General features: G+C 65.1%; 45 protein-coding genes (2 of these 45 only partly in view). 14 read left to right on the forward strand and 31 right to left on the reverse strand.

Translation table 11 applies throughout. The features are described from left to right. On the forward strand, positions 1-1,164 hold the 3' portion of the coding sequence (locus RX330_RS26280) for a UdgX family uracil-DNA binding protein (RefSeq protein WP_317240399.1). 279 nt of this gene lie to the left of the window's left edge; only the last 1,164 of its 1,443 coding nucleotides appear in the window; the start codon falls outside the window, past its left edge; its stop codon occupies positions 1,162-1,164. Between the two features lie 121 nt (positions 1,165-1,285). Here the strand turns inward: RX330_RS26280 and RX330_RS26285 are convergent, their stop codons facing one another. Beyond that, complete coding sequence (locus tag RX330_RS26285) at positions 1,286-2,458, reverse strand: M20 aminoacylase family protein (protein WP_317240400.1); 1,173 nt, start codon at positions 2,456-2,458, stop codon at positions 1,286-1,288. 174 nt (positions 2,459-2,632) lie between these two features. Here RX330_RS26285 and RX330_RS26290 point away from each other — a divergent pair, with 174 nt between their 5' ends. Then, on the forward strand, positions 2,633-4,261 hold the full coding sequence (locus RX330_RS26290; RefSeq protein WP_317240401.1) for a GMC family oxidoreductase: 1,629 nt from the start codon (positions 2,633-2,635) through the stop codon (positions 4,259-4,261). A 91-nt stretch (positions 4,262-4,352) separates the two neighbouring features. Here RX330_RS26290 and hpnO read toward each other — a convergent pair whose 3' ends face one another. Beyond that, positions 4,353-5,744 (reverse strand): aminobacteriohopanetriol synthase HpnO, encoded by a 1,392-nt coding sequence (hpnO, locus tag RX330_RS26295; protein ID WP_317240402.1) that lies wholly within the window; start codon positions 5,742-5,744, stop codon positions 4,353-4,355. A gap of 141 nt (positions 5,745-5,885) precedes the next feature. Here hpnO and RX330_RS26300 point away from each other — a divergent pair, with 141 nt between their 5' ends. Continuing rightward, positions 5,886-6,518, forward strand: coding sequence for a DUF2147 domain-containing protein (locus RX330_RS26300; protein WP_317240403.1), 633 nt, complete (start codon positions 5,886-5,888; stop codon positions 6,516-6,518). Here the strand turns inward: RX330_RS26300 and RX330_RS26305 are convergent. Next, positions 6,486-9,074, reverse strand: coding sequence for an MMPL family transporter (locus RX330_RS26305; RefSeq protein WP_317240404.1), 2,589 nt, complete (start codon positions 9,072-9,074; stop codon positions 6,486-6,488). The genes RX330_RS26300 and RX330_RS26305 overlap by 33 nt on opposite strands. A 460-nt stretch (positions 9,075-9,534) precedes the next feature. Here RX330_RS26305 and ispH point away from each other — a divergent pair, with 460 nt between their 5' ends. Both ispH and hpnH read left to right on the forward strand, forming a co-directional pair. Continuing rightward, entirely contained in the window at positions 9,535-10,461 is a 927-nt protein-coding gene (gene ispH, locus RX330_RS26310) for a 4-hydroxy-3-methylbut-2-enyl diphosphate reductase (protein WP_317240405.1), read from the forward strand. Between the two features lie 36 nt (positions 10,462-10,497). Next, a complete protein-coding gene (hpnH, locus tag RX330_RS26315) occupies positions 10,498-11,658 on the forward strand; it encodes an adenosyl-hopene transferase HpnH (protein WP_317240406.1) in 1,161 nt (386 codons plus the stop codon). Positions 11,659-12,714: 1,056 nt separating this feature from the next. On the opposite strand, the gene RX330_RS26320 is transcribed toward hpnH, so the two are convergent. The 6 genes from RX330_RS26320 to RX330_RS26345 form a co-directional block, all read right to left on the reverse strand. After that, positions 12,715-13,527 carry a phosphorylase gene (locus RX330_RS26320; RefSeq protein ID WP_317240407.1) on the reverse strand — a complete coding sequence of 271 codons (813 nt, stop codon included), beginning with the start codon at positions 13,525-13,527 and terminating at the stop codon, positions 12,715-12,717. Then, positions 13,461-15,413, reverse strand: a complete 1,953-nt coding sequence (gene shc, locus RX330_RS26325; protein WP_317240408.1) for a squalene--hopene cyclase — start codon at positions 15,411-15,413, stop codon at positions 13,461-13,463. The genes RX330_RS26320 and shc overlap by 67 nt, the downstream gene beginning before the upstream one ends. A 65-nt stretch (positions 15,414-15,478) precedes the next feature. Then, the gene (gene hpnE / locus RX330_RS26330; protein ID WP_212081256.1) at positions 15,479-16,735 is read right to left on the reverse strand and encodes a hydroxysqualene dehydroxylase HpnE; all 1,257 of its coding nucleotides are present in this window, start codon (positions 16,733-16,735) and stop codon (positions 15,479-15,481) included. Further along, a complete protein-coding gene (gene hpnD, locus RX330_RS26335) occupies positions 16,735-17,574 on the reverse strand; it encodes a presqualene diphosphate synthase HpnD (RefSeq protein WP_212081255.1) in 840 nt (279 codons plus the stop codon). The genes hpnE and hpnD overlap by 1 nt, the downstream gene beginning before the upstream one ends. Further along, entirely contained in the window at positions 17,564-18,448 is an 885-nt protein-coding gene (gene hpnC / locus RX330_RS26340; protein ID WP_212081254.1) for a squalene synthase HpnC, read from the reverse strand. The genes hpnD and hpnC overlap by 11 nt, the downstream gene beginning before the upstream one ends. Before the next feature lie 188 nt (positions 18,449-18,636). Next, a complete protein-coding gene (locus RX330_RS26345; protein WP_212081253.1) occupies positions 18,637-18,870 on the reverse strand; it encodes a hypothetical protein in 234 nt (77 codons plus the stop codon). A 459-nt stretch (positions 18,871-19,329) separates the two neighbouring features. Here RX330_RS26345 and RX330_RS26350 point away from each other — a divergent pair, with 459 nt between their 5' ends. Further along, complete coding sequence (locus RX330_RS26350) at positions 19,330-19,827, forward strand: hypothetical protein (RefSeq protein WP_317240409.1); 498 nt, start codon at positions 19,330-19,332, stop codon at positions 19,825-19,827. Between the two features lie 92 nt (positions 19,828-19,919). Further along, a complete protein-coding gene (locus RX330_RS26355; RefSeq protein WP_317240410.1) occupies positions 19,920-20,753 on the forward strand; it encodes a hypothetical protein in 834 nt (277 codons plus the stop codon). Between the two features lie 116 nt (positions 20,754-20,869). Here RX330_RS26355 and RX330_RS26360 read toward each other — a convergent pair whose 3' ends face one another. The 4 genes from RX330_RS26360 to RX330_RS26375 form a co-directional block, all read right to left on the reverse strand. Next, complete coding sequence (locus RX330_RS26360) at positions 20,870-23,236, reverse strand: efflux RND transporter permease subunit (RefSeq protein ID WP_317240411.1); 2,367 nt, start codon at positions 23,234-23,236, stop codon at positions 20,870-20,872. Positions 23,237-23,443: 207 nt separating this feature from the next. Next, the gene (gene eutC, locus RX330_RS26365) at positions 23,444-24,229 is read right to left on the reverse strand and encodes an ethanolamine ammonia-lyase subunit EutC (RefSeq protein ID WP_317240412.1); all 786 of its coding nucleotides are present in this window, start codon (positions 24,227-24,229) and stop codon (positions 23,444-23,446) included. Continuing rightward, complete coding sequence (locus RX330_RS26370; protein ID WP_317240413.1) at positions 24,226-25,812, reverse strand: B12-binding domain-containing radical SAM protein; 1,587 nt, start codon at positions 25,810-25,812, stop codon at positions 24,226-24,228. The genes eutC and RX330_RS26370 overlap by 4 nt, the downstream gene beginning before the upstream one ends. Positions 25,813-25,969: 157 nt before the next feature. Continuing rightward, positions 25,970-27,352: an ethanolamine ammonia-lyase subunit EutB gene (locus RX330_RS26375; protein ID WP_317240414.1), complete on the reverse strand. Its 1,383-nt coding sequence runs from the start codon at positions 27,350-27,352 to the stop codon at positions 25,970-25,972. 223 nt (positions 27,353-27,575) lie between these two features. Here RX330_RS26375 and RX330_RS26380 point away from each other — a divergent pair, with 223 nt between their 5' ends. Continuing rightward, a complete protein-coding gene (locus tag RX330_RS26380) occupies positions 27,576-29,315 on the forward strand; it encodes a methyl-accepting chemotaxis protein (protein ID WP_317240415.1) in 1,740 nt (579 codons plus the stop codon). A gap of 66 nt (positions 29,316-29,381) precedes the next feature. Here the strand turns inward: RX330_RS26380 and RX330_RS26385 are convergent, their stop codons facing one another. From RX330_RS26385 to hpaR, 14 genes are all read right to left on the reverse strand, one after another. Continuing rightward, positions 29,382-29,873 carry a septal ring lytic transglycosylase RlpA family protein gene (locus RX330_RS26385; protein WP_317243973.1) on the reverse strand — a complete coding sequence of 164 codons (492 nt, stop codon included), beginning with the start codon at positions 29,871-29,873 and terminating at the stop codon, positions 29,382-29,384. A 329-nt stretch (positions 29,874-30,202) separates the two neighbouring features. After that, positions 30,203-31,417 carry an acyl-CoA dehydrogenase family protein gene (locus RX330_RS26390; protein ID WP_317240416.1) on the reverse strand — a complete coding sequence of 405 codons (1,215 nt, stop codon included), beginning with the start codon at positions 31,415-31,417 and terminating at the stop codon, positions 30,203-30,205. A 185-nt stretch (positions 31,418-31,602) separates the two neighbouring features. Beyond that, positions 31,603-32,814 (reverse strand): ABC transporter substrate-binding protein, encoded by a 1,212-nt coding sequence (locus tag RX330_RS26395; RefSeq protein WP_317240417.1) that lies wholly within the window; start codon positions 32,812-32,814, stop codon positions 31,603-31,605. Positions 32,815-32,944: 130 nt separating this feature from the next. Beyond that, positions 32,945-33,520 (reverse strand): HdeD family acid-resistance protein, encoded by a 576-nt coding sequence (locus RX330_RS26400; RefSeq protein ID WP_317240418.1) that lies wholly within the window; start codon positions 33,518-33,520, stop codon positions 32,945-32,947. A 154-nt stretch (positions 33,521-33,674) separates the two neighbouring features. Further along, positions 33,675-34,571 (reverse strand): alpha/beta fold hydrolase, encoded by an 897-nt coding sequence (locus tag RX330_RS26405; protein ID WP_317240419.1) that lies wholly within the window; start codon positions 34,569-34,571, stop codon positions 33,675-33,677. A gap of 34 nt (positions 34,572-34,605) precedes the next feature. Continuing rightward, entirely contained in the window at positions 34,606-35,433 is an 828-nt protein-coding gene (locus tag RX330_RS26410; RefSeq protein WP_212081241.1) for an HD domain-containing protein, read from the reverse strand. Positions 35,434-35,647: 214 nt separating this feature from the next. Then, positions 35,648-36,526, reverse strand: coding sequence for a transglutaminase N-terminal domain-containing protein (locus RX330_RS26415; protein WP_212081240.1), 879 nt, complete (start codon positions 36,524-36,526; stop codon positions 35,648-35,650). Beyond that, positions 36,523-39,048 (reverse strand): circularly permuted type 2 ATP-grasp protein, encoded by a 2,526-nt coding sequence (locus RX330_RS26420; RefSeq protein ID WP_317240420.1) that lies wholly within the window; start codon positions 39,046-39,048, stop codon positions 36,523-36,525. Before RX330_RS26420 ends, RX330_RS26415 begins: the two co-directional genes overlap by 4 nt. 27 nt (positions 39,049-39,075) lie before the next feature. After that, positions 39,076-42,345: a DUF2126 domain-containing protein gene (locus RX330_RS26425; protein ID WP_317240421.1), complete on the reverse strand. Its 3,270-nt coding sequence runs from the start codon at positions 42,343-42,345 to the stop codon at positions 39,076-39,078. A 297-nt stretch (positions 42,346-42,642) separates the two neighbouring features. Next, on the reverse strand, positions 42,643-43,947 hold the full coding sequence (locus RX330_RS26430) for a methyl-accepting chemotaxis protein (RefSeq protein WP_317240422.1): 1,305 nt from the start codon (positions 43,945-43,947) through the stop codon (positions 42,643-42,645). Beyond that, the gene (locus RX330_RS26435) at positions 43,925-44,443 is read right to left on the reverse strand and encodes a PAS domain-containing protein (protein WP_317240423.1); all 519 of its coding nucleotides are present in this window, start codon (positions 44,441-44,443) and stop codon (positions 43,925-43,927) included. Before RX330_RS26435 ends, RX330_RS26430 begins: the two co-directional genes overlap by 23 nt. A 232-nt stretch (positions 44,444-44,675) precedes the next feature. Next, a complete protein-coding gene (locus RX330_RS26440; protein ID WP_317240424.1) occupies positions 44,676-46,199 on the reverse strand; it encodes a UxaA family hydrolase in 1,524 nt (507 codons plus the stop codon). 97 nt (positions 46,200-46,296) lie between these two features. After that, complete coding sequence (locus RX330_RS26445) at positions 46,297-47,073, reverse strand: HpcH/HpaI aldolase family protein (protein WP_008549964.1); 777 nt, start codon at positions 47,071-47,073, stop codon at positions 46,297-46,299. A 184-nt stretch (positions 47,074-47,257) separates the two neighbouring features. Then, positions 47,258-47,776: a homoprotocatechuate degradation operon regulator HpaR gene (hpaR, locus tag RX330_RS26450; RefSeq protein ID WP_317240426.1), complete on the reverse strand. Its 519-nt coding sequence runs from the start codon at positions 47,774-47,776 to the stop codon at positions 47,258-47,260. 110 nt (positions 47,777-47,886) lie between these two features. Between hpaR and hpaH the strand changes: the two genes are divergently transcribed. The 6 genes from hpaH to RX330_RS26480 all read left to right on the forward strand — a co-directional run bounded on the left by hpaH (position 47,887) and on the right by RX330_RS26480 (position 54,295). Continuing rightward, positions 47,887-48,693 carry a 2-oxo-hept-4-ene-1,7-dioate hydratase gene (gene hpaH / locus RX330_RS26455; RefSeq protein ID WP_212081233.1) on the forward strand — a complete coding sequence of 269 codons (807 nt, stop codon included), beginning with the start codon at positions 47,887-47,889 and terminating at the stop codon, positions 48,691-48,693. Between the two features lie 32 nt (positions 48,694-48,725). After that, complete coding sequence (locus RX330_RS26460) at positions 48,726-49,124, forward strand: 5-carboxymethyl-2-hydroxymuconate Delta-isomerase (protein WP_212081232.1); 399 nt, start codon at positions 48,726-48,728, stop codon at positions 49,122-49,124. Next, on the forward strand, positions 49,117-50,655 hold the full coding sequence (hpaE, locus tag RX330_RS26465; protein ID WP_212081231.1) for a 5-carboxymethyl-2-hydroxymuconate semialdehyde dehydrogenase: 1,539 nt from the start codon (positions 49,117-49,119) through the stop codon (positions 50,653-50,655). Before RX330_RS26460 ends, hpaE begins: the two co-directional genes overlap by 8 nt. A 129-nt stretch (positions 50,656-50,784) precedes the next feature. Then, positions 50,785-51,768 carry a 3,4-dihydroxyphenylacetate 2,3-dioxygenase gene (hpaD, locus tag RX330_RS26470; RefSeq protein WP_212081230.1) on the forward strand — a complete coding sequence of 328 codons (984 nt, stop codon included), beginning with the start codon at positions 50,785-50,787 and terminating at the stop codon, positions 51,766-51,768. A 3-nt stretch (positions 51,769-51,771) separates the two neighbouring features. Next, entirely contained in the window at positions 51,772-52,641 is an 870-nt protein-coding gene (locus RX330_RS26475) for a fumarylacetoacetate hydrolase family protein (protein ID WP_317240427.1), read from the forward strand. 25 nt (positions 52,642-52,666) lie between these two features. Continuing rightward, on the forward strand, positions 52,667-54,295 hold the full coding sequence (locus RX330_RS26480; protein ID WP_317240428.1) for a thiamine pyrophosphate-dependent enzyme: 1,629 nt from the start codon (positions 52,667-52,669) through the stop codon (positions 54,293-54,295). On the opposite strand, the gene RX330_RS26485 is transcribed toward RX330_RS26480, so the two are convergent. The 4 genes from RX330_RS26485 to RX330_RS26500 form a co-directional block, all read right to left on the reverse strand. Continuing rightward, positions 54,273-55,514 (reverse strand): MFS transporter, encoded by a 1,242-nt coding sequence (locus RX330_RS26485; protein ID WP_317240429.1) that lies wholly within the window; start codon positions 55,512-55,514, stop codon positions 54,273-54,275. The genes RX330_RS26480 and RX330_RS26485 overlap by 23 nt on opposite strands. A gap of 55 nt (positions 55,515-55,569) precedes the next feature. After that, complete coding sequence (gene alkB / locus RX330_RS26490) at positions 55,570-56,223, reverse strand: DNA oxidative demethylase AlkB (protein ID WP_317240430.1); 654 nt, start codon at positions 56,221-56,223, stop codon at positions 55,570-55,572. Between the two features lie 9 nt (positions 56,224-56,232). Continuing rightward, the gene (locus RX330_RS26495) at positions 56,233-56,979 is read right to left on the reverse strand and encodes a 2OG-Fe(II) oxygenase (protein ID WP_317240431.1); all 747 of its coding nucleotides are present in this window, start codon (positions 56,977-56,979) and stop codon (positions 56,233-56,235) included. Between the two features lie 281 nt (positions 56,980-57,260). Continuing rightward, positions 57,261-57,671: the 3' portion of a DUF2848 domain-containing protein gene (locus tag RX330_RS26500; protein WP_317240432.1), read on the reverse strand. 276 nt of this gene lie beyond the right edge of the window; the window shows 411 of its 687 coding nt (coding positions 277-687); the start codon falls outside the window, past its right edge; the stop codon is at positions 57,261-57,263.

Here is a 57,671-nt window from a genome sequence, read left to right on the forward strand (position 1 = left end):
GACCATCACGATCTCATCGAAATCGCGACCGATCCCGATGTCGCGCAGGTCACCGCCATGGCGAAAGCGGTCTATCGCGACGAGCACAAGATGCACGCCTTCGTGCGCTTCCGCGAGATCGGCCGGGAACGCGCGGCGCATTACGTCGCCTGGTTCGAACCGGAGCATCACATCGTCGAGCTCGCCGCGCCGTTCTTCGCCCGGCGCTTTGCCGACATGCCCTGGTCGATCCTGACGCCCGATTTGTGCGCGCATTGGGACGGCCACGCGCTCTCGTTCACACCGGGTGTCAGCAGGAGCGAAGCACCGGGCGCGGACCGGCTGGAGGAAACCTGGCGGCGCTACTATGCCAGCATCTTCAATCCGGCCCGGCTCAAGGTGAAGGCGATGCAGGCCGAGATGCCGAAGAAATACTGGAGGAACCTGCCCGAGGCTTCGATCATTAAGCCTCTGATCGAGGACGCCGAGCGCATGACCGGTGCCATGATCGCCAATGCCGCAACCGATCCGCACAAGCCTCAGAGGCGGCCGGAGGCTCCGATGAAGCGCAAGACCACAGTCGACAATCTCGAAGCTCTGCGCGAGGAAGCCGCGCATTGCCGCGCCTGCCATCTCTACAAGGACGCGACCCAGACCGTGTTCGGCGAAGGCCCGAGATCGGCAAACATCATGCTGGTCGGCGAGCAGCCCGGCGACAAGGAAGACCTCGCCGGCCATCCCTTCGTCGGTCCGGCCGGCCAGATGCTCGACCGTGCACTCGCGGAGGCCGGTGTCGACCGCAAGAAGGTCTATGTCACCAACGCGGTCAAACACTTCAAATTCGTGCCGCGTGGAAAGATCCGCCTGCACCAGAAGCCGAATACGCCTGAGATCCGGGCGTGCCGGCAATGGTATGAGCGGGAAGTTTCAGCAATTCAGCCCGATCTGATCGTGGCGATGGGGGCCACGGCTGCGCAAAGCGTGTTCGGCAAGATCACCCCGATCGGCAAGACCCGCGGTCGCCTCATCGAGCTTCCTGATGGGCGCAAGGCTTTGGTGACGGTGCACCCCTCCTATCTGCTGCGGCTACCCGATCCGGAAGCGAAGCTGCTGGAATATCAGCGCTTTGTCGAAGATTTGAAGATTGCTGCCAGCTTGCAGAAGAAGGCGGCGCGGGCCGCCTGAATATAACTGGAAGGAACGGCTTTGCGCGAACGGCTTTGCGCCGTTGTTGGCGAGCCGATCCGTCAAGAAGAACGAGCCCGCGCAATTCGCGGGCCATTGCATCTCTGCTTCGGCTCCAGCGTTACGACGCCGCGAGCGACTCCTCGACCAGCTTGACCCAGTAGGACGTGCCGAACACGATCGCCTCGTCGTTGAAATTGTAGGCGGGGTGATGCAGGCCGGCGCTGTCGCCGTTGCCGCAGAAGATGAAGGCGCCGGGCCGCGCCTCCAGCATATAGGCGAAATCCTCGCCGCCCATCAGCGGCGGCATCTCGTGCACCTTGGCTTCTCCGGCGACCTGCCCGGCGATGCGCCGCGCCACCTCGGTCTCCGCGGCATGGTTGTTCACCACGGGATAATTGCGCTTGTAGTGCAGGTCGATCTTCGCACCCGTGATCTGCGCCACGCCCGCGACCACCTCGTGCACGCGCTTCTCGATGAGCTTGCGCACTTCCGGCGACAGGGTGCGGATGGTGCCCCTCAGCGTCGCAGTCTGCGGAATGACGTTGCGGGCATTGCCGGCGTGGAATTCGCAGATCGAGATCACCGCCGATTCCAGCGGATCGACGCTGCGCGCAACGATCGATTGCAAGGCGGTGATCACCTGCGCGCCGACCAGTACGGAGTCCACGCATTTGTGCGGACGCGCGGCATGGCCGCCGAGGCCCTCGATCATGATGTCGACCTCGTCCGTCGCCGCCATGATCGGACCCGGCCGAATCGCGAACGAGCCGATCGGGATGCCGGGGCCGTTGTGCATGCCGTAGACTTGCTCGATTCCGAAGCGCTCCATCAGGCCGTCCTTGACCATGGCCGCCCCGCCGGCGCCGCCCTCCTCGGCCGGCTGGAAGATCACCACCGCATCGCCGGCGAAGTTGCGGGTCTCCGCGAGGTAGCGCGCTGCCCCGAGCAGCATCGCGGTGTGGCCGTCATGGCCGCAGGCGTGCATCTTGCCCGGAATCTTCGAGGCGTAAGGCAGGCTGGTCTGCTCGTCGACGGGTAGCGCATCCATGTCGGCACGCATGCCGATCACCTTGAGCCCCTCGCCCGCGGGCTTGCTGCCCTTGATCACGCCGACCACGCCGGTCTGGCCGAGCCCGGTCACGACCTCATCGCAGCCGAACTCGCGCAGACGGTCCGCGACGAATGCTGCGGTGCGATGAACGTCGTACAGCAGCTCCGGATGCTCATGGATGTCCCGGCGCCAGGCCTGAATATCGGGTTGAAGGTCGGCGACGCGGTTCACGATGGGCATGGAGGGTCTCGAACTTTGTTTGGATGAAGGACTATCTAGCATGCAAGCGTCGGTCCACCTAACTCCTGCCGATCGAGGAGTAGCCCTGTGCTCTCGTCATGGCCGGGCTTGTCCCGGTCGGCTGCGTCTGCCTATTAGAACAGAACGCTGAGTGACCATCCGGGTGGAAGCAGAATGCCAAGGCGGCTCGAAGGTGAGTTTGACTACATTGTCGTCGGAGCCGGTACGGCCGGCTGCATCGTCGCGAACCGGCTATCGGCCGATCGCAACAACCGCGTCCTCATTCTCGAAGCCGGCGGCGACGACAATTGGATCTGGTTCCACATCCCGGTCGGCTATCTCTTCGCCATCGGCAATCCGCGCTCGGACTGGATGTTCAAGACCGAGGCCGAGCCAGGCCTGAACGGTCGCGCGCTCGCCTATCCCCGTGGCAAGGTGATCGGCGGCTGCTCGGCGATCAACGCCATGATCTCGATGCGCGGACAGGCCGCGGACTACGATCACTGGCGCCAGCTCGGCATGACCGGCTGGGGCTATGACGACGTGCTGCCGCTGTTCAAGCGGCTGGAAGACCACTTTCTCGGCGCGAGCGAGCATCACGGCGCGGGCGGCGGCTGGCGCATCGAGGCGCCACGGCTCGCGTGGGACGTCCTCGACGCAGTTGGCGACGCCGCCGAGGAGATGGGCATCAAGCGCATTCCGGATTTCAACACCGGCGACAACGAAGGCACCAGCTATTTCCACGTCAACCAGAAGCGCGGCCGGCGCTGGTCGTCGGCGCGCGGCTTCCTCAAGCCCGCGCTGACCCGGCCCAATCTGCGGCTCGAGAAGCACGTGCTGGTCGACCGTCTGATCATCGAGCGGGGCCGCGCCGTCGGCGTGCGCTTCTTCCAGAACGGCGAGATCATCGAGGCGCGGGCGAAGCGCGAGGTGATCCTCTCGGCTGGCTCGATCGGCTCGGTGCAGGTGCTGCATCGCTCCGGCATCGGCCCCGCCGACTGGCTGTCGCCGCTCGGCATCGACATCGTCATGGACAAGCCCGGCGTCGGGCGCAATCTCCAGGACCATCTCCAGCAGCGCGCGATCTACAAGGTCGAAGGCGTGCGCACGCTGAACGAAACCTATTACAACCTGTTCCGCCGCGGACTGATGGGGCTCGACTACGCCTTCCGCCGCCGTGGTCCGCTGACCATGGCGCCGTCGCAACTCGGCATCTTCACGCGCTCGGATGCGACGCGCGCACGCGCCAACATCCAGTTCCACGTGCAGCCATTGTCGCTCGACAAGTTCGGCGATCCCCTGCACCGCTTCCCCGCCATCACGGTGAGCGCCTGCAATCTCCAGCCGACCTCGCGCGGCACCGTGCGACTGCGTTCCGCGAGCCCGGACGAGAAGCCGATCATCGCTCCGAACTATCTGTCGACCGACGACGACCGCCAGGTCGGCGCCGATGCCATCCGCACCACGCGACGCCTGATGCAGCAGAAGGCGCTGGCCAAATATCGTCCGAGCGAATACCTGCCCGGTCCCTCCGTCGGCGACGACGATGCCTCACTCGCGAAGGCCGCCGGCGACATCGGCACCACGATCTTTCATCCCGTCGGCACCGCGAAGATGGGCGCGGTGAATGATCCGATGGCCGTGGTGGACGAACGATTGCGCTTCTACGGCCTCGATGGCCTGCGCATCGTCGATGCCTCGATCATGCCGACGATCACATCGGGCAATACCAATACGCCGACCGCGATGATCGCCGAGAAGGGCGCGACGATGATTCTGGAGGATGCGAAGCGACCTGCGTAGCCCGGATTGCGCCGCGCTCCATCGTCTCCGCGGAGGGATATGGATTGCTTCGCTTCGCTCGTAATGACGATCGCCGAGATAGATCGGCGAACTACGCCGACCGTCTCACCGCGTTGTCCACCAGGGTCTTGCCGAGCGACCAGATCGCGCCGGGGACCTTGTGGCTGCCGGCAATAACGTCGTCGAAGGCGCGTTCAATCCAGCCGCAGTCTTCCTCGGTGATGGTAAGCGGCGGCAGCAGCTTGATGGTGTGGCTGCCGTGGCCGGCGACCTGGGTCAGGATCTTGTGATCCTTGAACAGCGGCACGGTGATGAGCTGGCAGAACAGGCCCTTGTTGGCCGCCTCCAGCACATTCCAGGAGGCACGCAGCCGCAGCGACTTCGGCGGGCCGAACTCGACGCCGATCATCAGGCCCTTTCCGCGCACTTCCTTCATCAGCTCGTAGCCGGGCACCATGCGCGTCAGCGCGAGGCGCAGCTCGGCACCGCGCTTGGCGGCGGACTCGATCAGCTTCTCGGACTCCATGACGTCGAGCGTGGCGATGCCCGCGGCCATGGCAAGGTCGTTCTTGGAGAAGGTGGAGCCGTGCACCACCGCGCGGTCCATCTGGTTGAAGATCTTGTCGAAGATGCTCTTGCGCGTCAGCACCGCGCCGACCGGCACGTGGCCGCCCGACAGCGACTTCGACAGCAGCACCATGTCGGGCTCGACGTTCCAGTGCTCGACCGCGAGGAAGCGGCCGGTGCGGCCCATGCCGGTCTGGATCTCGTCGGCGACGAACAGCGTGCCGTATTTCTTGCAGAGCGCGGCCGCGCCCGGCAGGAACTCGTCGGTGGGCATGTTCACGCCCTTGCCCTGGATCGGCTCGACGACGAACGCCGCTACCTCGCGCGAGGCCAGCGCCTTTTCGAGCGCTGCCAGATCGTTGAACGGGATCGGGGTGCAGCCCGGCAGCAGCGGCTCGAAGCCGGTGCGGAAGTTCGAATCGCCCGTGAGCGACAGCGCGCCATAGGTCAGGCCGTGATAGCCATGGGCGCAATAGACGATGCCGGGACGCCCCGTCGCGCCGCGCGCGAACTTGATCGCGGCTTCGACGCATTCGGCGCCGGAATTGGCGAAGAACGCCTTGCCGAGATAGGGAACGTATTTCAGAAGGCGTTCGGCGAGCACGCCGGCGAGCACCGAAACGTCGAACTGGACGAGATTGGGCAGATCGGCGTCGAGCACGCTCTTGAGCGCCTCGCGCATGACAGGATGATTGCGCCCGATCGCAAACACACCAAAGCCGGACAACAGGTCGAGATAGCGCGCGCCCTCGCGGTCGAAGAGATACTGCCCCTGCCCCTTCTGGAAGCCGACATCGTAGCCGATGGTCTTGAGGACCCGAACGAACTGCTCGTTCAGATACCGATTATGCAGGGCGCTGCGCTGGGCCTGACGGTCCGCGAAGAGCTCAGACATGTCTGGATTTGGACTGTGCATCCGCTACATACTTCGATTGAGGGCCGTTTCGTCAACTGAAAACGGACCGTTACTGAAAACGGTTTGTGCGGCCTTTTGCCCTTTTTCGGACCATCTTCGCAAGCACAGCTTTAGACCATGTTGCACTGCCGAGGAACACTCATGCGTTTGGCCCTTTACACCGGAATAATACTGGCTGGTGGTTACACCTGCCTGACCCCCGCGCTCGCCGCCGATCCCACCGGCGATTGGCGGGTTGCCGACGGCGTCGCCAACATTCGTGTCGCCCAATGCAATGGCAGCATGTGGGGCGCGGTTTCCTGGGAAAAACAGCCCGGCGGCCGCGACGAGAACAACCCGGATGCCTCGAAAAAGACCAGGCCGACGCTGGGCATGGCGACGCTGATCGACATGAAGAAGAAGCCCGCCGCCGATCAATGGGAAGGACAAGTCTACAACGCCAAGGACGGCCAGCTGTACAGCGCGACCATCACGCCTGTCGGCAGCGACCAGCTCGAGATCAAAGGTTGCGTGATGGGCTTCCTCTGCGGTGGCGAAACCTGGACCAGGGTCGGCCCGCCGATCCCCCCGAGCCCAGCCAACGCAATGGCCAAGGGCGCACCGAAGTCCGCCGGCGCGGCGCCGAAGCCCACCGGAGCTACGGCAGCAGCCGCGCCTGCACCTGCACCTGCAGTTCCGAAGTCCGCCGGCGCAGCCAAGCCCGGTCAGAAGGGCGGCGCCGATCCGGTCGGCGACATCTGCCTACTCCCTGAGATTGCGGGGTTTGCCCATTAGGGCCGGCTGGAACAGCAGCACGGCCGCGAGCGTCGTCACCAGCGAGAGAGCGAGCAGCTTGCCCATGCTGGACGTGCCGGGATGGCTCGACAGCCACAGGCTACCGAACGCGGTCGCCGTCGTCAGCGCGCTGAAGAAGATCGCGCGTGTCAGGCTGGTCTGAAGCAGATTCGTTCTGCCGGAGCGCCAGGCCACGACATAATAGATCTTGAAGGCGACGCCGACGCCGAGCAGCAGCGGGAATGCGACGATGTTGGCGAAGTTGAGCGGCAGACCGATCAGCACGCAGATCTCTAGCGTCACGGCACCGGCAACCAGGAGCGGCACCAGCGTCATCAGCACGTCGACGAACCGGCGCAGCGTGATCCACAGCAAGAGGCCGATCACCACCAGCGCGTAGATGCCGGCATGGATGAACGCCCTTACCACGGTATCGCCGGATTTCAGGATCGAGACCGGCCCGCCGATGGCGGTCGGCTCGGCAGCGAGTACCGCCGCCGCAAATTTGCGCAGCGTGTCGTTGTCGTTGGGATCGCCCTTGGGCAGCGCCTCGACCCGGATGATGCCGTCCTTGCTCTTCCAGGCGCTGACGAGTTCGGGCGGCAGTGACTTCAGCGTGACGGGCTCGGCCTGCATCGCGCTTCTGAGCTGGTCGAACACGATCTTCATCGGCGTGACGAACACGTCCTGCGCCTTGTTGCGCGTGGCCTCGTCGCCATTGGCGAGCTTTTCGAGTGCGTCCGCCAGACGGCGCGAGGCAACCGCACCGGGGCCCTTCGCCTCGCCCGCGGTCCGGCGCAGATTGTCGACCGAGGACTTCAGCGCCTCGACGTTTTCCCGATCCGAGGGCGCCGCGTCGATCTGCTCGGGATTGAGCGCGGGGTTCAGCACCCCGGCTCCCTGCGCGAGCAGCTTCAGCTTCGGCGGCTGGTCCTGCGGCACGAAGCTGTTGAGCGACATCACCCTGAGCACCTCAGGCACCTTCTCGAGCTTCGCCTCGACCGCCCTCGCCTGCTCTTCCGAATTGGCCATCACGTTGATGGCATTGGCGCCGGTGTTGGGGTCCTTGCGCAAATCGAGGAAGGTCGCGATCGATTCAGCGTGCGGATTGCGCAGATTCATCGGGTTGAAGTCGAACTTCATGAAGTAGAGCAGCGGCAGGCCTGCGAGCGCGAGCAGCAGCGTGCCGCCCACGACGAGCACGCGGTGCTTCTCCAGGAAGTGATCGAGCGGTGCCAGGAAGGCATAACCGACCGGCTCCTTCTCGCCGGGCGGGTTCAGCAGCTTCAGCATGGCCGGCAGAATGGTGATCGACGAGATGAACGCCACCAGCATGCCGACGCCGGCGATCTGGCCGAGCTCGGCGATGCCCTGATAATCGGTCGGCATGAAGCAGAGGAAGCCGGCGGCCGTCGCCATCGCCGCGAGCGACAGCGGCACCGCCGAGCGCTTGGCCGCCAGCACCAGCGCGCCCGGGAGATCGTTGTGCTTGAAGCGCTCCGAGCGATAGCGGACGCTGTACTGGATGCCGAAATCGACGCCGAGGCCGACGAACAGCACCGCGAACGCGATCGACAACAGATTGAACGACCCGACCATCATCAGGCCGGCCGCGGTCGTGATCGCAAGGCCCACGAAGAGATTGACGAAGACCGCGAAGATGATTTTCGCCGAATGCAGCGCGAGCCACAGGATGACCAGCACGACGAGAACCGTGCCGACGCCGTTGACTACGGCGCCTTCCTGAACGGTGGCGTATTCCTCGTTGGCGATCGGAATCGGGCCGGTCAGCCGAACGCGGGCCTGGTACTTGGTCGAAAAATCGAGATCCGCGGCGGCCTTGCGGATCGCGTCGGTGGCGTCCTTGCCGGGCTCCAACGCATTGTAGTCGAGGATCGGCTTGAACTCGATGAAAGCACGCTTGTCGGAATCCTTCAGCGGCTCGTCGCTGACGAGCTCGCGCCAAGAGAAGCTGGCATTTCCCTTGTTGAGCACGGTCTCGACGGTCTGTGCGATCAGGTTGAAGGGCCGCTCGGTGTTGTCGAGCTTGACCTGGCCGCGCTTGACCCCCGCAAGTCCGGTCTCCAGCGCTCCGGTCAGGCCGCGGATCGAGGGATCTCCGGCCATGATCTCGATCAGGGGCGCGGCGGATTCGAACTGGCCGGTGATCTTGCCGACCTCTTCGGTCGGCAGAAACAACAAGCCGTTCTTCTCGAAGAACTCGCCGCTGCCGAGCTGCTGCATCGACTGGAAGTTGGTCTTGTCGCCCTTCAGCCTGGCATAGAGCGCGTCTGCCGCAGCGCTCGCCATCTCCGGCGTGCGGGCTTCGACTACAGCGAGGATTAATTCGTTTTGATCGAACGCCTTGTCGAATTGCTGGTCACGCTTGCGCCAGTCCAGATTCTTGGCAATCAGCGAGTTGATGTCGGTGTTGATGGCGAAGTGCTGGGACGCGTAATAGCCCGCGGCTACTGCCAGCAGGAGCCCGAGAACGACGACGAGGGAGGCAAACCGGGTGCAGGCCCTGACAATGGCGACGACGACGCTTTGCAGCACTTCTTTTCTTTCTGCGGTTAACAGCTTGCCGGAAACGCCCGCTGTTTATCGGAGTTCCCGGGCGAAACCTATTGCTGTTTTGGGCGGTTCTCATCGCACTGGGTTTGAGGGTAAACGGCGGGAGACCGGGCAAAATCGTGTGGGGCGTCGGTATAACCGGGGAGTTGAGGCGGGAAAGTGACGAAGCACTGGGCACAGACATTGCCCATCTTGCAAGCAACAACGACCCTACTATATTACCTCTAACGTGATCAGCCGGGGCTCTGAGGTTTCATTCGACCTTTCCTTATTGCCGATTTTTTGACACAAAGACTTGCGCCTCCATGCGCCGAGCCTTGACGAGGGTGGGTGGCTACCGCGCGCGAACCAATGGTGCGGATATTGCAACTCATTGGTCAGGATCGGGGTGCCGTAGGGGACTTACGAAGCGGATTGGTGCAACTTGCGTGATGGGCGTCCAATGGAAGTTTATCTGGCGCAACCGCGCGGCTTTTGCGCGGGCGTGGTGCGTGCAATCGAGATCGTGGAACGGGCGCTGGAGAAGTACGGCCCGCCCGTCTACGTGCGCCACGAGATCGTGCACAACAAATACGTGGTCGAGAGCCTGAAGAACAAAGGGGCAATCTTCGTCGAGGAGCTGTCCGAGGTTCCGCCAAAGGCGGTGACCGTCTTCAGCGCCCATGGCGTCGCCCGCAGCGTCGAGGAAGAGGCCGCCGCGCGCGACCTTCCGGTGCTCAACGCCACTTGCCCCCTGGTCACGAAAGTTCACAATCAGGGGAAGCGCTACACCAGCAAGGGCCGCACGCTGATCCTGATCGGCCATGCCGGGCACCCCGAGGTCGAAGGCACGATGGGTCAGGTTCCCGGTCCCGTGCTGCTTGTCCAAAGCGTTCAAGAGGTTAAGGCCTTGAGCCTGCCCGCAGATACGCCAGTGGCCTACATCACCCAGACCACCCTGTCGGTCGATGACACCAGGGACATCATCGCGGCCCTGCAAGCCCGCTTTACAGACATTCAAGGCCCGGATATCCGGGATATCTGCTATGCGACACAGAACCGCCAATCTGCGGTAAGGGACTTGAGCAAGCTGGTCGACGTGATCTTGGTGGTGGGCGCTGCCAACAGCTCGAACTCGAACCGGCTTCGCGAAATCGGCACCGAGGCCGGCGTCGCGAGTTATTTGATTGCCGACGGCAGCGCGCTCAATCCGGAGTGGTTGAAAAATGCCAGGACCGTCGGCATCACGGCCGGCGCTTCGGCGCCTGAGGTACTCGTGGATGACGTGATCGAAGCGATGCGGCGGATCAGACCGGTCAAGGTCCAGGTGCTGCCGGGCCGCGAGGAAAACATCGAATTCCGGCTTCCGGCCCAACTGGCTGCGAGCTGACCCACCCGAATTGAAAAGCCCAGAAAGAAACTTGTAATGGCCATCCCCTTCTTCAAGGAAATGCGTATCGGCGGCTATTTGCTCAAGCAGAAACTGCTTGGCCGCAAACGCTATCCGCTCGTGCTGATGCTGGAGCCGCTGTTTCGCTGCAACCTCGCCTGCGTCGGCTGCGGCAAGATCGATTACCCGGACGCGATCCTCAACCGCCGCATGACCGCACAGGAGTGCTGGGACGCGGCCGACGAGTGCGGCGCCCCGATGGTCGCCATTCCCGGCGGCGAACCGCTGATCCACAAGGAGATCGGCGAGATCGTGCGCGGCCTCGTCGCGCGCAAGAAGTTCGTCTCGCTCTGCACCAACGCGCTGCTGCTCGAGAAGAAGCTCGATCTGTTCGAGCCCTCCCCGTATTTGTTCTTCTCCGTGCATCTCGACGGCCTGAAGGACCATCACGACAAGGCCGTCTCGCAGAAGGGCGTGTTCGACCGCGCCGTCTCCGCCATCAAGGCGGCCAAGGCGCGCGGCTTCACCGTCAACGTCAACGCGACCATCTTCGACGGCCACCCGGCCGAGGAGATCGCGAAGTTCCTCGACCTCACCGTCGAGCTCGGCGTCGGCGTCTCGATGTCGCCGGGCTACGCCTATGAGCGCGCGCCGGACCAGGAGCACTTCCTCAACCGCACCAAGACCAAGAAGCTGTTCCGCGACGTCTTCGCGATGGGCAAGGGCAAGAAGTGGAACTTCATGCATTCCGGCCTGTTCCTGGACTTCCTCGCCGGCAACCAGGAATACGAATGCACGCCGTGGGGCATGCCCGCGCGCAATATCTTCGGCTGGCAGAAGCCCTGCTACCTGCTCGGTGAAGGCTACGCGAAAACCTTCAAGGAGCTGATGGAGACCACCGACTGGGAGACCTACGGCACCGGCAAGTACGAGAAGTGCGCCGACTGTATGGCCCATTGCGGCTACGAGCCGACCGCGGCGACCGCAGCCCTCAACAACCCGCTGAAGGCGATGTGGGTGTCGCTGCGCGGCATCAGGACCACGGGTCCGATGGCGCCGGAGATCGACATGAGCAAGCAGCGCCCGGCGCAGTACATCTTCTCGTCGGAAGTGCAGAAGCGCCTGTCGGAGATCCGCAAGGACGAAGCCGCCGCCGCGCAGGCGAAGGCCGCGCAGAAGGCTTCGACTGCCGCGTAAGCGGACGCGACGCGTCACAAACAAAAAGCCCGGTCGCCAGCGCGACCGGGCTTTTTTGATTGGGGATTGAGCCACGCTATCCGCTCCGTCGTCATTGCGAGCGCAGCGAAGCAATCCAGAATCGTTCCGCGGAGACACTCTGGATTGCTTCGCTGCGCTCGCAATGACGGAGTGTACGGCACCAGCTTGCTCTTACCATGCGCTCTGTTCCCCCGCTGACACGCCTGCGCGTTCTCGCGGCTTCTTTCGCCCGAGTTTTGCTGTTCGTTTCGCCCTCGAAAGACCAGAGGACGCAGGGAAGGCCGGGCGCCGCCGGCACCCGCAATCCGTGCGCGACAGGAATGCACACGGGGTGGATCACAGGTGATGCCGGTCGCCCGGCCTTCCCTGCGCGGATGGTTTTAACGGTGTCCTTCGTGCTCTCCTCGGGGAGCGTTGCACTATTGCCCCCGTCGCCTCGCCGCTGTTCGATGCGCGTGCCGGTCGGCCGCCACATCACCGCGAGGTTTGACGCCAGAACCGCGGGCGTCGGGACCACACGACTTCTCCGTCCGCGGACGGTTCGACCTGATCGCCGGGGGCTCGCGTGTGCTCACCTCCGACGACGACCGAAACCGCTGTGACCGCGCCGTGTCGTAGCGCACCGCGCATGACTCAACGGTCGCCCGCCCCTGTCATCGCCTGTCGCGCCGGCGCTACCGCGTCCACCGCACCCCGACCCGCATCTCGTGACGATCGCGAAGCGCCCCTCTGGCAGGGCCGGGATGGACGCTCTATGTCACAAATCCGAATTTCGGGAAAGTGAAATATTTTTGGAAGGAGGGATTGACGAGGTTTGCGGTGTTTTGCCCGACGCCTCGTCCCTCCCCTTCGATCTTCCGGCGTCCTTTGCACAAAATCAAAATCAACCCCATGCAAAGTAGAACCACAGTTCGACGTCACACAAATCGTCCAAGGAACCACATCGCGTTGATGGCCCCATGACGACAATCTCGCAGGCCAAAAGAAAAGGCCCGGTCGGAGACCGGGCCTTTTCTTTGCCGCTCGACGGCCCGCTCAGGCCGCCTTCGACACCAGCACTTCGCTCTCGATCAACTCCGTGCCGATCAGATAATCCCGGCAGCCGCGAAGTGAGCGCAGCGCGCGGTTGAAGTCGAGGCCGGTCGAGACCAGCGCATGCAGCGTCGCCGGATTGCGCACGATGCCACGCAGCACGGCGGCGAGGTCGATCTGGCCGTTCGGCTTGATGGCGGCGCGGGCGAGCGCCGGCAGCGCGCGATGGGCGGGATCGCTGATGACGCGGACCGCGGCGAACGGCAATCCGGCCTCGGCGGCGTAGGCGGCAGCGATGTGGCTTTCCATGTCGACGGCGGCGGCGCCCGTCTCGGAATGCAGCGCCGCCTTGCAGGCGCGCTTGGTGACCACTTCCTCGGCGCCGGCGAGGCTGCCGCGCACCACGCGGCGGCGGCCCGAGGTCAGGCGCTCGATCAGATCGTCGCCGAGCGAGAGGCCGGCGGCCCAGCGGGTGTCGCCGGACAGCACTTCGGTCGCCAGCACGACATCGCCGGAGCGCAGCGTCGGGTCGAGCCCCCCGGCCACGCCGAAGGAGATCACGCCGCGAATCGTGTCAGGATCCACCACCGTCAGAAGCGCCCGCAACTGGGTCGGGCTGCTCGATGAACAGATGACCGCCATTCCAGGCCCGGCCGCGATTCGGGCCTCCTGAACCAATCCGGTCACGATCAGTATTGGCCGCGGGTCGATGGTCGTACCCACGGTAAAACAGTCCCCCGTCCCCAAAGTCACATTCCGACCCCTACCACCCTGCTGTTGGTGTTCCGCAAGTTCCGATACCGCGCCAACGCCCACAGCGGAAAGAACTTTGGGTAACCATGATACCGTAGATAGAACACGCGGGGGAAGCCTGTGGCGGTGTACCGCTGCTCATCCCACAGTCCTTTTTCGTTCTGTGTTGCAATCAGGTACTCCACCCCGCGGGCGACGGCCGGGTGATCAACCTCGCCTGCCGCCATGAGGGCAAGCAAGGCCCATGCCGTTTGCGAGGCGGTCGAGGGCGCGGCCTCCCATCCCCGGTAGTCCAGGCGGTAGCTGACGGCATCCTCGCCCCAGCCGCCGTCCTCGTTCTGGATCGAGGCCAGCCAATCGGCGGCCTTGCGAATCATGGGATCGTCATGGCGGACGCCGGCCATGTTCAGGGCGCAGAGCACCGACCAGGTTCCATAGATGAAATTCATGCCCCAGCGACCGTACCAGGACCCCTCCGGGTGCTGGGTCTTCCGCAAGTAGGCGACCCCGTCGGCCACATGCTTGCTGGTCGCCTCGGTCTCGCCGAGCTGGGCCAGCATCGAGATGCAGCGCGCGGTGACGTCCTCGGTCGGCGGGTCGAGCAGCGCGCCATGGTCCGAGAACGGGATGTTGTTCAGGTAATATTCGAGGTTGTTGACGTCGAAGGCAGCCCAGCCGCCGTCGTCGCTCTGCATGCCCTCGATCCATTCCCGGCCGCGGGCGATCGCGGCATCGTAGCCGGTGGCGCCGTGCTCCCGGCGCATGCGGTCCATCGACATCACGACCACGGCGGTGTCGTCGAGGTCGGGGTAATGCGCATTGTTGTACTGGAAGGCCCAGCCGCCCGGACGCACGTCGGGCCGCTTCACCGCCCAGTCGCCCTTCACCTCGAGCTCCTGCCTCGGGATCAACCAGTCGAGGCCCTGCTTGGCCGCCGGCACCGCCTTGTCACCGCCGGCTTCCAGCAGCGCATGCGCGGTCAGCGTCGTGTCCCACACCGGCGAGACGCAGGGCTGGCAATAGGCCTCCTCGCCGTTGATGACGAGCAGCTTGTCGATGCCGCGGCGCGTCGTTGCCCGCGGCGGATAATTCTCGTCCTTGCCGAGCGCGTCGTACATCATGACGATGTTGGCCATGGGCGGATAGATCGCGCCCATGCCGTCCTCACCGTTGAGCCGCTCCTCGGTGAAGGCGAGCGCCGCATCGATCGCGCGCTTGCGCAGGCTCCTGGGAAACATCGGCTCGATCACGCGCAAAATGCCATCGAGCGCGCGGAACAGCACGAACCAGGCCATGCTCTGGTGCGGCGCCTTGGCGGTCATGCCGATCGAACGCGGATCCTGCAGGAACAGCTCGTCGATGCCGACGCCCTTCGGATTCTTCGCGCGCGGCTTCAGCGCCGCGAGCACCATCAACGGCACCATGGTGGTGCGCGCCCAATAGGAGATCTTGTTGAGGTGGAACGGCGACCAGAACGGCAGCAGCACGATCTCGATCGGCAGCACCGGCACCGCACGCCAGGTCACCACTCCGTACATCGCAAGCAGGAAGCGCGTGAAGACGTTGCTGTGGATCGCGCCGCCGCGGGCATGGATCGCCTCGCGCGCACGCACCATGTGCGGGGCGTCGACGGGATCGCCGATCATCTTCAACGCGAAGTAGGCCTTCACGCTCGCGCTCATGTCGAACTCGCCGTCATGCACCAGCGGCCAGCCGCCATGGGCGCCCTGGATGCGGCGAAGATAATTGGCGATCTTGGCTTCGAGCGCGGCATCGACCGGCTCGGCGAGATAATGGCGCAGCAGGACGTATTCGGCGGGGATCGTGCAGTCGGCCTCGAGCTCGAAGACCCAATGGCCGTCGGATTGCTGAAGGCCAACGACGCCTTGCGTCGCCGATGCAATGCTCGATTCCAAAGCTTCGCGGCTGGTCGCGTTCACGGAATCCATCTCGCTCGATTGCTCCGATAGTCGATTGAATTTGGCCGGGGATTTTTGCCCGTCAGGGCCGCCTTTCAGGATCCTTTGGCGGCGAGAACCAGATCGGCTGCGCGATCACCGGACCGCACCGATCCCTCGATGGTCGCAGGCAATCCCGTAGCAGTCCAATCCCCTGCAAGAAACAGGTTTTTCAGCGCAGTGACCGCCCCGGGGCGCAGGGCATTCTGGGCCGGCGTCGCCGCAAATGTGGCACGGCGCTCGCGCACGATCTGCCACGGAGGCAACTCGCCGGAGACGCCGCCGGCCTTGCAGACGTCGTTCCAGATCGCCTGCGCGAGTTCCTCGCGCGGCATGTCGACCAGACGGTCGCCGTTGCTGATGGTGACGGACAGCCGGTTCGGGAACGCGAACAGCCACTCCACGACGCCGCCGATCACGCCGAGGATCGGCGCCGACCCTGGCGGCGGCGTGATGCGGAAATGCGCATTCACGATGGCGCGGAATTCGGTCGGCGTCTTCAGGCCCGGCAGCAGGCTGGCGGCGGCGCGCGGCGGCACCGCCATCACGACGACGTCGCCTTCGGCGAGCTGGATCACATCCTCGCCGCCGAAATTCAGCGCACCGGCCCTGCCGTCACTGGTCGCAAACGAACGCAGCTCATGGCCGAGCTGAACGGTGTGGCCGCGATCAACCAGGAATTTCACGGCCGGCTCGATCAGCACGGCGCTGAGGCCGTCGCGCGCGATCAGGGGACGGCAGGCCTGTCCACCGGCAAGCAGCGTCTCGCGCACGATCGCACCGGCAAGCCCGGCCGAGCCCTCGGGCGGATCGACGTTGAGAGCCGCGAGCAACAGCGGCTGCACCAGGCGCTGATAGAGCACGCCCTCGGTCGGAATCGACTTGCCGACCAGCGTCTCCTCCGACGCCCAGATCAGCGGAGCCAGCTTCAGATAATCGGTGAGCCCCGTATCAGGCACGCGGCGGCTCTCGTCGAGCACCCAGGTCGGCAACCGGCCCGTACCGAGATCGATCTGCCAGCGCTGCCCGGTCTTGATGTCGACGAAGGGAAACTGCGCGCTCTCGGGGCCGACGAGACCAGCCTCGGTGCCGATCGCCCGCGCATAGGCACGCGCATGGCTGTTGCCCGACAGCAGCAGATGATTGCCGTTGTCGATGGTGAGATTGGTGGCGCCGTCGAAATAGGAACGGCAGCGGCCGCCGGCCTGCTGCGTCGCCTCGTGCACGGCAACCTTGAATCCGGCATTGGCGAGCCGGACGGCGGCGGAGAGGCCGGAAATTCCAGCACCGATGATGTGAGCTGTGTTTTGCATCAGATGAAAGCGTAGCGGAGCAGGATCAGGATGCGCGTGATCTTCGACACACGCACCGGCTCGCGCGGCGCATTGAAACCGCGCGCAATCAGCAGATCCAGAATGGAATGATAGTATTTCGACATGATCCGCGGCGCGCGCACGGCGCGGCGCTTATTGCGGTTCATGATCTCGTCCGACTTCTCGAAATGCATCTTCGCGCGCTGCGTCAGCGGCAGGCAGACTTTCGGCAACGCACGCTCGGCGATCACGCGGTTCGGGTCGTCGGAGGTGATGCCGGCATGCAGCAGCGCCTCGCGGGGCAAATAGAGTCGGCCAAGGCCCGCGTCCTCGTCGATGTCGCGCAGGATGTTGGTGAGCTGAAGCGCGCGGCCCAGATGATAGGCAAGCTGGATCCCGTCCTCTTCCGGCAGGCCGAAGACCCGCACCGACAGCCGTCCCACGGCGCTGGCGACGCGATCGCAATAGAGATCCAGCGTCGCCATGTCGGGCGCGCGGATGTCCTGCGGCACGTCCATTTCCATGCCGTCGACGATCGCCAGAAAATCCTCGCGCTTGAGGCCGAAGGTCTTCACCGAGGCGACGTAGTCCTTCAGCCGCGGCGGCGGATTGCCCTGATAGAGCGCGTCGATGTCGTTGCGCCACTGCTGAAGCGCGGCGAGGCGCTCTTCGCGCGGGCCGTCGGAATCGGCGATGTCGTCGACCTGGCGGCAGAAGCTGTAGATCTGGAACATCGCTTCGCGCTGGTCATGCGGCAGGATGCGCATCGCGGCATAGAACGAGCTGCCGGATGCGGTCGAGCCATAATTGGCGCCGGGCGAAGTCGCCTCAAGCGTCATGTGCAGTCCCCGGTCTGGAAATGGCCTTGCGTCCGATCGCGCGACGGCCGACTTCGCCGATCATCCCGGCGAGGCTGAAGGTGAGCAGCTCGAATTTGTTCAGGTGCACGCGCTCGCGCAGGGGATCGCGCACCTTCAAGAGGCGTACGATGCGGTCGGCATAGGCCTGGATCACCGAGACATCGACGCCGAGGCGGAAATCCCGGATCTCGGCGCTCAGCGACCTGCCCTCGTCGAGCAGCGCTTCGTTGCGGACGGCGAGCGCCTGCAGGCACGCCAGCATCGCCGGCGGCGACTGCGCGAGGGCGAGCTGCTCAACGGAGGCGCCGTGTGCCGCCAGCGCATCGCGCGGCAGATAGACGCGGTTGAGCTCGCGGAAATCCTTGCCGCAATCCTGCAGGTGGTTGTTGATCTGCAGGCCCGCGCAAAGCGCATCCGATGCGGCCCAGGTCGCGGTGCTCTCGCCGTGGACGTCGAGCATGAAACGGCCGACCGGCATCGCCGAGTAGCGGCAATAGTGAATGACCTCGTCCCAGTTCTCGTAACGGAGCTTGGTCACGTCCATGCGGAACGCGATGAGCACGTCGAGCGCATGGCGCGGCGCCATGCCGCGTTCGGCAAGCGCGCGGCGCAGGGTCACGGCCTCAGCCTGGGTGTCGCCCTTGCCGAGCAGCTCGGCCTCGAGCAGGTCGAGATAGGCCAGCTTCTGGTCGGGCGGCAGTGTCGCGTGGTCGGCGATATCGTCGGCGGTGCGGACGAAATTGTAGTACGCCAGGATCAGGGCGCGATGACGCGGATGAATGATCCAGGACGCGACGGGAAAATTCTCGTCGCGGTCACCCTTGCCGGATCGCAATTCGCTCGCAGAGGTCATCGAGGGCTGGCTTACAATCGTTTGGATAGAAAGGGCTTCTTCGCTCGCGGGCTCATGCCGGCGATCCGCGGCGGCCCCCATATAGGGGAATACGGCCGCAAAACCAATCCTGTCTCTCGATGGCTGCCGTTTGCGGATTGCACCCGAAAAGCGGCCCTGGGGCCGCTTTCATGGGCCAATGGCCGAGCTTACTGGTTGTGGTTCTTCAGGACCTGGTCGCAGGCCTGCGAGATCTTGGCCCGGTTCTCCTTGAGGCAGGCCAGGATGGTGAAATCGCCCTGGTCGATGACCGGACGGCAGAACTTCTGCACGTCGCGCGTGCAGGCCTTCTGCTCGGACTCGGAGCCGCGCCCTTGCTGGGCCAACGCCGCCGTCGAAACAGATGCCGACAGCAGGGTGAGAGCGACGAGAAGCTTACGCATTGTATTCCTTCATTCTGACGGCAGAATCGCACCGGACCCGGACTGCACAGGGCGGACGACCGGAGCGGATTGTTCTGATGGCAAGTCGCCGCGGGAGGTGCGGCCTCAGAGAAGGCACAAGCACTGGCAAATGCGGCCAAATTGGCGCCACGTCCACCAGATCAGGTCTTCCCCGAGCCCTCATTGGCAAATGTAAGGGGTTGATACTACGTCATAATTCAGGGACACTGCGTTTTACTGCATACCTGTTGCAGAGCTGCATCTCTGAGCCCCATCTTTCCTGCCGGAAACGTGCGGAAACAGGGCAAATCGGCGAATCCGAGCCTGGCGCGGGGCGTCGTGAACCACCATCTCTGGCGGCTCGGCTTTGAACCTGACACTGGCTCGGAGCACTAAACTTTCGATGTGGCGAGACGTTCTCAAGGGTAAGCGGGCGTCGTTCCAAAACGGGATATTGAGATGACATTCTTTGGGCGATCTGGACTGGCCATCAAGGCGGCGGGAATCGTGGCGGCGCTGCTCTTTTCGGTTTCGACGAGCCACGCACAGTCGTCTGGCCCGTTTGCCGGTTTCGACGGCGCGTGGACCGGCACCGGCACGGTGTCGCTGTCCGACGGCTCCACCGAGCGGATTCGCTGCAAGGCAGACTATAAGGTCGCCGGCAGCGGCCTCAACCTGAAGCAGGCTCTGCACTGTGCCTCCGACAGCTACAAGTTCGACCTCACCAGCGACGTGACGAGCCAGGGCGAGCGGATCTCCGGCAATTGGAGCGAATCCAGCCGCAACATCTTCGGCAATCTCCAGGGCACCGCCGGCGGCGGCCAGATCGACGTGTTCGTGGAGGCCAACGGTTTTGCCGCCAACCTCTCGCTGCGCACCAACGGCACCAAGCAGACGGTGCAGATCTCGTCCAAGGGCGAGATCCGCGGCGTCAACATCACCATGACGAAGAGCTGATCCGCTCTTCTCGGCCAGAGAAATACGGCCCCCGGTTCGCGCGAGCCGGGGGCTTTTTGCTGGCATGAACTCACCGGGGCGAACTTGCCGAGATGGATCCGATACGCAGACATCTGCTCACGGTCGCCGGGCTCTTCGTGGCCACCCGGGCCTTCGCCAATGACCAGCAGGGAGCGACCATGCCGCCTTCACCGGTGAAGCCGCGCCACGTGCTCTGCTTCCTCGGCAAGGACGAAAGACTGCTACAACCGCCGAAGGCGCTGGCCAGGACCATCGCCGATTTCGACTTCGAGATCGACCGCACCCATTCGCAGGCCAGGCCCGACGCGAACATGGCGCGATCGTTCGGGGTGTGCTGGGACCGCGTCTTCCCGAAAGCATGGACCGCCTCGGACGAGGCCGCCGTGGCCAATCACAAATCGGTCCTCTACGTGCTGAGCCCGCCGATGGCTCAACAGAAGACGGCAGCGTATTCGGCCGCCGCACTGCAGATCGTGGACGAGATGTTCGACGCGGGAGCCGTTGCCGCAAAAGGCGAGAGCGCCGGAATTGCCCACGGCGTCGCGCGGTGGCGCGCTCTCATGGATCAAGCGCGCAAGGGCTCGATCAACAGCCAGGGCCTGCGCATGACCCCCGCCGTCACCAAGGCCTGTCGCCTCGCCTTTGCCAAGCGCCCGCTCGCCGGCGATCGCTATTACGAGACCGTCGGTTATCACCTCGTCGGCTTGCCCGAGGTCTATGTCGCGACATCGCGCGGCAGCGATCGCGACGCGGTCAAGCTGATGGACGAGATCGCCGACGCCATGAACGAGCATGGCATCGAGACCACGCTACGCGACCGCAAGCTCACACTGTCGCGGGAACAGGACTACGCCGAGGGCGATTTCAAGTTCAATCCCTACGGGATCGTTCGGATCGACGCGTGAGCGGGACAACAGCGACCAGCAATCCGAGCAGTCCGTAGGCCGCGGCACCCAGAGCGCCGAGTTCAACAGCCCAATAGGCGTCATCGCGGCATTGGCCCGATCAGAAGATCGCTGCGCTAGATCGCCGGCTTGTCCGGTCCGTGCAGCTTGGCGTGCAGATTGATCAGCCACATCGCGGTCGGCCTGAGGATGAAGAGGTCGGCGACCAGCGCCATCACCATCGAGAAGGCACTGAGCCAGCCGAACAGCCGCAGCGACGGCAGGTCGGAGAACACGGTGACGACGAGCCCGCAGGCCAGCACCACCGTGGTCAGAATCAGCGCAGGGCCGACCAGCACGGTCGCCCGCTCCACCGCCAGCGCCGAGCCGACGCCCGGCTTGTTCTCCAGCCTGAGCCGGTTGAGGAAGTGGATGGTGGCGCTGAGCCCCAGCCCGAACGAGACGGTGAGCGCGACGACGCTGGCGAATTGCAGGCCCTCGCCCATCGCCCACAGCACCGTTCCCGACATCACGACGGGGAAGATACCCGGCAGGATGCAGGCGAACATCACCACCCAGGATCGGAAGGCAAGGCCGATGAAGATCGCGACCAGCGCGAATTCGATGGTGAGCCCGTGGTTCAGCTTCTGGATCATGTTGGCCGAATTGCGCGCGGCGATCGCGGCAAGGCCCGTCACCGCGACTTCGTAGCCCGGGTGCTTCTTGCGGACGGCGTCGAGCTCGGAATCGAGCTTGTCCACGATCGGCAGGAGCTGGCTGGAATCCTTGTCCGGCACACGGCCGGCCACCACGACCGCGTCCTGCTCGGCGTCGATGAAGCGCCGCACCAGATGCTCGGGGATGACGCCGACATATTCCTTCAGCGTCGCGACGTCGGCGGTGCCGGCCTTTTCCGCGAGCCAGCGGCGCAGGGTCTCGACCGACCAGACATTGCCAACACCGGCCGCCTTCTCCACGGTCGCATGCACGTCCGCGATGGTCTGGAGCGTCTCCGGCGAATAGAGCGATTCACCCTTCGGGAACTGGATCAGCACGTTGACCGGATTGGCGCCGGTGAGCTTGGCATCGAGCCGGTCGCTGGCGGCGACCGCCTGCCGCTTGTCCGGCACCTGATCAGCGAGCCGGTAGCGCGGCTCCAGATTGGCGTAGATGACGCCGAGGCCGCCGACGAACAGCACAGCGATCAGGCTGAACAGGCCGGGGCGGCCGACCATGCGCACCGCGATCCAGTAGCAGAAATTGCGCAGCGCCTGGACACCGGCATCCGCGCTCTGGAACTTGACCGCGAACGTCTTCTCGTTGCGCACCAGCAGCACGCCGAACACCGGCACCAGCGACAGCACCGCGACCAGCGCGATGATGGTGGCGGCCAGACCCGCCTCCCCGAACTTGCGGATCAGGTCGGAGTCGGAGAACATCAGCGCGATGAAGGAAATGCCGGCGGTGCCATGCGTCAGCACGCAGGCCGGGCCCACCACCAGCACCGCGTTCTTGAACGCGGTGAACTTGTCCTGGCCCGCGATCAGCCGGTCGCGCGCGGCGAAGGTGAGCTGCATCGAGTCCGAGAAGCTGATGACCATGATGAGCGGCGTCATCACGTTCAGGAACATGTTGAGATTGAAATTGGCCCAGCCGAGCGCGCCGAGCGCCAGCAGGATCGCGATCATCGGCGGGAATGCCGCGGCGACCATGAACGAGATCTTGCGGAAGAAGATGATGGCGATGACGCAGCCGGCGAGGATGCCGAGGATGTTGTAGGTGAGGCCGTCGCGCTCGACCGCGTTGCGGATCTCGAGCTGCATCACGGGCACGCCGGAAAGCTGCACGTTGAGTCCGGTGTCGCCGAGATCCTCCTTCATCAGCGCGCGGATGTCGGCGACGGTCTTGGTCAGCTTGTTGGAGGCGACCACCTCCGGATCGAGCGACAGCACGATCAGCGCCAGCGTGCCGTCTTCCGACAGCAGCTTGCCGCGGATGATCTCGTTGTTTTTGACGGTCTCGATGAACCTGTCGTAGTCGGCGCCCTCGGGCAGTTCGGCCGGGAAAAGCGCCGCCGGCAGCTTGCCCGGCGCCGGCGCCTGGCGCGCCGAGAACAGCGAGACCAGCCCGCGCGTGCCTTCGACCAGTTGCATGTCGGTGACGAAGTCGCGCAGCTTCTCGAGGTTGTTCCGGGCCAGCAGGGTCTTGCCCTCGACCACGACGAGGACGTCGAATTCCTCGGCCGGGAACTTCTTCGTCACCTCTTCATATTGGCGGAATTCGCGGCTGTCGGAGCGGAAGAGCTGCGACAGCGAATCGTCGATCTTGATCCGGTGGATGCCGAACACGGCGCCGACGATCAGGACGAGCAGGACGATGCAGGAGACGATCGGCGCCCGGACAGCGATCAGCCCGAGACGCTCCAGCCCGAAGGCGATCGAGGACGTAGGTCCCTGCTCGACCTTGTCGACATGAACCTCATTCTCGCTGTGCTTTTCGAGCATGCCTTATCCAGTTCCTAAATCGGCTCGGTCTTGAGAGCTTATCGCGCCCCGCGAACGGCTTGAAAACGCCATACCAATGGGAGGCTTGCCCCTTGAAAATGCGCGGAAAATCGCCGTGGGGGGTTTAGCAGGTCAATCGCCCTTCTCGCAAGCAGGCGAAGTGTGGGCGAATCGATCAAGATGCGGCGATTTCGGGTCTGCCCCCGGTCATCCGGGCGAGATTGTGCCAATTCGACGCGGCGCGCGGTCCGCGCTCTCGTCCTTGAGCGCCACGCCGCTGACCTGCCGCGCCAGCCCCTCTCGGACCAGCCAGGCGATCTTGAAGGCAGCCTCGTCATAGCCGAGCCCGGCGTGGTGAATGTTGGACACGCAATTGCGCTCGGCATCGGTCCGGCCGGGCTTCGGCGCGAACGTCAGATAGGCGCCGAGACTGTCGGGCGCCGACAGACCCGGCCGCTCGCCGATCAGCGTCGCCACCATGCGCGCGCCGAGAATAGCGCCGATCTCGTCGCCGAGCGCAACGCGGGCGCCCGAGGCGACGACGGCATGGCCGACCGCGACGTCATCCCGTTCCGCGAGCAACGGCAGCAGGTGCCTCACCAGGGCCACCGCATGGGCGTGGACCGCGGCCGCGGACAGGCCGTCGCCGATCACGAGCGCGAGCTGGCACGGCGCCGCGGCTGCTTGCGCCAGAACCTCGACCGAGCCGGATTCAAGCCGTCGTCCCAGATCCGGCCGCCGCAGATAGTCCCCGCGGTCCACCGCCTGGCTCCTGACCTCGGTCACGGCAAGTCCAAGCGCGCCGAGATCGGCGACCATACGCGAGGCGTCGAAGGCGGCGTGCACGGCATCGCGGGCGCGGGCATGATCGAGCGTGAAATCGAGCAGCGCCTTGGTCGGCACGCTCGCACCGCTGCGGCCGAGCGCAACGCGCGCGGGCGTGAACGACCTGAGGTCGATGGTCGGGCGAGCCGGGACGGACTTCTCACTCATTCGGCGGGAACGGCGGCCTCACGCAGCCGGATCGAGTAGTTCGAGGCGTTCTGCCTGCCGCTGGAGGCCGCGCGCGCAAAGGTGATGAGATGGTGCGCGATCAGGGTGCATCCGATCAGGCCTTCGAGATCTCCGTGCATGATGCGCCCCAGTGCGAACTTCCAGAACACGCGCCTGTAGTCGCCGAGCACACCGACCTTCCAGAAGATGTTGCGCAGCATGACGAGGCCGCGCCGGATGTTGGGCCAGGTCTTCATCTCGTCCGGCCTCGGCATCTTGAGCCGGCGCACATAGACGTGGTCGCATTGATGCTGGTAGCGAGCGTAGACCTTCTCGGGCGCATAAGCGACCGCCATGGCGTGCTTCCAGGATGCGACGACCTCGTCGTACGGCAGCAGGAAATCGACGTTGGAATCGCGCGCGTCGTCCTCGATCAGGCGTCCCTCGCGTTCCAGCCGGTCCCATAGCGGCGTCTTCGGCAGCGCCTGAAGCAGGTTGATCGTGAGCAGCGGAATCCGGGACTCCTCGACGAAGTCGAGCAGCGCCTCCGACGTATTCGGCTTGTCGGTGTCGAGCCCCATGATGATGCCCGAGACGACCTCCATGCCGTAGGAGTTGATGGTGCGCACGCCCTCCAGGATCGGGACCATCATGTTGTGGTCCTTCTGCATCGCCTTCAACGCGTCGGGATCCGGCGTCTCGATGCCGCAGAAGATGGTGACGAAATAGGCCTCGCGCATCTTCTCGAGGATCTCTGGTCTCTTCGCGATGTTGAGCGTCGCCTCGCAGGCGAGCCGCACCACGTAGCCGGTCCGCTTCTGCCATTCGATCAGGTGCGGCAACAGGTCCAGGGCTGCCTTGCGGTTGCCGATGAAGTTGTCGTCGACGAAATAGACGGTGTCGGTCATGCCGCATTCGCGCAGGCGATCGAGCTCGGCGATGATCTGCTGCGGCGACTTGATGCGCGGATTGCGCCCGTAGAGGCCGGGGATGTCGCAGAACTCGCACTGGTAGGGACAGCCGCTGGAATATTGGATGCTGCCGAGGAAGTATTTCTTGACGTCGGCAAGCTCGTAGGCCGGGATCGGAAACTCCGTCATCGGCACGCGGTCTTTGGTGGTCAGCACCACCTGCTGCTCGGGCCGCGAGGTGTCGCGCGACAGGATGTCGATCAGCTGGTTGGTGGCATCGCCGAGTTCGCCCACATGGAGATAGTCGAACGACGGATAATAATCCGGGCAGGCGCTGACGGAGGGGCCGCCGAGCGCGACCGGCAGGTCGAACTCATGCGCACGGCGGCAGATGTCGTTCATCTGCTGGCGCTGGATGTGCATGCCGCTGACGAAAACCGCCTCGGCCCATTCGAACTCTTCCCTGGTCGTGCGGCGGAGGTTCTCGTCGACAAATTTGACCTGCCAGTCTTTCGGCAGATAGGCGGAGATCAGCAGAAGCCCTTGCGGCGGCATGAAGGCGCGGACGCCGTCGGTCAGGGGATAGGAATGCTCGAACGTCCCGAATGAAGAGGTGTATCGCGGAAATACGCAGAGAATCCGCCGTGACGTTCCGTTACTTTCAGCTCGCATCAAAGCTCCCCCGCCACGCTCGACCGAATGGTGCGGAAATTGCCAGCCAGACATATAGCGTAATGCTGCCGCCGGAATTTCTCAATATTGTGGCATAAGCACAATTCCGAAAGACGCCGATGGTTTCCTGAAGGGAAACTTTGATGCTTCGGACCGCTCACGCGATCAGCCGCGAGGCAAAATCGGGCAGCAGGCCTGCATCGCCGGCAAGTCGGAAATCGGCGCCTGCAATTCCCGACCGCGCCAGCCAGTCGTCGAATTCCGGCGCGCGGCGCAGACCGAAGACGTCGCGGACATAGAGCGCGTCGTGAAAAGACGTCGATTGATAGTTCAGCATGACGTCGTCCGCGCCGGGGACGCCCATGATGAAGGTGACGCCGGCCGCGGCGAGCAGCGTCAGCAGATTGTCCATGTCGTCCTGGTCCGCCTCGGCGTGGTTGGTGTAGCAGATGTCGATCCCGAGCGGCAGGCCGAGCAGCTTGCCGCAGAAATGATCCTCCAGTCCCGCACGGATGATCTCCTTGCCGTCATAGAGATATTCCGGGCCGATGAAGCCGACCACGCTGTTGACCAATAGCGGGGCAAAGGCGCGGGCGACCGCATAGGCGCGCGCCTCGCAGGTCTGCTGGTCGAGGCCATGATGGGCGCCCGCCGACAGCGCCGAGCCCTGGCCGGTCTCGAAATACATCACGTTCTGCCCGACCGTACCGCGCCGCAGCGACAGTCCGGCCTCCTGCGCCTCTTTCAGAAGCTTGAGGTCGATGCCGAAGCTGCGGTTGGCGGCCTCGGTGCCGGCGACCGACTGGAAGACGAGATCGACCGGCACGCCCTGCCCGATCAGCGACAGCGTCGTCGTGACATGGGTCAGCACGCAGCCTTGCGTCGGGATCTTCAGCCGCGCGATGATCTCGTCGAGCAGCCGCAGCAATTGCCCGATGACGGCGGGATCGTCGCTGGCCGGATTGATGCCGATGCAGGCATCGCCGGCGCCAAGCAGGATGCCGTCGAGGATCGAGGCGGTGATGCCCCTGGCATCGTCGAACGGATGGTTGGGCTGCAGCCGCGTGCTCATCCGGCCCTTCAGGCCGATGGTGTTGCGGAAGGCGGTGGTGACCTCGCATTTCCGCGCCACCAGGATCAGGTCCTGGTTGCGCATCAGCTTCGACACTGCAGCCGCCATTTCCGGCGTGATACCGCCCGCCAGCCCGCGCAGGACGTCTGGCGTTGCGGCATCCGACAACAGCCAGTCGCGGAAGCCGCCGACCGACAGGGATGCCACCGGCGCGAAGGCCTTGGCGTCGTGGCTGTCGATGACGAGGCGGGTGACCTCGTCGGCCTCATAGGGGATGACGGCTTCCTGCAGGAACTGGGCGAGCGGAACGTCGGCGAGCGCCATCCGCGCCGCGATCATCTGCTCGGCAGTGTCGGCGGCGATCCCGGCCAGCCGGTCGCCGGAGCGCGGTGGCGTCGCCTTGGCAAGGAGATCGCGCAGGTCCGGGAAGGTGTAGCTCGTCGCATCGATGGTGTGACGGTAGATCAAGGGCCTCTCCGGGGTTCGTCGGCCAACGGCCGCGTCCAGCGCGATCCCGAGACTATACCCTCAGATCAAGGCGCTGAAATATCTTACTTTTCTTTCGACTAAGGGCTAGGCGCCCAACCCCGCCGTTAACGCCGCATCCATCTTCGTTCTGCATAGTTTTGCATCAAATCCAAACGACCGTGCTCACCGGCCGCTCCAGGCCATCTCAGGCCCCTTGAACGCCATGACATCAGACCGATCTGGGAATGCCGCCGGCCTCGTCGGCCGCTTCACGCTTGCCACCAAGCTCTATGCGATCTTCGCACTGTTCGCCCTGCTCACCGCGGCGATCGCGGGGCTGTCCGAGTATAACAGCCGCCGCAGTGCCGACCTGGCCAGCGCGATCGAGACGGCGAATGCTGCCGCACTGAACGTCGAGCGGGTCAACTCGCTGGTCTATGCGGTCGTGATGGAGTCGCGCGGCGTCTACATGTCCACCGAGCCCGCCGTCGTGAAGAAATACGGCGAGGGTCTGCTCAAGTTCAACGCCCAGATCCTCGACGTCGTGAAGCGCTGGGAAACCATCGTCAAGGCCGACGACGCCGAGCAGTTCGCCACCTTCAAGAAGCGCATCGAGCAGTTCGTCGAATTCCGCAAGGAGTTGGTGCGCCGCGGCGTCGAGATCAATGCGGCCGCGGGCCGCGAATGGGGCGACAACGACGCCAATCGCAGCGTCCGCTCGGCGCTGAACAAGGACCTCGAAGCCCTCTCCAAGGTCTATGCCGAACGCGCCAGGCAGATCGCGCAGCAGACCGAGACCAATCGCACGCTGACCTTCGTGCTGACCTGTCTCGGCGGCGTGGCGCTGGCCCTGGTCGTGATCGGCATCGTCATCATCGCCCGCTCGATCGCACGGCCCCTCTCGGCCATCACCGCGACCATCAAGCAGGTCGCCGACGGGACCGAGGACGTCGTGGTGCCCTATAGCCGCCGCGCCGACGAGATCGGCGCACTGGCCCGCGCGATCGAGGTCTTCCAGAAGGCGATGGGCCGCAACCGCAACCTCGCCTCGCAGGTCTCGCAGGACGCCGCCGCACGCGAGGAGCGCGCCCGTCACATCGAACGATCCGTCGAGGCGTTTGGCGAGGCGATCGGCGCGATCATGCGCGGCCTCAGCGACAACGCTTCGGTCATGCGCGAGACGGCACAGACCATCACCCGTGTCACCGCGGACGCCAATAGCCGCGCCGGCACGGCGGCGAACGCCACCGAGCAGGCCTCGCACAACGTCACGGCGGTGGCGGGCGCGGCCGAGGAACTGTCGGCCTCGGTGGTGGAGATCGGCCGCCAAGTCCGCCAGAGCGCCGGCGCAGTCGAGCAGACCGGCCAGCGCACCGAGAAATCGATCTCCGAGATCGAGAGCCTTGCCGCGGCCACGCAGCGCATCGACGGCGTGCTCAGCCTGATCCAGGCGATCGCCGAGCAGACCAACCTGCTCGCGCTCAACGCCACCATCGAGGCCGCCCGCGCCGGCGATGCCGGCCGCGGCTTTGCCGTCGTCGCCCATGAGGTGAAGGCGCTGGCGGGACAGACCGCGAAGGCGACCGCCGAGATCGGCGAGAACGTCGCGATGATCCAGACCTCGACCCGCAACGCGGTCGACGCCGTGCGCGAGATCGGCGGCGCGGTGCGCGAGATCAACGAGGTCACCTCAGCGATCGCCGGCGCCGTCAGTCAGCAGGATCAGGCCACGCGCGAGATCTCGTCCAACGCGCAGAGCGCCGCACAGGGCAACGAGACGCTCGTGGCGAACATCACCTCGCTGCGCGACGCCATCGGCGAGACTGACACCGCGGCGGCGTCCGTGCTGACGGCGGCGAGCAGCCTGACCGAGACGGCGGACACGCTGTCGCGCGAGGTGGAGAAGTTCTTCCAGAACCTGCGCGCCGGGTCGGCGGAGAGCCGCATCACCCAGGCGGCCTGACGAAGCGCCCGCCGCTCGCGACGACGGCGGTCGACATGGGAACGCGGTCCTCCTCCGGCATAGCGTTCAGCCAACGGGCCCAGGGATCCAATAGTCGCCAGACAGCGGCTTGACCGAGACATCAGGAATGACTCCGAGTTCCATGCTCGGATCGAAGTGGCGCATCGTCCGCTCATTGAGGTCAATGATGCGACCGGGCCTGAGCGGCCCGACGTCGTTGATCTTGACGATGACCTTCTTGCCGACGGCCTCGACGAGAGCATATTTCGGTCTCGCTCCAAATTTGATTCCACCAAATTTCTGACGCAAGCTCGTCTTGATGGCAGCGGTCCAAACCGAGGGATCATAGCGCTCGCCGGAGGCTGTGCTCGGGCCGCCCTCCTCCTTGCCGGGCTTGAACGGATTATACGTGGATGCTGCGCCGACGATCGCTTCCCCGGAGGCGGCATCGACGACGGCGCTTGAATGAACCCTACCTGTTTCGCTTCGAGCGACCGTTACAGAAACGACAAGCGCAATCAGGGCGCTGCAAATCGCAGCGCTCCAGCGGAACACCATTACATCTCCTTTGATTTTCTCGATCGTCCGGTTCACGACGCCGCAACATGGGCAAGCGAACGCGAAAGCGTTCGAGGCTTGCGCCAATCTCGTGCGGAATCCAGCCAACCCGGCTGCGGAACCGTCGTGGGAACCAGAGCAGTCCCCACACAGTGTTTTAGTTGCCACCGTCTAAGACAGCGATTGCGTCAGCAGCATGACACCGGAAGCGAGGCTCGGCGTCGCAGTCTTACGTGTTCGGCGGTATGAACGCTTTGCGCCACTTCCCAACAGCGCGAGACTGCAGGACAGGTTGCATATCGTTGTTCGGCAACAGGAGGCTTCTCCTCCTACCCCATCACCCCGCCGCGCCTGATCAGCTCCTTGCCCACCGCCGCCAGATGCACCTGGTCCGGGCCGTCGCCGATGCGGATGAAGCGGGCGTAGACATAGGCGCGGGCGAGGAAGGTGTCCTGCGAAACGCCGGCGGCGCCGTGAATCTGGATGGCGCGGTCGATAACGCGGGCGGCCATGCTGGGCACCACGATCTTGGCAGCGGCGATGAGGTCGCGCGCCGCCTTGTTACCCTCGCGGTCCATCTTGTCGGCGGCCTGCAGCGTGAGCAGGCGCGCCTGCGCAATCTCGCAGAAGGAATGTGCGATGTCCTCGCGCACCGAACCCTGCTCGGCCAGCGGCTTGCCGAAGGCAACGCGCGAGACCGACCGCTGGCACATCAATTCCAGCGCGCGCTGGGCGCAGCCGATCAGCCGCATGCAATGATGGATGCGGCCTGGCCCGAGCCGCCCCTGCGCGATCTCGAAGCCGCGGCCCTCGCCGAGCAAAATGTTCTCTGCGGGCACGCGGACGTTCTCGTAGACGATCTCGGGATGGCCGACAGGGGCGTCGTCATAGCCGTAGGTGAGCATGTCGCGGACGATACGGACGCCGGGCGTATTTTTCGGCACCAGGATCATGGATTGCTGGCGATGGCGATCGGGATCGTCAGGCGCGGTCTTGCCCATCACGATCAGGATCTCGCAATCCTCGTTCATGGCGCCCGAGGTGAACCATTTGCGGCCGTTGATGACGTAGTCGTTTCCATCGCGCTTGATCTCGCACTGGATGTTGGTGGCATCGCTGGAGGCGACCTGCGGCTCGGTCATCGAGAAGCCTGAGCGGATGCGCCCCTCGAGCAGCGGCTTCAGCCAGCGCTCCTGCTGCGCCGGCGTGCCGTAGTTCGCCAGCACCTCCATGTTGCCGACATCGGGCGCCGAGCAATTGAACACCTCGGGCGCCCAGAGAATGCGGCCCATGATCTCCTTCACGGGCGCATATTCGAGATTGGTCAGGCCCGGTCCGTGCTCGCCTGACAGGAACAGGTTCCAGAGCCCCTGCTCGCGCGCGAGGCGCTTCAGGTCCTGCAGAATTAGCGGCGTCTTGTAGCGCGATGCTTCCGGCTTGACCTGCTCGTAGTAGAGCTCCTCGACCGGCTCGACATGCGCTCGCATGAACTGGCGGACACGCTCCTGCAGCTCGAGCGAACGGGGAGAGTGTTGAAAGTCCATGGTAGCCTCCTTCTTCCTTCTCCCCTTGTGGGAGAAGGTGGCGCGAAGCGCCGGATGAGGGGTTCTCTCCTCCGGCAACACCGTTCGCGAGGAGAGAGACCCCTCACCCGGCTGCGCTTCGCGCATCCACCCTCTCCCACAAGGGGAGAGGATGAACCGTTTCCGTGGTCGCTATCTGTCCCGCCTCACGTCCCCTTCAGCAGCTCGCTCGCGACGATCCAGTCGTTGCCGTCGAACTGCAGCATATAGCCGTCCTTGATCGGGCGGAAATCCTGCGGCGTGGTGTTGAGCGTGATGCCGGGCATCAGCAGCGACAGCGGCACGTTCTTCAAATTCGCCGCCTGCGCCATGATGTTCTCGCGCGTGAGATTGTCCTTGCATTGCTTCAGCAGCACCACCAGCGCTTCGGCGACGGTGTAGCCGTAGAGGCCGGCGACGTTGTTGACGTCGGCATTGGGCAGGCGCTTCTTCATGAAATCGATATAGGCAGACATCGCCGGATCGTTCTTCGGCGTCTCGACGAACGGCTTGAGCGCGCCGAGCGACAGCACGCCCTTTCCGGCATCGAGGCCCGCGGGCACCATCACGGTGGCCTTGTTGGCGCAGCCGCTCGCGATGAAGCGCGTCGCCTGCCAGCCGACCTCATGCGCCTTGCGGATCGCCTGCGCGCAGGCGCGCGGCGTCACCGAATAGATCAGGAAGACGTCGGCTTTCGTATTCGCCAGCGTCAGCACCTGGGAATCGACGGTGGGGTCGGCGACCTCGAAGCTCGAGGCCATCGCGATCGCCTTGTCGGCGTCGGCACCGAGCGCCTCCTTGACGCCGCGCAGATATTCCTTGCCGGCGTCGTCGTTCTGATAGAGCACCGCGAAACGCGCATTCGGGTTCTTGGCGCGGGCATAGGCGACGTCGATCGCGGCCTCGCTGGTGTAGTTCGGCGCCCAGGGCAGCGCCATCGACCAGGGCATGTTGGCGGGATCGTTCCACTTGGAGGCCGAGCTGATCAGGAAGAGCTGCGGGACCTTGTTGCTGTTGAGATATTTCGCGATCGCCGAGCTCGGCGCCGTGCCCATGGTCGCGAAGATGAAGGCGACGCCGTCGCCCTCGACCAGCCGGCGTGCCGCCTCCATGGTCTTGGGCGGCGAGAACGCGTCGTCGAGCGAGATCAGATTGAGCTTGCGGCCGTTGACCCCGCCTTTCTCGTTGACCTCGTCGAAATAGGCGGAGATCACCCTGCCCGTAATGCTGAGCGGCGAGGCCGGCCCACTATAGGGCATGGTGTTGCCGATCTTGATCTCGGTGTCGCTGACGCCGGGACCGTAGGATTTCTGCGCGGCGGCGGGCGTGGACAGGCAGGCGGCAGCCAGCGCTGCGGCCAACACCAATGCGGCTTTCATGGTTTCTCCCCGATGATTGTCCCCGCTACGCCATGAGGCGGTCGCGCGGCGCGCTGCTTTTTGTCAGCGCGTCAGATCAACGGAGTTGCGTCACACGGTCTTGCGTCGAGTTGCTGATGACCCGGCTCGGTCAACGACGCCGCTTCAGACCGAGGCCCAGACTGATCCATCCGGCTCCCGCCATGATGAGGTCGATGCCGAGGAACAGGCCGAGGATGTAGACGCTGTTGACCGGCCAGCGCGCAACGATCAAGAGGCCAAGCAGAAGCGTGATCGCGCCCGAGACCGCCACCCACACCCACGGCGTCTCACGTTTCATGTTGAAGGCGAGGAACAACCTGATGGCGCCGGAGGCAATCAGTGACGCACCCAGAAAGAGCGTCAACAGCACCGCCGCGAGCAGCGGGTTCTGAAAGGTCACGAAGCCCGCGATGACGTAGAGCACGCCGAGCAGGGCCCAGATCAGGAACTTGCCCCAGCTTTTCAACTGGAATGCGCCGATGATTTCGGCGACACCGGCGACGATCATCATGGCGCCGACCACGACCACGCTCGCTATCGTCGCCATCGCCACGCTGCCGAGCGCGACGAAGCCGGCGATCAGATAGACGACACCGAGCGCGACGATCCAGCCCCATTTGGCATGCAGCGCAGCAATGCCCGAGCCGAGACTCCCGTGGGGAGACGTATCCGAAGCACTTGTCATGGCGGTTCACTCCTGCTGCGAAGCCCCCGACGCACAATTCAAGATAGCACGAGCCGTACCGGGACGACAGCCAGCAGAACACCGCCGTCCGGCAGCAACATTGATGCAAGTCAAGATCGAATGCAGCGAAAATGTCTGGTCTCGCCTTCGATGGTCAGGCGCGCTCGGCCGCCTTGCGCACGTCGAGCACGGCCCGCGCCCATTCGGCCGGCCGCTCCTGTGGCAGATTGTGGCCGGCATCGGTGAAGACGCGCCGCTCGAACGAGCCTTCGAATTTGCGCGCGTGATGGGCTGTGCCGGGATTGACGCCGTCGCTGTCGCCGTCGATCGCGATGGTCGGGACGCGGATCGCCGGCTGGCCTGCGAGCCTCGCCTCGATCGCGGCATAGGCAGGATCGCCCGCGACCAGCGCGTAGCGGTGGCGGTAGGAGTGGATCACGACATCGACGAAATCAGGATTGTCGAAGGACACCGCGCTCCGCTCGAACGTGGTGTCGTCGAACGCCCATTTCGGCGACCACATCGACCAGAGCTGTCGCGCGAAACCGCGGCGGTTGCGCTCCAGCGCAAGGCGGCCACGCTCGTTGTGGAAGAGATATTGATACCAGAGCGCGGCTTCCTCCGGCGGCGAGGCCGGCTCCATGGCGCGGGCGATGTTCTGAATGTTGTAGGAATTGCCGGAAACGAGCCCGATCACGCGCTCCGGATGAAGCGCCGAGACCACGCAGGCCGCGCGTCCGCCCCAGTCATAGCCCCCGATCACCGCGCGCGTGATGCCGAGCGCGTCCATGAAGGCCAAGAGATCGGCGCCGAGCGCCGCCTGCTCGCCGGAGCGCGGCGTCCCGGGAAAGCGAAACCGCGTCGGCCCATAGCCGCGCAGCCAGGGCACCAGCACCCGCGCGCCTCCTTGCGCGATGAGGGGCGCCGCCTCGGCATAGGCGTTCACGTCGTAGGGAAAACCGTGGCCCATGATACAGGGCCAGCCGTCCGGCGCGCCGTATTCGCGATAGGCGATGTCGAGGATATCCGTGGCGATCGTTTTTTGTTGCATGGTTGCTCGCGGCGCCGGGAGACAGTCGCCCGAACTATCTCTGCGGGCCGGACAGCGAGATGTCGCGCTCGGCGCGGAACACGTTGCTGTAGAGATTGGCGATCCATTGCCGACCGATCTCGGTCTTGTTGAGATAGCCGATCTCGGTCTGGATGTGGGGCGCGACGCTGTTCCAGTAGAATTGCGGATAGCGGTTCACGATGTCGGCGGGCGAGTCGTAGCCGAGCTGGCGGTTCATGCCGACCTCCTCGAACTCGTAATAGAGCGCGTTCGCCTTGCGCAGATAGTTGGGATCGCCGAGCTGCCCGATGAAGTCGGCGGCGCGCAGGATCGAGGCTTCGTCGTCATAGTCCTGGCCTTCGCGGGCCGGAAAGCGTGTCCCCTCGATGGCGCGGGCAACGCGCTCCGGATCTACACCGGGAATATGCCGCAGCCGCCGGGTCACGTAGAGCTTCGAGCGATCGACGTGATACATCATCAGGCTCGCATCCGATGCACCACGCGGTAACGATATCTTGGTGTCGGCCGCGTCAATGACGAAGCCGTCGGAATCGTCCTCCTCGAACAGCCCGCGCACATAGCCGATGTCGTGGGCGAGGCAGGCAATCAGGACATGGACGTAATCCTCGGCCGACAGGTGGGTATGAAGGCTTCGGCCGCCGAGGATCGCCTGGGCCGCCAGCGTCACCAGCATCGTGTGCTCGATATTGTGGTAGAGCGCATCGCTGTTGCCGATGCATTCCATCGCGGTGCGGGTCGCGCTCTCGACGATATTGGCAGAAGTCTCATCGTACCGGCGACGCATGAACTTGCCGAGGAATTGCTCCAGGGATTCAGCCGCCAGTCTCGGTAAGGTTATCATGGATGCAGCCCCGTCCGCTGGTGTCCCATGCCATCTCCCGACGTCTCATAATTGTCCGCGACGCAACGGGAAGCATAGCCCATCTTGGGCCGGCTGGCCAAACCCTTGGGAACGCGATTACGGAAATATGTTACCGTTGTGCTATGCGACATCGCGGTTGCGGCAGCGGCCCGATACATCCTCGCGGGCAGGCAGCGGCACGGGAGCCCCGCTTCTACTCCACCAGCACCACGTCGACGGCGACGCCGAGCTTCTGCTTCGGCGAGCCGACGATGATGCCGTCGACCGGCGAGACGTCGGAGAAATCGCGCCCCACTGCAAGCACGATATGGTCGTTGCCAATCAGCAGATCGTTGGTCGGATCGAAATCGACCCAGCCAAGCTCGGTCCCGCACCACAGCGACACCCAGGCATGGGTGGCATCGGCACCTTGCAGGCGTGCCTGGCCAGGCGGCGGAATGGTGCGCAGATATCCGCTGACATAGGCCGCTGGCAGACCGAGCCCGCGCAGCCCCGCGATCATGACATGGGCAAAATCCTGGCAGACGCCATGACGCTTGTCGAAAACCTCGCCAAGCGGCGTCGAGATCACCGTCGCCTTGGAGTCGTAGCGAAACTGGTTGTGAATACGATGCATCAGATCAACCGCGCCTTGGAGGATGCCTGCGCCGGGCGGAAAGCTTTCCGCCGCATAGGCGCTGACGGGACGCAGCACCGGCACCAGCGGGCTGGCGAAGACATAGCCGACCGGCGAGGCCGGCCCGAGGCTCGTCGCCTCGAAGGCGATATCGCGAACGCTCTCCCAGGGCGGACTGAGCGCATCGCGCGCCGGCGGCTGGCGCGACACCGTGACGCGCGAGCGCGAGTCGATGCGCAGATTGCGATGCGCGGCCTCGATCACGACGCTCTCGGTGAGCGTGCCGAAGAAATCGCGCCGCACCGTCCGCTCGGCAGGCCGCGGACGTATCTCGACACGGTGCGAGATCAGCTGCTGGCCGCCGCCACTGCGCGGCTCCAGCCGCAGCGTGCAGCGGGCAAAGCTGACGGGATACTCGTATTCATAGGTCGTGACGTGACGGATGTCGTAGATCACGCCAGCCCCGTCAGCTTTTCCGGCCGGCTGGCATTGGGACCATGCGGGAAATAGTGCTGCCCGATCGCCTCGGCGAGGCTGAGCAGATCCTGCTCCAGCGCGAACAGCGTCTTGACCTCGAGCTTCTCGGCCTCCGCGGTCGCAAGCATCGCCTCCATGGCGACCGCAAGGCGTTGCGGCTTCTCGATCAGGCCGTGCTCCTTCAGGCTCGGCAGCGCCGCGATGTGCTCGTTCAGCGTCGTGACCTGGAACGCGACCGAGCGCGGATTGTAGGGATCGAGCACGGCAAGATCGCGCACCGGCGCCAGGATCGGCGCCAGCAGATAGCGCGAGCGGTAGGTGATCTGGCAATCCACCAGCGTCAGCAGGATGTCGAGATCCTCGTCGCCGGCCTCGTCATAGGCGAACTGGCGCGTGAAACGCGTGGTGTTGATGGCGCGCTCGGTGCGGCGGCCGATGTCGAGGAAGCGCCAGCCGGCGGCGCGATTCATGTTCTCCTGTGCCAGGCCGGCAAAGCTCGCGAGCTCCTGCAAGGTCAGCTCGGCCGCGCTGACCACGCTGTCGTCGTCCTCCACCTCGTAAGCCAGCCGTTCGGCCATCTCGGTGATGACCTGCCAGGCGTCGGGCGACAGCCGCTCGCGCAAGGAGGTTGCCGTGCGCTGCGCCGCGCGCACCAGCGACAGCGCCGAACCGAAGCGATCCGGACTCTGCAACGCCTCGGCGACGATGCGCCCGTGCGCGGTGCGCGATGTTTGCGAAACCGCGCCCCAGGCCACCAGAAGCCGCTGGATGCGTTCGGTCGATTGCAGCGAGGCCGCCGTGCCCTTGTTGGGGCCGCTCGGCGAGCCCAAGGCGCGCACGAGGCGCAGCGTCGCCTCGGCGCGTTCGAGATAGCGGCCGAGCCAGAACAGATTGTCGGCGGCGCGGCTCGGCAGCACGCCCGCGATGCGGCGGATTCGCACCTTGTCGGTCGCCGGCAGCAGGGTCGCGGTCGAGACCTGCTTGTCGGAGACGACCCAGACGTCGGCAGCGCGCGCACCGTCGCCCATCGACACCGCGCGCGCGTCGGGCTGCTCGGCGATGCGGCAGAAGCCACCGGGCATGATGGCCCAGCCATCCGGTGTCGCCGCCGCGAACACGCGCAGCACGAACGGACGCGGGCTGATCTGGCCCTGGTCCCACACCGGCATGGTGGAGAGCCGCACCACCTCTTGGCCGACATAATCCATGCCGCGCGCACTGATGGCCTCGACCAGACGCTGGCGATCGCCGGCATCCAATTCGCTTGCCAGCACCGGGCCCGCGCGGTCGAGACCGGGCACGGCGCGCTGGTAGGCGCCTTCGATCGCGACCTCGTCGAGCCGCGCCAGCACCTCCTCGCGCGCCGATCGCTGCCCGCACCACCAGGTCGCGATGTGCGGCATCTTCAGCTCTTCGCCGAGCAGGCGGCGGCTGAGTGCCGGCAGGAAGCCGAGCAGCGCCCGCGCCTCCAGGACGCCCGAGCCCGGCATGTTGGCGACGACGACGCCGTCCTTGCGCAGCACGTCAATGAGGCCGGGGACCCCGAGATGCGAGGAGGCATCGAGCTCGAGCGGGTCGAGCGAGTTGGAATCGACCCGGCGCAGCAGCACGTCGAGCCGCTTCAGCCCGGCGACGGTGCGGATGTGGATACGGTTGTCGCTGACGGCGAGATCGTCGCCCTCGACGAGGAGGAAGCCGAGATAGCGCGCCAGCGTCGCGTGCTCGAAATAGGTCTCGCTGAAACTGCCGGGGGTGAGCACGCCGATGCGCGGCTCGTCGCGGTCGGCGCGGGCGCGAAGTGAATCGCGGAAGGCCTCGAAGAACGGCGCAACGCGCGGCACGTTCATCGACTTGTAGAGGTCGGAGAAGGCGCGCGAGAGTACCAGGCGGTTCTCCAGCGCGTAGCCCGCGCCCGACGGCGCCTGGGTGCGGTCGCCGAGCACCCACCAGCGGCCGTCGGGCCCGCGGCCGACATCGGCGGCGTAGATCGAGAGATAGCGTCCACCCGGCGGCGGCACGCCGCAGACGGGGCGGAGATATTCGGGACTGCCGGCGATCGCAGCTGCCGGCAGCGCGCCTTCGGCGACCAGCCGGCCTTCGCCATAGATGTCGCCCAGCACGCGCTCGAGCAGCTCGGCGCGCTGGGTGATGCCGGCGCAAAGCTGCCGCCAATCGGCCTCGTCGATCAAAAGCGGCAGATGGCTGATCGACCAGGGCCGATCGGCGCTGTCGCCGGGGGCGCGATAGGTGACGCCGGCCTCGCGGAGGTGACGGTCGGCCATGCCGAAGCGCCGCTCGATCTCGTCGGGCGCGAGCGCGCCGAAGGCATCGAAGAAGCGGCTCCAGACCGCGCGCGGGGCGCCGTCGGGCCCCAAGAACTCGTCGGGAATACCGGGCAGGCGCTTATAATCGCGGACCCACTGCGCAAGGCGGCGCTGGCCTTCGCGCTGGCCTTGCGCTCTACCCGCCTTGTCGTCCTGTTCGGCCGCGCCCTCGCCCATGCGCCTCTCCCTGCCCCACCATCATACTCATTGCAGGAGCGGGGTCCGCAAGTCGAGGGTCAGCGGAAACTCATTTGTGCGTTCCTCGGGCGGTGGCCGGACCGGTCCCGGTGTATGGCCGTGGTCCTGGAAGCGCGCCAGCCGCCGCGCCTCGGCCTCATAGGTGTTGACCGGCTTGGTCTCGTAGCTTCGGCCGCCCGGATGGGCGACGTGATAGACGCAGCCGCCGAGCGAGCGGCCGTTCCAGGTGTCGATCAGGTCGAAGGTCAGCGGCGCGTGGACCGGGATGGTCGGGTGCAGGCCGGAGGCCGGCTGCCAGGCCTTGAAGCGGACGCCGGCCACGGCCTCGGCCGAGCGGCCGGTCGAGGTCATCGGCAGGCGGCGGCCGTTGCAGGTGACGATGTGGCGGCCCTCGACGAAGCCTTCGGTCTTGACCTGGAGCCGCTCGACGGATGAGTCGACATAGCGCACGGTTCCGCCGGCCGAGCCCTCCTCGCCCAGCACGTGCCAGGGCTCCAGCGCCTGGCGCAGCTCCAGCGTCACGCCGCCATGATGGACGCGGCCGAAAGCGGGAAAGCGGAATTCGAGCTGGGCCAGATACCATTCCGGCTCGAAAGGGTAGCCGAACTGCTTCAGCTCGGTGAGCACGTCCAGGAAGTCTTCCCAGATGAAATGCGGCAGCATGTAGCGGTCATGCAGCGCGGTGCCCCAGCGCACGAACTTGCCGGTTTGCGGCTCGCGCCACATCTTTGCGATCAGCGCGCGGATCAGGAGCTGCTGCGCCAGCGACATGCGCGGATCGGGCGGCATTTCGAGCGCGCGGAATTCGACGAGCCCGAGCCGGCCCGTGGTCCCGTCGGGCGAATAGAGCTTGTCGATGCAGATCTCGGCGCGATGAGTGTTGCCGGTGATGTCGACGAGCAGATGCCGGAACAGCCGGTCCACCAGCCACAGCGGTGCCTGGGTGCCCGGCGGCGGCACATGCGAGAGCGCGATCTCGAGCTCGTAGATGCTGTCGTGGCGGGCCTCGTCGATGCGCGGCGCCTGGCTGGTCGGGCCGATGAACAGGCCCGAGAAGAAATAGGACAGCGACGGATGCCGCTGCCAGTACAGCACGAGGCTCTTGAGAAGATCGGCCCGGCGCAGGAAAGGTGAATCCTGCGGCGAGGAGCCGCCGACCACGACGTGGTTGCCGCCGCCGGTGCCGGTGTGGCGGCCGTCGACCAGGAAGCGGTTGGCGCCGAGGCGCGTCTTGCCGGCGTCCTCATAGAGCCCGACGGTGATGTCGACCGCCTCGCGCCAGCTCCTGGCCGGCTGGATGTTGACCTCGATGACGCCGGGGTCGGGCGTCACCTTGATGACTTCGATGCGCGGATCGAACGGCGGCGGATAGCCCTCGACATGAACCTGAATCTGCATCTCTTCGGCGGTCGCTTCGAGCGCCGCGATCAGTTCGAGATAATCCTCGATGCGCTCGACCGGGGGCATGAAGGCGCAGAGCACGCCGTTGCGGACCTCGACCGACATCGCGGTGCGCACGGGAACCGAGGTGTTGAGATGCTCCGGCTCGACCCGCGGTGGCGCTTCCGGACGCGCCGGTGACGTGAACACCGGCAGCTTGCCCCGTGCCTCCATCGGATCTTGCTCGACGATGTAGGGATATTGGTTGGGCGGGACATAACCGAGCGAGCCGATCGGCAAGCGCAAGCCGAGAGGCGAATCGCCGGGCATCAGGAACAGATGATTGCGCCGGAGTTGCCAACGCTCGCTGCGCCAGCGCGGCGGCGCGTTCCAGCGCTGCACCGGCAGAACGAACCCCCGCGGCGTGTTGAGACCCTCGTCGAACACGCGCGCCATGCGCGCGCGGGCTTCCGGATCGGACAATTTGGAGTCGGAGGGATCGACGTTGACGGGAAGCTCGGCCTCCTTCTGGAGCCAGTACGCAGTGTCCTCATAGGCCGGCATGATGTAGCCGGGATCGAGCCCGAGCCGCAACGCCGCACCCTCCACGAACGCCTGGGCGTCCTTGACCTCGGCGCGCCGCGGATTCTCGATCTTCGCGATCAGGTCGCCATTCTTCCAGATCGGCACGCCGTCCTTGCGCCAGTACAGGCCGAAGGCCCAGCGCGGCAGGCTTTCGCCGGGATACCATTTGCCCTGGCCGTAATGCAGCAGCCCGCCGGGCGCGAAGCGCGTGCGCAGGCGGCGGATCAGATCGTCGCCGAGCCCGCGCTTGGTCGGACCGACGGCTTCCGTATTCCACTCCGCCGCTTCGAGATCGTCGACCGAGACGAAGGTCGGCTCGCCGCCCATGGTGAGCCGCACGTCCTGCGCAGCGAGATCGCCGTCGACCTGCTCGCCGAGATCGTTGAGCCGCGCCCAGGATTCGTCCGAGAACGGTTTTGTGATGCGCGGCGCCTCGCGGATGCGCTTTACGCTCATGTCGAATTCGAACTCGACCTCGGCAAAGCCGGCGCCGCCCGAAATCGGTGCGGCCGAGCGATAATGCGGCGTGGCGGCGACCGGGATGTGGCCCTCGCCCGCGAGCATGCCGGAGGTCGCATCGAACCCGATCCACCCCGCGCCCGGCAGATAGACCTCGGCCCAGGCGTGCAGGTCGGTGAAGTCGTTCTCGACCTCGGGGGGGCCCTCGATCGGATCGATGTCGGGACGGATCTGGATCAGGTAGCCGGACACGAAACGCGCGGCGAGCCCGAGATGACGCAGCGTCTGGATCAGGAGCCAGGCCGAGTCGCGGCACGATCCAGCGCCGGAGGAGAGCGTCTCCTCCGGTGTCTGCACGCCCGGCTCCATACGGATGATGTAACGGACGTGCTTTTGAAGCTCGCGATTGAGATCGACCAGGAAGTTGACGGTGTTCGGGGCGTCATGCGGGATCGTGTCGAGAAATTTGGCGAACAGGCGATCGGGCTTGACGGTCTCGAGATACGGCGCGAGCTCGGTCTTCAGGTCTTTGGGGTACTCGAAGGGAAAGCTGTCGGCGTAAGGCTCGACGAAGAAGTCGAACGGGTTGACCACCGTCATCTGCGCCGTGAAGTCGACCTCGATCTTCAGCTCGGTCGTCTTCTCCGGGAAGACGTAGCGGGCGAGCCAGTTACCCTGCGGATCCTGCTGCCAGTTCACGAAATGGTTGGATGGCGTGACCTTGAGGGAATAGCTCAGGACCGGCGTGCGCGTATGCGGCGCCGGCCGCAGCCGGATGGTCTGCGGTCCCAGATCGATCGGGCGGTCGTATTTGTAGTGCGTGACGTGATGTAATGCGACGTAGATCGACACGGGGTGCGGTGCTCCAGCAGCTTTTTTGAGCAGAACACCTGATGTGGGTGCGATCAAGCACTAACAACGGGCAAAGGGTGCCTAGGAAGTATCCCGGTCACATCGTAGACCGGGCGGCACGGCGCAAGTGCGCCTTTGCCCACCCACGAGACCGCTAGGTAAGATGCGGGCTAGCGCCGGATGAGGGGTATGTCACCGCTCGCAGAGCTGTTCGTGAGGAGAGACCCCCTCACCCGTCTCGCCGCTTTGCGGCGAGCCACCCTCTCCCGCAAGGGGAGAGGGAACGAGATCGCCTCCCTACGCCGCCGAGGTCAGCCGCTGCAGAAACTGCGTCACCTCGCGGCGGAGCGTCTCGACCTCGCCATGGACGCGTTCGGAGGCGCTGTTGACGCGGCTGGCCACCCGGCCGGTATCGGCGGCGGCTTCGCTGATGCCCGACACGTTGGAGGAGACCTGCGAGGTGCCGGCCGAGGCCTCCTGGACGTTGCGGGCGATCTCGCGCGTCGCAGCGCCCTGCTGTTCGACCGAGGCCGCGATCGCGGCGGTGATGCCGTCGATCTCGCCGATGGTCTGCGCGATCGCCTCGACGGCTGCGACCGAATTGGTCGTCGATTGCTGCATCTCGCCGACCTTGGCGCTGATCTCCTCGGTCGCCTTCGCAGTCTGGTTGGCGAGGCTCTTGACCTCGGAGGCCACCACCGCGAAGCCGCGGCCCGCCTCACCTGCCCGCGCCGCCTCGATCGTGGCGTTGAGCGCGAGCAGGTTGGTCTGCTCGGCGATCTCGCTGATCAGCTTGACGACGTCGCCGATCCGCATCGCGGCATCCGCGAGGCTGCGAATTTCGCTGCCGGCACGATTGGCCTCGTCGACGGCGCGCCCGGTGCTCGTGGTCGAACCGGCGACCTGGCGGCTGATCTCCGCGATCGAGGACGCGAGCTGCTCCGCGGCGCTCGCCACCGTCGCGACATTGCTCGAGGCCTGATCTGACGCGCTGCGCATGCCCGAGGTCTGGCGGCTCGTGATCTCCGCCGCCGCCGCCATCTGGCCGGCATCGGATTCCAGATCGGTCGCGGCGCTCATGAGCGTGCCCGCAACCTCGTCGAGATGCGTGCCGAAGTGCTTTGCGAGGCCGGCGATCTCGACCACGCGGCGGCCGAGGCTGTCGGTGCCGGCATTGATCACGCTGGCCGAGCGGCGGAACGAGCCGGGCAAGCCGCGCGCGAGGATCTTGCGGAAATACTTGCCCCGGCTGGCATAGTCCATCGACGCCGAAGCCTCGCGGACGAAGGCGTCGGTGATGTCGAGCATGTCGTTGACCGACTTCTGGATGGCGCCGATCCGCCCGGCCTGGCGCTCGCTCAGGATCCGCGCTTCGAGATCGCCGCGCGCCGCCTTGCGGCACACATCGGCCACCTCATCAACGGCCATTGCCGCGCGGTGCTGACACCAGAGGGCATAGCCGAGCAGCGTGATCGCCGCGCCGAGCGGCGCTGCGTTGACGATTCCGCTCCAGCCGAGCAGCGAGACGGCGAACGCGACGGCGACGAGAAGACACGCGAGCGCGGTCGCTGCTTTCGCCTTAGAGAGAGAGCACGAATTCATCGTAAGCAACACCGTTTTGCTTGAGCAGAGCGACCATCACGTCGAAGCTTGCGCGCATGCCGTCCTTGGCATTGGCGTGGCGCGCCTCTTCCGCGCAGAGCGCTTTGTAGATCGGCTTGATGCGCTCGACAGGCGCCGGATGGGGCCTGCGTCGATTGGAGTGATAGCCGATGATGTTGCCGCGATCGTCGAGCGTCGGGGTGACATGGGCGAACACCCAATAATGGCTGCCGTCCCCGGCGAGATTGACGACGTAGGCGAAGATCTCCTGCTTGGCCTGGAGTGTATCCCACAGCAGCTTGAAGACGCAGCGCGGCATGTCCGGATGGCGGATCAGGCTGTGGGGCGCGCCCATCAGCTCCTTCCAGGAGTACTTCGCCATGCGGAGAAAGACGTCGTTGGCGTAGGTGATGCGGCCCTTGAGATCGGTCTTCGATACGATCAGCTCCTCCTCACCGAGGAGATTTTCCACCCCCGTGGGACGTATCGCTTGCATCGCTTGATCCTCGAACACAGGCTGGCCCACCACGCTGTGGACCGCATCACACCGTGTCTACGGCAACAGTGTTAATCAGGTGTAAGTTTGAGAACCTCGGGGCGAGATGCGCGCCTCCGTATCATTACTTAGCAAGGGATCGTTACATCCCGCGCAACCACACGCGCCCCTGTTATCACTCGATTCAATTGCGACTGCGTTGCGATTGCGCCGCGCGCCGCGCGCCGCGCGACTACATCGTCGCGCCGAGCACCCAGGGCGCGAACTCGGCGCCGCCGAAATCGAAGCTTTCGCTCTTGGTCGGTTGACCCGAGGCGGTCTTGAGGATGAGTTCGAAGATGCGCTGGCCGCATTGCTCGACGCTCTCCTCGCCTTCGAGGATGGTGCCGCAATTGACGTCCATGTCCTCTTCCATGCGCTTGTACATCGGCGTGTTCGTGGCGAGCTTGATCGAGGGCGCCGGCTTGCAGCCGAACACGCTGCCGCGGCCCGTGGTGAAGCAGACGAGATTGGCGCCGCCCGCCACCTGGCCGGTCGCCGCGACCGGGTCGTAACCGGGCGTGTCCATGAAGACGAAACCCTTCTTGGTGATGGGCTCGGCGTAACGCAGGACCTCGACGAGATTGGTGGTGCCGGCCTTCGCCATCGCGCCGAGCGACTTCTCCAGAATGGTGGTGAGACCGCCGGCCTTGTTGCCGGGGCTCGGATTGGCATTCATCTCGGCGCCTTCACGCGCGGTGTATTCGTCCCACCAGCGCATGAGGTCGACCAGCTTCTCGCCGACCTCGCGGCTGACGGCGCGGCGCGTCAAGAGATGCTCGGCGCCGTAGGTCTCCGGCGTCTCCGACAGGATCACTGTGCCGCCGTGGCGCACGATGAGATCGCTGGCAGCACCGAGCGCGGGATTGGCTGACACGCCGGAATAGCCATCCGAGCCGCCGCATTGCAGCGCCACGGTGAGCTCGCTCGCCGGCACCGTTTCGCGCTTGACCTTGTCGGCATCAGTCAGCGCCTCGCGCACGAAGGCGATGCCGGCCTCGACCGTCTTGCGGGTGCCGCCGACCTCCTGAATGTCCATCGCGCGCAGGCGGCCGGCGAGCTTCTGTTCTTCCATCAGGCCGCCGATCTGGTTCACCTCGCAGCCCAGCCCAAGCACGATGACGTGGGAGAAATTGACGTGGCGTGCGTAGCCGCCGAGCGTGCGGCGGAGCAGCGCGAGCGGCTCGTTCTGCGTCATGCCGCAGCCGGTCTTGTGGGTCAGCGCGACCACGCCGTCGACATTGGGGAACTCGGCCAGCGGATTGTCGCCGGTGAAGGGATTTTTCTTGAAGACGTCGGCGACGAGGCTCGCGACATGCGCGCTGCAATTCACCGAGGTGAGAATGCCGATATAGTTGCGCGTGGCGACACGGCCGTCCGGGCGGCGGATGCCCTCGAAGGTCGCCGGCAGATCGAAATTCGGCGTCGGCTTGACGTCGGCGCAATAGGCATAGTCCTTGGCGAAATCGCCCATGCCGCAATTCTGCACGTGCACGTGCTGGCCCGGCGCGATCGGCACCGTCGCAAAGCCGATGATCTGGCCGTAGCGCTTGACCGGCTCGCCGACCGCGATCGGCTTGATCGCGACCTTGTGGCCGGAGGGAATGCGTTCGACCGTGGTCACGCCATCCACCACCACCGTCCCCGGCGGCAGGCTGGCGCGCGCGATCAGCACGCCATCATCGGGATGCAGGCGGATGACTGGGCTGATGGTCATGGCAGGTCTCCTTCGGAGGCGAGTAACGAATAGTGAGTGGCGAATGGAAAAGGGAGCAGCCCTATTCGCTACTCCCCATCCGCCATTCGCGAGTTTCTTAAGCCTTGCCGCCCGAATCCTTGCGGGTCGCGTTGACCTGCATCTTGGCGTAGGTCGTCATCAGGCCGACCTCGTTCGACAGCGTCACCAGCTTGAAGCCCATGTTGATGGCGCGCGCCGCGCCTTCGGCGCCGCTGCAATGGATGCCCGGATTGAGGCCGCGCTTGCCGCACTCCTTGATGATCTTCTCGTAGATCGCGAGGATCTCGGGCTCGCTGCGGTCGAGCTTGGGTTCGAGGCCGTAGGAGAATCCGAGATCGGACGGCCCGATATAGACGCCGTCGATGCCTTCGACGTCGAGGATCGCTTCCATGTTCTCGACCGCGGTCTTGGTCTCCATCATCGGCAGCAGGATGGTGTCGGCATTCGCGGTCTTCTGATACGAGCCCGCGGTGCCGTACATGCCGGCGCGGATCGGGCCGTTGGAGCGCACGCCCTGCGGCGGATATTTGGAATAGGAGACCAGGTTCCTGGCTTCCTGCGGCGTGTTGACCATCGGGCAGATCACGCCATAGGCGCCGCCGTCGAGCACCTTGCCGATGATGCCGGGCTCGTTCCAGGGCACGCGGACCATCGGGGTCACGGGATGCTTGTCCATCGCCTGGAAGCACTGGACCATCGATAGATAGTCCTGCACGCCGTGCTGCATGTCGACGGTGACGCTGTCGAAGCCGCATTGCGCGATCATCTCGGCCGAGAAGCCGGAGGGAATTGCGAGCCACGCGTTGACCACGGCCTTGCCCGACTTCCAGATTTCCTTGACCTTGTTCGCCACGTTGCCTTCCTTCTTTGTTGTTTGGACCGTCGTCATTGCGAGCGACAGGGAGCAATCCAACATCCCTCGGCGGTGACACTCTGGATTGCCTCGGGGGCCGAGCCCTTCCCGATGGGCCGCACTTTGAGCGAAAAAAAGCGTGAATGTCCATGGCTATCGGCCGCGCGCGCGCGCATATCTGGCTTCACTCCTCGGCACTTGCCTCCTCGCCTGTCCCCAGCCCTGCGAGACTCTGTTCGAGCGCGCCTAGCATGTCCTGCAATTCGGCGAGCTTGCGTGCGCCAAAGCGCCGCGTGATCTCGGCATAGATCGCCTCCGAATTCGGCGCCACCGAGGCCATCAGCTTCACCCCCTCTTTCGAGATCGAGACCATGCTGCGGCGCTGGTCCGCCTTCGCGGTCTTGCGCTCGATCAGATTGCGCCCCTCGAGATCGCGCAGGATGCGTGACAGGCTCGGTCCGAGCAGGAAGGCGGTGCGCGCGAGTTCCGTAACCTCGACCGCTTCGATCGCCGCCAGCGCGCGCAGAATGCGCCATTGCTGCTCGGTCAAGCCGTGCTCGCGCAGCGAGGGGCGGAACTGCCGCATTACCGCTTCGCGGGCCCGCAGCAGCGACATCGGCAGCGAGCGCGAGAAATCGCGCATCGGCACCTGGCGCGCGGCAGGCGCGCTTCCGTTCGCTGGATCAGCCAGTCTCTTCACCATGACGCCCTTTCAAACCGCAATACGTTTGCAGTGCAGCAAGCCGAAATTGTGTTTGACGCATTCACTTAACATGTTAAGTATCTCCCGGCATCCCGATTTGTAAGATCACAATGGCGCTCTCCAACGACGATATCCAAGCTTGCGCGAGGCGTCTGCACCAGGCGGAGAAGACCCGCACGCAGATCAGGCAGCTCTCGCAGGACTTCCCTGGCATCACCATCGCTGATGCCTACGCGATTCAGAAGGCCTGGGTCGACGTCAAGATCGCCGAGGGCCGCATCGTCAAGGGCCACAAGATCGGCCTGACCTCGAAGGCGATGCAGAGCGCGCTCAATATCGACGAACCCGATTCCGGGGTGCTGCTCGACGACATGTTCTTTGCCGATGGCGGGCTGGTGCCGACCGAGCGCTTCATAGCGACGCGCGTGGAAGCCGAACTCGCCTTCGTCATGAGCAAGCGGCTTTCAGGCCCCGACTGCACGCTGTTCGACGTGCTCAATGCCACCGACTTCGTCGTGCCGGCACTGGAGATCCTGGATACGCGGATCGAGCGCGTCGATCCCAAGACGAAGGCGACGCGGAAGATTTTCGACACCATCGCCGACAATGCGGCCAATGCGGGCATCGTGCTCGGCGGACGGCCGATCCGCCCGCTCGACACCGATCTGCGCTGGATCGGCGCGCTCTGCTTCAGAAACGGACAGCTCGAGGAAACCGGCCTTGCCGCCGGCGTGCTCAATCATCCCGCGACCGCCGTTGCCTGGCTCGCCAACAAGATCGCGCCGCTCGGGCTCGCGCTGGAGCCCGGCCAGGTCGTGCTCGCCGGCTCCTTCATCCGGCCGATCGAGACCCGCAAGGGCGACACAATTCAAGCCGATTATGGCGCCTATGGCTCGGTGAGCTGCTACTTCGCGTAAAGCAATAAGACGACACAGGGAGTGAAGCTGCGATGCCGCATTTCACGATCGAATATTCGGCCAATCTCGACGGCCGTCTCGACATGAAGCTGGTGTGCGAGGTCGTGCGCAAGGCGGCGGTTGAGACCGGTATCTTCCCGCTCGGCGGCATCCGCGTGCGCGCCATCCGCTGCGAGCATTATGCGATTGCGGACGCACGACAGGACTACGGCTTTCTCGACATGGTGCTGCGCATCGGCGAGGGCCGCGATCTCAAGACGCGCCAGAAGGCCGGCGAACACGTCTTCCAGGCGCTCTCCCGCCATCTCGATCCCGTCTTCGCCGCCGGCAAGTTCGCTCTGTCGTTCGACATGCAGATCAACGACAAGGACACGAGCTGGAAGCGCAACAACATCCACGACGCCCTGAAAGCGGAAGCCGCCCATGGATAAGCCCAGCCCCAAAGCCGATGTGTTCCAGGCCAACCGCGACCGCGTGGCGCCGCTGTTGAAGCAGCTGCGTGCCGACGGAATCGGTCACATGATCGACGGCAAGACCGTTGCCTCGACCTCGGGCGAGACGTTCGAGACGAAATCGCCGGTCGATGGCACGACGCTCGCGAGCGTCGCGCGCGGCAGCGCCGAGGACATCGACCGCGCCGCAACGGCCGCTGCGCTCGCCTTCAAATCCTGGCGCGACATGGGTCCGGCGATGCGGAAGAAGCTGCTGCATCGCGTGGCCGACGCGATCGAGGACAATGCCGAGGACATCGCGGTGCTCGAATGCATCGACACCGGCCAAGCCTATCGCTTCATGGCCAAGGCCGCGATTCGCGCCGCCGAGAATTTCCGCTTCTTCGCCGACAAATGCGCGGAGGCGCGCGACGGCCTCAACACGCCGAGCGACGAGCACTGGAATGTCTCGACGCGGGTGCCGATCGGACCGGTCGGCGTGATCACGCCGTGGAACACCCCATTCATGCTCTCGACCTGGAAGATCGCCCCCGCCCTCGCCGCTGGCTGCACCGTCGTGCACAAGCCGGCCGAATGGTCGCCGGTCACCGCCGACATGCTGTCGAAGCTGGCCAAGCAGGCCGGTATTCCCGACGGCGTGCTCAACACCGTCCACGGTTTCGGCGAGGAAGCCGGCAAAGCGCTGACCGAGCATCCCGCCATCAAGGCGATCGGATTCGTCGGCGAGAGCGCGACCGGCTCGGCGATCATGGTCCAGGGCGCACCGACCCTGAAGCGCGTGCATTTCGAGCTTGGCGGCAAGAACCCGGTGATCGTGTTCGACGATGCCGATCTCGACCGCGCGCTCGATGCCGTGGTTTTCATGATCTACTCCCTCAACGGCGAGCGCTGCACGTCATCGAGCCGACTCCTGGTTCAGGCGAGCATTGCGGACAAGTTCACCGAGAAGCTGACCGCGCGCGTGAAGGCGCTGAAGGTCGGCCATCCCCTCGATCCCGCCACCGAGATCGGACCGCTGATCCACGAGCGGCATCTGGCGAAGGTCTGCTCCTATTTCGACGTCGCGCGCCAGGACGGCGCGACGATCGCGGTCGGCGGCAAGGCCCATGACGGCCCGGGCGGCGGACATTATGTCGAGCCCACCCTGGTGACCGGCGCGCACGGCAAGATGCGCGTGGCGCAGGAGGAGGTGTTCGGCCCCTTCCTCACGGTGCTGCCGTTCAGGGACGAGGCCGACGCGATCGAGATCGCCAACGACATCCGCTATGGCCTGACCGGCTATGTCTGGAGCAACGACGTCGGCCGCGCGTTGCGTGTCGCCGACGCGCTGGAGGCCGGCATGATCTGGCTGAACTCGGAAAACGTCCGCCATTTGCCGACGCCGTTCGGCGGCATGAAGGCGAGCGGCATCGGCCGCGACGGCGGTGATTATTCGTTCGACTTCTACATGGAAACCAAGCACGTCTCGCTGGCGCGGGGCACGCACAAGATTCAGAAGCTGGGCGTTTAGCGGCGGTGTCATTCCGGGGCGGCTCTAAGAGCCGAACCCGGAATCAATCGAGCAGCAGAGTTGGTGGATGAATGGATTCCGGGTTCGCGCTTCGCACGCCCCGGAATGACAGAATGAGGGGAAACGCACATGCCCGTACCGCAACACGTCTTCGAGCCGCCGTTCAACATCATCCGTTCCAGCCACGTCGTGCTCGACGTGACCGATCTGAAATTGAGCCGCGAGTTCTACGAGACCATTGTCGGCCTGCATGTCGAGGACGCCGACGACAAGGTCGTATACTTGCGCGCCGCCGAGGAGCACCAGCATCACTCTCTGGTGCTGCGGAAGGCCGCGGTGCCGGCCTGTGCCCGGCTCGGCTTCAAGGTCGGCAATGACGGGGATCTCGACAAGGCCGCCGCCTTCCTCTCCGAGAACGGCCTCGGATACGCGTTCGTCGATCAGCCCTTCCAGGGCCGCACCCTGCAATTCACCGACCCCTTCGGCTTCCAGATTGAGCTCTATGCATCGATGGACCGGCGGCCGCATCTCTTGCGTCGTTACGACCTCTATCGGGGCTGCCATCCGCAGCGGCTGGATCATTTCAACGTCTTTGCCGCCGAGGTGCAGGACACCGTCGATTTCTATGCGCGGCTCGGCTTCCGCCTCACCGAATACGCCGAAGAGGATGGTCCGAACGGACGCATCGCCGCCGCCTGGATGCATCGCAAGGGCAACGTTCACGATTTTGCGATTACCAATGGCAAGGGCCCTCGCTTGCACCATTTCGCCTACTGGACGCCGACGGCGATGAACATCATCCATCTCTGCGACGTCATGGCTTCGCAAGGCTTCGTCAAGAACATCGAGCGTGGCCCGGGCCGCCACGGCATCTCGAATGCGTTCTTCCTTTACGTGCGCGACCCCGACGGGCATCGCCTCGAGCTCTACACCAGCGATTATTTTACCGGGGATCACGACCACGAGCCGCTGCGCTGGTCGCTGCGCGATCCGCGACGCCAGACGCTGTGGGGCGCGCCGGCCCCGCGCTCGTGGTTCGAGCAAGGTTCGCCTTTCTCAGGGCAAGCCGTGCGCGAGCCGAAATTCGTGGCCGACGTGCTGGTGGCGGACTGAGCCATGAGACTCCCCCGCCTCGCCACTTATTCCGTCAAAGGAGTTGTCAGCTACGGCGCCGTGCTGGAGGGCGGCATCGTTGATCTCTCCGCGCGCTACGCAAAGGAATATCCGACGCTGCGGGAAGTGATCGCGGCCGGCAAGCTCGCAAGCCTTGCCGAGGAAGCGGCCGGCCGCGCGCCGGATCACGCGCTCGCCGACATCACATGGCTGCCGCCGGTGCCTGCGCCGGAGAAGATCATCTGCATCGGCGTCAACTATCCCGACCGCAACGCCGAATACAAGGACGGCCAGGACGCGCCGAAATATCCGAGCATGTTCATGCGCTCGCCCCGTTCCTTTGTCGGCCACGACACGCCGCTGGTGCGCCCGCGCGCCTCCGCGCAGCTCGACTATGAGGGCGAGATCGTGCTGGTGATCGGCAAGGAAGGCCGGCACATCCCGGAGAGCGCAGCGCTCGATCATATCGCCGCGCTCACGCTGTGCAACGAAGGCTCGGTGCGCGACTGGCTGCGCCACGCCAAGTTCAACGTGACGCAGGGCAAGAACTTTGATTCCAGCGGCAGCCTTGGGCCGTGGCTGGTGCCCTACACGACGGAAGCGCAGATTGCGGACGTCAGGCTCACCACGCATGTCAACGGCGAGCTCAGGCAGGACGATCGCACCAGCCGGTTGATGTTTCCGTTCCGCTATCTCTTGAACTATATCTCGACCTTCGCAACCCTCGTCCCCGGCGATATCATCGTCACGGGCACGCCGACCGGCGCTGGTGCCCGGTTCGATCCGCCGCGTTACCTGAAGCCCGGGGACATCGTCGAAATCGAGGCCGAGGGCATCGGACGCTTGCGCAACGGTGTCGTCGACGAAGCCTGACCAACAATCGAAGTGGAATAGCCAGATGACCACCCTCACCGGCGGCGAAGCGATCGTAAGCGGGCTCGTCGCCCATGGCGTCGACACTGTGTTCGGCCTGCCCGGCGCGCAGGTCTACGGCCTGTTCGACGCCTTCCACCAGGCCCAGCTCAAGGTGATCGGCGCACGGCACGAGCAGGCCTGCGGCTACATGGCGTTCGGCTATGCCCGCTCCAGCGGCAGGCCCGGCGTGTTCAGCGTGGTGCCGGGCCCCGGCGTGCTCAATGCCAGCGCGGCGCTGCTCACCGCGTTCGGCTGCAACGAGCCGGTGCTGTGCGTCACCGGCCAGGTGCCGACGCAATTTCTGGGCAAGGGACGCGGCCATCTGCACGAGATGCCGGACCAGCTTGCGACCTTGCGAACCTATGTGAAGTGGGCTGATCGGATCGAATATCCCGGCAACGCGCCGACGGTCGTCGCGCGCGCCTTCCAGGAGATGATGTCGGGACGGCGTGGTCCGGCCTCGGTCGAGATGCCCTGGGACGTCTTCACCCAGCGCGCGGACACCGCCGCTGCCCGGATGCTGGAGCCCCTGCCCGCTCCGCAGCCCGATGCCGATCTCGTCAAGCAGGCCGCGGCGCTAATCAAGGCCGGCAAGGCGCCGATGATCTTCGTCGGCAGCGGCGCGACCGAGGCGGGCGAGGAGATCCTCGAGCTCGCCGAGATGATCGATGCGCCCGTGGTTGCTTTCCGCAGCGGCCGCGGCATCGTCTCCAACGCGCACGAGCTCGGCCTGACCATGGCAGCGGCCTACAAGCTGTGGCCGACAACCGATGTGATGATCGCGATCGGCACCCGCGCGGAACTGCCGGCGTCGGGCTTCCGCTGGCCCTTTCAGCCGAAGGGGCTGAAATCCATCAGGATCGACATCGATCCGGCCGAGATGCGCCGGCTCGCCTCCGATGTCTCCATCGTCGCCGACGCCAAGGACGGGACGGCCGATCTCGTCGCAGCCGTGAAGAGGGCCGGCTATTCCAAAGGCGGCACGCGGCGCCAGGAGATCCGCGAGGCCACGGCGACGGCGCAGGCGGAGATCCAGCGCATCCAGCCGCAGATGGCCTATCTCAACATCCTCCGCGAGGTGCTGCCCGCGAATGCGATCGTCACTGATGAACTGTCGCAATTCGGCTTCGCGTCCTGGTACGGCTTTCCGGTCTACCAGACGCGCACCTTCATCACCTCGGGCTATCAGGGCACGCTGGGCTCGGGTTTCCCGACCGCGCTTGGCGCCAAGGTCGCCAATCCCGACAAGCCCGTGGTGGCGATCACCGGCGACGGCGGCTTCATGTTCGGCGTGCAGGAGCTTGCCACCGCCGTTCAGTTCAACATCGGCGTGGTGACGCTGGTGTTCAACAACAACGCCTACGGCAACGTCCGCCGCGACCAGCGCGAACGTTTCGACGGCCGCGTGGTGGCGTCCGATCTCGTCAATCCGGACTTCGTCAAGCTAGCCGAGTCATTTGGCGTCGCGGCGGCGCGTGTCACCGCGCCGGATCAGTTCAAGGCCGCGATGGAGAAGGCGCTCAGCCACGGCGGGCCGTATCTGATTTCGGTGGAAGTGACGCGGGATTCGGAAGTCAGCCCCTGGGCGTTCATCCACCCGCCGAAGCCTTGAGCTCGACACCACCCTGTAGCCGCGCGGCTGCGATCACCAGGAGGTCTGCACCTGCGACCGACCAGCAGGCGACCGGCGTCCAGTGCAACAGCGGCGCATATTCCGGCATCTTCTGCAGGCCGCCGGCGGCTGCCGCCATGCGCGCAAACGTGCCAAAGGCGAGTGCGGAGAAGACCAGCCCCGTCACCTTGCCTTCCGCGCCCGTCGAGCCGATCGCGAGCGCGGCCGAGATCGCGCTCATCAGCATGCAGCCCCACGCGGCGCCGGCGAGAAACTGCGCCGCAATCAGCGCGTTGAGGCTGCCGGCAAGCTCGGCCGCCGCGATCGCGACTGCGCCGAGCAATCCGGCGGCGCCCATTACGATCAGGCCACCGCGATGCTTGACGACGAGGCTCGCCGGAAACATCGCGATGTTGAAGCCGATCCAGAACACCGGCATCAGCCATTGCAACTCGCCGGGGCTGGCGAACCGCAAATAGGACGGTGCGCTGTTCATGGCGAAGTGCAGCTGGTAGCCGAGTGCGAGTGCGACCATCGCGACGATGAAGGCGATGGGCACCAGTCCGAGGGGCTTTGCTGCTTCGTCCGGCCTGGGCGGCACGGTGTCGCGCGCCACGTCATGCTCGATCCGCGACAGCCCGAGCGCCGTGAGCAGCAGCACGACACTGGAGATCACGAACGGCAGCCGCGCATCGTGCTCGCGCAGCACGACGCCGAGATAGGGCGAGACCGCGCCTGCCACGCCGTAGCCGAGCATCGCAAGCGCCGCGAGGAACGGCACCTGCGGCTTTGCGCGATACTTGCCGAGCAAGGTCAGCGGCGGCGCGCGCAGCGCAGACGACGTAACCGACCAAACCACGATCAGTGCGATGAACCAGCCTGGCGCGGCCGCACCGGCTCCGGCGACGAAGGGCAGCGCCACGAACGCGGCGCAGGAGACGGCAGCCACGAGCCCGACGAACAGGCCGAGCCTGCCGACATAAGGCGCGACCTTGTCGGCGGCGACACCCATTGCGGTGTCGGCAATGGTGAAGATCGCCTGATCCAGCATCAGAATGAAGATGACGGCGGACGGCGCAATGCCGACCTCGGCGGCAAGTTTCGGCAAGTAGACGACATAGGTCGTCCAGCCCAGCGTGAACACCAATTGCAACAGCGCCAGATAGAGACCGGTCCGGCGTGCCGTTCCCGTATCACCCGAATGCTCCGTGGTCGTCATGGCGCCGCTTCCCCCTGACACCAGCTTAGACCAAGCAGGCCGGCGAGCAAACGCGTCACCGCGTTCTTCGGAACGTCAGATTGATCCGCTTCCGCCCGAGCCGCGCATGCTCGCCGTCGGCGAGCGGCGCGACACCGTGATAGGCCAGCCTGCTGGCCCCGCCCCAGACCACGACGTCGCCATGCACCAGCCGGAAACGGCGCGGTTTGTCGCTTCGCGCGAGCCCGCCGAACAGGAAGGTCGCTGGCAGTCCGAGCGAGACCGAGACGATCGGCGCGGAATAATCCAGCTCGTCCTTGTCCTGATGCAGCGACAGCCGCGTGCCGGGCTCGTACCGGTTGACGAGGCACGCATCGGGCGCGAAGTCTTTGAAGCCGCCTTGCTCTGCCGCGCGGCGGGCGAGATCGCGCAGCACCGGCGGCATCGCCGGCCAAGGCGCGCCGGTGCGCGGATCGATGGGATCATAGCGATAGCCGGTATGATCGGTGATCCAGCCGCGCTCGCCGCAATTGGTCATCGCCACCGACATCAGATGGCCGCCGGGCGTCGTCATCCGCCGGAACGGCGACTGCGCCACGATCGCGCGGACCGCTTCGGTCAACTCGCTCTCGATCGGCTTGACGAATCCGCGCAGCAGCACCGCGCCGTCCGCAATCTCCTCGCGCAACGGCTGCGCCTCGTCGACGCTGTCGAACAGATCAGCCGTCAATCGCAAGACTCATTTGGCATCATGGAAGATAACACCCAGCGTGTGGCGCTGGCCGGATCTGATCCGGCTGACGCCATGGCGCATGTTAACGCGATAGGTGCCGCGTGTCCCCTGTACCGGGCGGTGATGCACAGCGAAAGCGACCGCATCACCTTGCGCCAGCGGTACCACTTCGGCGCGGGACTGCATACGCGGGCGCTGCTCGGTCAACACGAACTCGCCGCCGGTGAAATCGCGGCCCGGCTCGGACAGGAGGATCGCAACCTGGATCGGGAATACGTGCTCGCCATAGAGGTCCTGGTGCAGGCAATTGTAGTCGCCGGCTTCATACTGCAGCAGCAGCGGCGTGGGGCGCGCCTGCCCCGCCTCGTGGCAGCGCTTCAGGAACGCTACATGCGCGGTGGGATAGCGGATGTCGATGCCCATCGCTTCGTTCCAGCGGTTGGCGACGCCTTGAAGCTGCGCGTAGAGCGCCGGGCGGAGTTGCGCGATCAGATCGGGCAGCGGATAGGCGAAATACTTGTACTCGCCGCGACCGAAGCCGTGGCGGCCCATGACGATGCGACTGCGGAAGTGCGCATCGTCCGGGTAGAGCGCGACGATAGCGCGGCATTGGTCGGGCGTCAGCAGGTTCTTCAGGACGGCGCAGCCCTGAGAGTCGAACTCGCCGGTGATTTGCGGCCAGTCGAGGGCGTCGATGCGGGTGGCGCGATCGGTCGTCGGGCTTGCGGCCGAGATACGTTTCGCGGTTGCCATAGCGACATCCTATCTACATCCGTCATTCCGGGGCGCGACGCAGTCGCGAATCCGGCATCCATTCATCCACCGACTGTGCCGTTCGATGGATTCCGGGTTCGCGCCAAGGGGCGCGCCCCGGAATGACGGAGAGTGTGTGGCAAGTCCTGGCGGGTATAACCACCCGATTTCCGACTCTATTCCCGTCATTGCAAGGAGCCCTTGCGACGAAGCAATCCAGAATCCCTCCGCGGAACCAGGCTGGCTTGCTTCGCTACGCTCGCAATGACGGAGGAGAGGCCTCAGCCCCGCACCGGCAGCGTCACGACGTCGTAGCCGTGCCTGATCGTGCGTTTCAGCACGGGGTCCTCGAGCTCGAAGTCGAAGCGCTCCGCAGGGCGGATGCCGCCCTTGGCGGCGAAGGTGCCGCCGAACATGGCGCAGCCGTCGGGGAATTTGCCCCCCTCGAAGCCGCGCGCGATCAGGTCGTTCACCGGCAGCATCGCATCGAGCGTGCCTTCCTGGTAGAGCGCGCGCTCGCCGTTGATCGTGGCATAGGAGCGCAAAATCATCTTGTCCCAATGGCCGATGACGTCCTCCAGCTCCCAGAGCGTCGAAGCGACCGGCTTGTCGCACATCTGCTTGGAGACGGTGACGTTGTAGGCCTCGACCTTGCGGTCGGTGTGGTCGGAGCCGCAGCCGACAAAGGTGCG

The sequence above is a fragment of the Bradyrhizobium sp. NDS-1 genome, assembly GCF_032918005.1.
Taxonomy (GTDB): domain Bacteria; phylum Pseudomonadota; class Alphaproteobacteria; order Rhizobiales; family Xanthobacteraceae; genus Bradyrhizobium; species Bradyrhizobium tunisiense.

Bases quoted from the DNA above. Each gene is read 5' to 3' on its own strand.
- RX330_RS26285 (WP_317240400.1), bottom strand. From the start codon at position 2,458: ATGCCCATCGTGAACCGCGTCGCCGACCTTCAACCCGATATTCAGGCC.
- RX330_RS26290 (WP_317240401.1), top strand. From the start codon at position 2,633: ATGCCAAGGCGGCTCGAAGGTGAGTTTGACTACATTGTCGTCGGAGCC.
- hpnO (WP_317240402.1), bottom strand. From the start codon at position 5,744: ATGCACAGTCCAAATCCAGACATGTCTGAGCTCTTCGCGGACCGTCAG.
- RX330_RS26300 (WP_317240403.1), top strand. From the start codon at position 5,886: ATGCGTTTGGCCCTTTACACCGGAATAATACTGGCTGGTGGTTACACC.
- ispH (WP_317240405.1), top strand. From the start codon at position 9,535: ATGGAAGTTTATCTGGCGCAACCGCGCGGCTTTTGCGCGGGCGTGGTG.
- hpnH (WP_317240406.1), top strand. From the start codon at position 10,498: ATGGCCATCCCCTTCTTCAAGGAAATGCGTATCGGCGGCTATTTGCTC.
- shc (WP_317240408.1), bottom strand. From the start codon at position 15,413: ATGGATTCCGTGAACGCGACCAGCCGCGAAGCTTTGGAATCGAGCATT.
- hpnE (WP_212081256.1), bottom strand. From the start codon at position 16,735: ATGCAAAACACAGCTCACATCATCGGTGCTGGAATTTCCGGCCTCTCC.
- hpnD (WP_212081255.1), bottom strand. From the start codon at position 17,574: ATGACGCTTGAGGCGACTTCGCCCGGCGCCAATTATGGCTCGACCGCA.
- hpnC (WP_212081254.1), bottom strand. From the start codon at position 18,448: ATGACCTCTGCGAGCGAATTGCGATCCGGCAAGGGTGACCGCGACGAG.
- RX330_RS26345 (WP_212081253.1), bottom strand. From the start codon at position 18,870: ATGCGTAAGCTTCTCGTCGCTCTCACCCTGCTGTCGGCATCTGTTTCG.
- RX330_RS26350 (WP_317240409.1), top strand. From the start codon at position 19,330: ATGACATTCTTTGGGCGATCTGGACTGGCCATCAAGGCGGCGGGAATC.
- RX330_RS26355 (WP_317240410.1), top strand. From the start codon at position 19,920: ATGGATCCGATACGCAGACATCTGCTCACGGTCGCCGGGCTCTTCGTG.
- RX330_RS26360 (WP_317240411.1), bottom strand. From the start codon at position 23,236: ATGCTCGAAAAGCACAGCGAGAATGAGGTTCATGTCGACAAGGTCGAG.
- eutC (WP_317240412.1), bottom strand. From the start codon at position 24,229: ATGAGTGAGAAGTCCGTCCCGGCTCGCCCGACCATCGACCTCAGGTCG.
- RX330_RS26370 (WP_317240413.1), bottom strand. From the start codon at position 25,812: ATGCGAGCTGAAAGTAACGGAACGTCACGGCGGATTCTCTGCGTATTT.
- RX330_RS26380 (WP_317240415.1), top strand. From the start codon at position 27,576: ATGACATCAGACCGATCTGGGAATGCCGCCGGCCTCGTCGGCCGCTTC.
- RX330_RS26385 (WP_317243973.1), bottom strand. From the start codon at position 29,873: ATGGTGTTCCGCTGGAGCGCTGCGATTTGCAGCGCCCTGATTGCGCTT.
- RX330_RS26390 (WP_317240416.1), bottom strand. From the start codon at position 31,417: ATGGACTTTCAACACTCTCCCCGTTCGCTCGAGCTGCAGGAGCGTGTC.
- RX330_RS26395 (WP_317240417.1), bottom strand. From the start codon at position 32,814: ATGAAAGCCGCATTGGTGTTGGCCGCAGCGCTGGCTGCCGCCTGCCTG.
- RX330_RS26400 (WP_317240418.1), bottom strand. From the start codon at position 33,520: ATGACAAGTGCTTCGGATACGTCTCCCCACGGGAGTCTCGGCTCGGGC.
- RX330_RS26405 (WP_317240419.1), bottom strand. From the start codon at position 34,571: ATGCAACAAAAAACGATCGCCACGGATATCCTCGACATCGCCTATCGC.
- RX330_RS26410 (WP_212081241.1), bottom strand. From the start codon at position 35,433: ATGATAACCTTACCGAGACTGGCGGCTGAATCCCTGGAGCAATTCCTC.
- RX330_RS26420 (WP_317240420.1), bottom strand. From the start codon at position 39,048: ATGGGCGAGGGCGCGGCCGAACAGGACGACAAGGCGGGTAGAGCGCAA.
- RX330_RS26430 (WP_317240422.1), bottom strand. From the start codon at position 43,947: ATGAATTCGTGCTCTCTCTCTAAGGCGAAAGCAGCGACCGCGCTCGCG.
- RX330_RS26435 (WP_317240423.1), bottom strand. From the start codon at position 44,443: ATGCAAGCGATACGTCCCACGGGGGTGGAAAATCTCCTCGGTGAGGAG.
- RX330_RS26440 (WP_317240424.1), bottom strand. From the start codon at position 46,199: ATGACCATCAGCCCAGTCATCCGCCTGCATCCCGATGATGGCGTGCTG.
- hpaR (WP_317240426.1), bottom strand. From the start codon at position 47,776: ATGGTGAAGAGACTGGCTGATCCAGCGAACGGAAGCGCGCCTGCCGCG.
- hpaH (WP_212081233.1), top strand. From the start codon at position 47,887: ATGGCGCTCTCCAACGACGATATCCAAGCTTGCGCGAGGCGTCTGCAC.
- RX330_RS26460 (WP_212081232.1), top strand. From the start codon at position 48,726: ATGCCGCATTTCACGATCGAATATTCGGCCAATCTCGACGGCCGTCTC.
- hpaE (WP_212081231.1), top strand. From the start codon at position 49,117: ATGGATAAGCCCAGCCCCAAAGCCGATGTGTTCCAGGCCAACCGCGAC.
- hpaD (WP_212081230.1), top strand. From the start codon at position 50,785: ATGCCCGTACCGCAACACGTCTTCGAGCCGCCGTTCAACATCATCCGT.
- RX330_RS26475 (WP_317240427.1), top strand. From the start codon at position 51,772: ATGAGACTCCCCCGCCTCGCCACTTATTCCGTCAAAGGAGTTGTCAGC.
- RX330_RS26480 (WP_317240428.1), top strand. From the start codon at position 52,667: ATGACCACCCTCACCGGCGGCGAAGCGATCGTAAGCGGGCTCGTCGCC.
- RX330_RS26485 (WP_317240429.1), bottom strand. From the start codon at position 55,514: ATGACGACCACGGAGCATTCGGGTGATACGGGAACGGCACGCCGGACC.
- RX330_RS26495 (WP_317240431.1), bottom strand. From the start codon at position 56,979: ATGGCAACCGCGAAACGTATCTCGGCCGCAAGCCCGACGACCGATCGC.